Annotated in this window: 56 protein-coding genes (1 of these 56 running past the window's edge); 19 read left to right on the top strand and 37 right to left on the bottom strand. The window is 70.5% G+C overall.

The annotated features are described in order from the left end of the window. Both ABZ441_RS22315 and ligD read right to left on the bottom strand, forming a co-directional pair. On the bottom strand, positions 1-347 hold the start of the coding sequence (locus tag ABZ441_RS22315) for an ABC transporter permease (protein ID WP_358976925.1). The gene continues 730 nt to the left of window position 1, outside the view; only the first 347 of its 1,077 coding nucleotides appear in the window; it begins with the start codon at positions 345-347; its stop codon lies off the left edge, out of view. Further along, entirely contained in the window at positions 344-1,354 is a 1,011-nt protein-coding gene (gene ligD, locus ABZ441_RS22310; protein ID WP_358977095.1) for a non-homologous end-joining DNA ligase, read from the bottom strand. The genes ABZ441_RS22315 and ligD overlap by 4 nt, the downstream gene beginning before the upstream one ends. 95 nt (positions 1,355-1,449) lie before the next feature. Here ligD and ABZ441_RS22305 point away from each other — a divergent pair, with 95 nt between their 5' ends. After that, on the top strand, positions 1,450-2,511 hold the full coding sequence (locus tag ABZ441_RS22305) for an ATP-dependent DNA ligase (RefSeq protein ID WP_358976922.1): 1,062 nt from the start codon (positions 1,450-1,452) through the stop codon (positions 2,509-2,511). 4 nt (positions 2,512-2,515) lie between these two features. Here the strand turns inward: ABZ441_RS22305 and ABZ441_RS22300 are convergent, their stop codons facing one another. The 17 genes from ABZ441_RS22300 to ABZ441_RS22220 form a co-directional block, all read right to left on the bottom strand. Continuing rightward, positions 2,516-3,742 (bottom strand): lytic transglycosylase domain-containing protein, encoded by a 1,227-nt coding sequence (locus ABZ441_RS22300; protein ID WP_358976919.1) that lies wholly within the window; start codon positions 3,740-3,742, stop codon positions 2,516-2,518. A gap of 19 nt (positions 3,743-3,761) precedes the next feature. Next, a complete protein-coding gene (locus tag ABZ441_RS22295; RefSeq protein ID WP_358976916.1) occupies positions 3,762-4,481 on the bottom strand; it encodes a hypothetical protein in 720 nt (239 codons plus the stop codon). A gap of 38 nt (positions 4,482-4,519) precedes the next feature. Beyond that, on the bottom strand, positions 4,520-5,047 hold the full coding sequence (locus ABZ441_RS22290; protein WP_358976914.1) for a hypothetical protein: 528 nt from the start codon (positions 5,045-5,047) through the stop codon (positions 4,520-4,522). 12 nt (positions 5,048-5,059) lie between these two features. Then, entirely contained in the window at positions 5,060-5,641 is a 582-nt protein-coding gene (locus ABZ441_RS22285; protein WP_358976911.1) for a hypothetical protein, read from the bottom strand. Further along, entirely contained in the window at positions 5,638-6,159 is a 522-nt protein-coding gene (locus tag ABZ441_RS22280; protein WP_358976908.1) for a hypothetical protein, read from the bottom strand. Before ABZ441_RS22280 ends, ABZ441_RS22285 begins: the two co-directional genes overlap by 4 nt. Then, positions 6,156-7,391, bottom strand: a complete 1,236-nt coding sequence (locus ABZ441_RS22275; RefSeq protein WP_358976904.1) for an MlaD family protein — start codon at positions 7,389-7,391, stop codon at positions 6,156-6,158. The genes ABZ441_RS22280 and ABZ441_RS22275 overlap by 4 nt, the downstream gene beginning before the upstream one ends. Continuing rightward, complete coding sequence (locus ABZ441_RS22270; RefSeq protein WP_358976901.1) at positions 7,391-8,533, bottom strand: MCE family protein; 1,143 nt, start codon at positions 8,531-8,533, stop codon at positions 7,391-7,393. The genes ABZ441_RS22275 and ABZ441_RS22270 overlap by 1 nt, the downstream gene beginning before the upstream one ends. Next, positions 8,530-9,672, bottom strand: coding sequence for an MCE family protein (locus ABZ441_RS22265; RefSeq protein WP_358976899.1), 1,143 nt, complete (start codon positions 9,670-9,672; stop codon positions 8,530-8,532). The genes ABZ441_RS22270 and ABZ441_RS22265 overlap by 4 nt, the downstream gene beginning before the upstream one ends. A gap of 1 nt (position 9,673) precedes the next feature. After that, the gene (locus tag ABZ441_RS22260; protein ID WP_358976897.1) at positions 9,674-10,693 is read right to left on the bottom strand and encodes an MCE family protein; all 1,020 of its coding nucleotides are present in this window, start codon (positions 10,691-10,693) and stop codon (positions 9,674-9,676) included. Further along, a complete protein-coding gene (locus ABZ441_RS22255; protein WP_358976895.1) occupies positions 10,690-11,721 on the bottom strand; it encodes an MCE family protein in 1,032 nt (343 codons plus the stop codon). The genes ABZ441_RS22260 and ABZ441_RS22255 overlap by 4 nt, the downstream gene beginning before the upstream one ends. Further along, a complete protein-coding gene (locus ABZ441_RS22250; RefSeq protein WP_358976892.1) occupies positions 11,718-13,025 on the bottom strand; it encodes an MCE family protein in 1,308 nt (435 codons plus the stop codon). The genes ABZ441_RS22255 and ABZ441_RS22250 overlap by 4 nt, the downstream gene beginning before the upstream one ends. Further along, positions 13,025-13,828: an ABC transporter permease gene (locus ABZ441_RS22245; protein WP_358976889.1), complete on the bottom strand. Its 804-nt coding sequence runs from the start codon at positions 13,826-13,828 to the stop codon at positions 13,025-13,027. The genes ABZ441_RS22250 and ABZ441_RS22245 overlap by 1 nt, the downstream gene beginning before the upstream one ends. A gap of 3 nt (positions 13,829-13,831) precedes the next feature. Then, positions 13,832-14,680, bottom strand: coding sequence for an ABC transporter permease (locus ABZ441_RS22240; protein WP_358976886.1), 849 nt, complete (start codon positions 14,678-14,680; stop codon positions 13,832-13,834). Then, the gene (locus ABZ441_RS22235) at positions 14,677-15,660 is read right to left on the bottom strand and encodes an ATP-binding cassette domain-containing protein (RefSeq protein ID WP_358976883.1); all 984 of its coding nucleotides are present in this window, start codon (positions 15,658-15,660) and stop codon (positions 14,677-14,679) included. The genes ABZ441_RS22240 and ABZ441_RS22235 overlap by 4 nt, the downstream gene beginning before the upstream one ends. 721 nt (positions 15,661-16,381) lie before the next feature. Then, positions 16,382-17,335, bottom strand: coding sequence for a hypothetical protein (locus tag ABZ441_RS22230; protein ID WP_358976880.1), 954 nt, complete (start codon positions 17,333-17,335; stop codon positions 16,382-16,384). A gap of 71 nt (positions 17,336-17,406) precedes the next feature. Continuing rightward, a complete protein-coding gene (locus tag ABZ441_RS22225; protein WP_358976877.1) occupies positions 17,407-18,870 on the bottom strand; it encodes a DUF6801 domain-containing protein in 1,464 nt (487 codons plus the stop codon). Between the two features lie 224 nt (positions 18,871-19,094). Continuing rightward, a complete protein-coding gene (locus ABZ441_RS22220) occupies positions 19,095-19,736 on the bottom strand; it encodes a hypothetical protein (RefSeq protein WP_358976874.1) in 642 nt (213 codons plus the stop codon). Positions 19,737-20,399: 663 nt separating this feature from the next. Here ABZ441_RS22220 and ABZ441_RS22215 point away from each other — a divergent pair. The 4 genes from ABZ441_RS22215 (at position 20,400) to ABZ441_RS22200 (ending at position 23,844) form a co-directional block, all read left to right on the top strand. Beyond that, positions 20,400-21,614 (top strand): helix-turn-helix domain-containing protein, encoded by a 1,215-nt coding sequence (locus ABZ441_RS22215; RefSeq protein ID WP_358976871.1) that lies wholly within the window; start codon positions 20,400-20,402, stop codon positions 21,612-21,614. Between the two features lie 198 nt (positions 21,615-21,812). After that, positions 21,813-22,079 carry a hypothetical protein gene (locus ABZ441_RS22210; protein WP_358976868.1) on the top strand — a complete coding sequence of 89 codons (267 nt, stop codon included), beginning with the start codon at positions 21,813-21,815 and terminating at the stop codon, positions 22,077-22,079. 72 nt (positions 22,080-22,151) lie between these two features. Continuing rightward, positions 22,152-22,625, top strand: a complete 474-nt coding sequence (locus ABZ441_RS22205) for an SCP2 sterol-binding domain-containing protein (RefSeq protein ID WP_358976865.1) — start codon at positions 22,152-22,154, stop codon at positions 22,623-22,625. A 4-nt stretch (positions 22,626-22,629) separates the two neighbouring features. Then, complete coding sequence (locus ABZ441_RS22200) at positions 22,630-23,844, top strand: acyl-CoA dehydrogenase family protein (protein ID WP_358976862.1); 1,215 nt, start codon at positions 22,630-22,632, stop codon at positions 23,842-23,844. A gap of 42 nt (positions 23,845-23,886) precedes the next feature. Here ABZ441_RS22200 and ABZ441_RS22195 read toward each other — a convergent pair whose 3' ends face one another. Continuing rightward, positions 23,887-25,113, bottom strand: coding sequence for a cytochrome P450 (locus tag ABZ441_RS22195; RefSeq protein ID WP_358976859.1), 1,227 nt, complete (start codon positions 25,111-25,113; stop codon positions 23,887-23,889). 106 nt (positions 25,114-25,219) lie between these two features. Here ABZ441_RS22195 and ABZ441_RS22190 point away from each other — a divergent pair, with 106 nt between their 5' ends. Continuing rightward, positions 25,220-26,056: a hypothetical protein gene (locus ABZ441_RS22190; protein ID WP_358976856.1), complete on the top strand. Its 837-nt coding sequence runs from the start codon at positions 25,220-25,222 to the stop codon at positions 26,054-26,056. Between the two features lie 55 nt (positions 26,057-26,111). Next, a complete protein-coding gene (locus tag ABZ441_RS22185; protein WP_358976853.1) occupies positions 26,112-28,187 on the top strand; it encodes an MDR family MFS transporter in 2,076 nt (691 codons plus the stop codon). Positions 28,188-28,197: 10 nt separating this feature from the next. Here ABZ441_RS22185 and ABZ441_RS22180 read toward each other — a convergent pair whose 3' ends face one another. The 5 genes from ABZ441_RS22180 to ABZ441_RS22160 all read right to left on the bottom strand — a co-directional run bounded on the left by ABZ441_RS22180 (position 28,198) and on the right by ABZ441_RS22160 (position 31,461). Further along, positions 28,198-28,785, bottom strand: a complete 588-nt coding sequence (locus tag ABZ441_RS22180; RefSeq protein WP_358976850.1) for a GNAT family protein — start codon at positions 28,783-28,785, stop codon at positions 28,198-28,200. Between the two features lie 43 nt (positions 28,786-28,828). Further along, positions 28,829-29,320 (bottom strand): YchJ family metal-binding protein, encoded by a 492-nt coding sequence (locus ABZ441_RS22175; protein WP_358976847.1) that lies wholly within the window; start codon positions 29,318-29,320, stop codon positions 28,829-28,831. Positions 29,321-29,490: 170 nt separating this feature from the next. Then, positions 29,491-30,300 carry an SAM-dependent methyltransferase gene (locus ABZ441_RS22170; RefSeq protein WP_358976844.1) on the bottom strand — a complete coding sequence of 270 codons (810 nt, stop codon included), beginning with the start codon at positions 30,298-30,300 and terminating at the stop codon, positions 29,491-29,493. Between the two features lie 64 nt (positions 30,301-30,364). Beyond that, a complete protein-coding gene (locus tag ABZ441_RS22165; RefSeq protein ID WP_358976841.1) occupies positions 30,365-30,601 on the bottom strand; it encodes a DUF397 domain-containing protein in 237 nt (78 codons plus the stop codon). Next, complete coding sequence (locus ABZ441_RS22160) at positions 30,601-31,461, bottom strand: helix-turn-helix transcriptional regulator (protein WP_205023483.1); 861 nt, start codon at positions 31,459-31,461, stop codon at positions 30,601-30,603. The genes ABZ441_RS22165 and ABZ441_RS22160 overlap by 1 nt, the downstream gene beginning before the upstream one ends. Before the next feature lie 205 nt (positions 31,462-31,666). Here ABZ441_RS22160 and ABZ441_RS22155 point away from each other — a divergent pair, with 205 nt between their 5' ends. Together ABZ441_RS22155 and ABZ441_RS22150 are read left to right on the top strand one after the other, a co-directional pair. Further along, a complete protein-coding gene (locus ABZ441_RS22155) occupies positions 31,667-32,125 on the top strand; it encodes an ATP-binding protein (protein WP_358976837.1) in 459 nt (152 codons plus the stop codon). Further along, entirely contained in the window at positions 32,119-32,559 is a 441-nt protein-coding gene (locus ABZ441_RS22150) for a hypothetical protein (RefSeq protein ID WP_358976834.1), read from the top strand. The genes ABZ441_RS22155 and ABZ441_RS22150 overlap by 7 nt, the downstream gene beginning before the upstream one ends. Positions 32,560-32,575: 16 nt before the next feature. Here ABZ441_RS22150 and ABZ441_RS22145 read toward each other — a convergent pair whose 3' ends face one another. The 8 genes from ABZ441_RS22145 to ABZ441_RS22110 all read right to left on the bottom strand — a co-directional run bounded on the left by ABZ441_RS22145 (position 32,576) and on the right by ABZ441_RS22110 (position 41,581). Next, on the bottom strand, positions 32,576-33,922 hold the full coding sequence (locus ABZ441_RS22145) for a 6-phospho-beta-glucosidase (protein ID WP_358976831.1): 1,347 nt from the start codon (positions 33,920-33,922) through the stop codon (positions 32,576-32,578). 82 nt (positions 33,923-34,004) lie between these two features. After that, positions 34,005-35,513 carry a cytochrome P450 gene (locus ABZ441_RS22140; RefSeq protein WP_358976828.1) on the bottom strand — a complete coding sequence of 503 codons (1,509 nt, stop codon included), beginning with the start codon at positions 35,511-35,513 and terminating at the stop codon, positions 34,005-34,007. A gap of 79 nt (positions 35,514-35,592) precedes the next feature. Then, positions 35,593-36,207, bottom strand: a complete 615-nt coding sequence (locus tag ABZ441_RS22135; RefSeq protein ID WP_205023488.1) for an ATP/GTP-binding protein — start codon at positions 36,205-36,207, stop codon at positions 35,593-35,595. Beyond that, complete coding sequence (locus ABZ441_RS22130; protein WP_205023489.1) at positions 36,188-36,556, bottom strand: DUF742 domain-containing protein; 369 nt, start codon at positions 36,554-36,556, stop codon at positions 36,188-36,190. The genes ABZ441_RS22135 and ABZ441_RS22130 overlap by 20 nt, the downstream gene beginning before the upstream one ends. Next, entirely contained in the window at positions 36,553-36,960 is a 408-nt protein-coding gene (locus ABZ441_RS22125; RefSeq protein ID WP_205023490.1) for a roadblock/LC7 domain-containing protein, read from the bottom strand. Before ABZ441_RS22125 ends, ABZ441_RS22130 begins: the two co-directional genes overlap by 4 nt. Next, the gene (locus tag ABZ441_RS22120) at positions 36,957-38,594 is read right to left on the bottom strand and encodes an ATP-binding protein (protein ID WP_358976822.1); all 1,638 of its coding nucleotides are present in this window, start codon (positions 38,592-38,594) and stop codon (positions 36,957-36,959) included. The genes ABZ441_RS22125 and ABZ441_RS22120 overlap by 4 nt, the downstream gene beginning before the upstream one ends. Positions 38,595-39,365: 771 nt before the next feature. Then, on the bottom strand, positions 39,366-39,869 hold the full coding sequence (locus ABZ441_RS22115) for a MarR family transcriptional regulator (RefSeq protein WP_358976819.1): 504 nt from the start codon (positions 39,867-39,869) through the stop codon (positions 39,366-39,368). Beyond that, entirely contained in the window at positions 39,866-41,581 is a 1,716-nt protein-coding gene (locus tag ABZ441_RS22110; RefSeq protein WP_358977092.1) for an FUSC family protein, read from the bottom strand. The genes ABZ441_RS22115 and ABZ441_RS22110 overlap by 4 nt, the downstream gene beginning before the upstream one ends. Positions 41,582-41,740: 159 nt before the next feature. On the opposite strand from ABZ441_RS22110, the gene ABZ441_RS22105 reads away from it, so the two are divergent. Then, positions 41,741-42,490, top strand: coding sequence for a VOC family protein (locus ABZ441_RS22105; RefSeq protein WP_358976816.1), 750 nt, complete (start codon positions 41,741-41,743; stop codon positions 42,488-42,490). A gap of 12 nt (positions 42,491-42,502) precedes the next feature. On the opposite strand, the gene ABZ441_RS22100 is transcribed toward ABZ441_RS22105, so the two are convergent. After that, positions 42,503-42,970, bottom strand: a complete 468-nt coding sequence (locus tag ABZ441_RS22100; protein WP_358976813.1) for a MarR family transcriptional regulator — start codon at positions 42,968-42,970, stop codon at positions 42,503-42,505. A 169-nt stretch (positions 42,971-43,139) separates the two neighbouring features. Here ABZ441_RS22100 and pcaH point away from each other — a divergent pair, with 169 nt between their 5' ends. Genes pcaH through pcaD form a run of 4 tightly spaced genes read left to right on the top strand, consistent with a single transcriptional unit; the run spans position 43,140 to position 46,994 of the window. Then, on the top strand, positions 43,140-43,925 hold the full coding sequence (pcaH, locus tag ABZ441_RS22095) for a protocatechuate 3,4-dioxygenase subunit beta (RefSeq protein WP_358976810.1): 786 nt from the start codon (positions 43,140-43,142) through the stop codon (positions 43,923-43,925). Next, the gene (gene pcaG, locus ABZ441_RS22090) at positions 43,925-44,497 is read left to right on the top strand and encodes a protocatechuate 3,4-dioxygenase subunit alpha (protein WP_358976808.1); all 573 of its coding nucleotides are present in this window, start codon (positions 43,925-43,927) and stop codon (positions 44,495-44,497) included. The genes pcaH and pcaG overlap by 1 nt, the downstream gene beginning before the upstream one ends. Beyond that, positions 44,497-45,825: a 3-carboxy-cis,cis-muconate cycloisomerase gene (gene pcaB, locus ABZ441_RS22085; RefSeq protein WP_358976805.1), complete on the top strand. Its 1,329-nt coding sequence runs from the start codon at positions 44,497-44,499 to the stop codon at positions 45,823-45,825. Before pcaG ends, pcaB begins: the two co-directional genes overlap by 1 nt. Then, positions 45,822-46,994, top strand: coding sequence for a 3-oxoadipate enol-lactonase (pcaD, locus tag ABZ441_RS22080; protein ID WP_358976802.1), 1,173 nt, complete (start codon positions 45,822-45,824; stop codon positions 46,992-46,994). The genes pcaB and pcaD overlap by 4 nt, the downstream gene beginning before the upstream one ends. A gap of 180 nt (positions 46,995-47,174) precedes the next feature. Here the strand turns inward: pcaD and ABZ441_RS22075 are convergent, their stop codons facing one another. The 3 genes from ABZ441_RS22075 to ABZ441_RS22065 form a co-directional block, all read right to left on the bottom strand. Beyond that, entirely contained in the window at positions 47,175-50,831 is a 3,657-nt protein-coding gene (locus ABZ441_RS22075) for a trypsin-like peptidase domain-containing protein (protein WP_358976800.1), read from the bottom strand. Then, a complete protein-coding gene (locus tag ABZ441_RS22070) occupies positions 50,831-51,130 on the bottom strand; it encodes a trypco2 family protein (protein ID WP_358976798.1) in 300 nt (99 codons plus the stop codon). Before ABZ441_RS22070 ends, ABZ441_RS22075 begins: the two co-directional genes overlap by 1 nt. Positions 51,131-51,509: 379 nt before the next feature. After that, positions 51,510-52,403 carry a phospholipid scramblase-related protein gene (locus ABZ441_RS22065; RefSeq protein ID WP_358976796.1) on the bottom strand — a complete coding sequence of 298 codons (894 nt, stop codon included), beginning with the start codon at positions 52,401-52,403 and terminating at the stop codon, positions 51,510-51,512. 71 nt (positions 52,404-52,474) lie between these two features. Between ABZ441_RS22065 and ABZ441_RS22060 the strand changes: the two genes are divergently transcribed. The 5 genes from ABZ441_RS22060 (at position 52,475) to ABZ441_RS22040 (ending at position 56,111) form a co-directional block, all read left to right on the top strand. Then, complete coding sequence (locus tag ABZ441_RS22060) at positions 52,475-52,897, top strand: hypothetical protein (protein ID WP_358976793.1); 423 nt, start codon at positions 52,475-52,477, stop codon at positions 52,895-52,897. A 115-nt stretch (positions 52,898-53,012) separates the two neighbouring features. Beyond that, positions 53,013-53,660 carry a DUF3105 domain-containing protein gene (locus ABZ441_RS22055; RefSeq protein ID WP_358976791.1) on the top strand — a complete coding sequence of 216 codons (648 nt, stop codon included), beginning with the start codon at positions 53,013-53,015 and terminating at the stop codon, positions 53,658-53,660. Next, positions 53,657-54,304 carry a DUF305 domain-containing protein gene (locus ABZ441_RS22050; RefSeq protein WP_358976788.1) on the top strand — a complete coding sequence of 216 codons (648 nt, stop codon included), beginning with the start codon at positions 53,657-53,659 and terminating at the stop codon, positions 54,302-54,304. Before ABZ441_RS22055 ends, ABZ441_RS22050 begins: the two co-directional genes overlap by 4 nt. 270 nt (positions 54,305-54,574) lie before the next feature. Continuing rightward, positions 54,575-54,841, top strand: coding sequence for a phytase (locus ABZ441_RS22045; RefSeq protein WP_358977089.1), 267 nt, complete (start codon positions 54,575-54,577; stop codon positions 54,839-54,841). 13 nt (positions 54,842-54,854) lie between these two features. Next, positions 54,855-56,111, top strand: coding sequence for an ROK family protein (locus ABZ441_RS22040; protein ID WP_358976786.1), 1,257 nt, complete (start codon positions 54,855-54,857; stop codon positions 56,109-56,111). Positions 56,112-56,210: the final 99 nt, after the last annotated feature.

Genomic DNA, 56,210 nt, shown 5'->3' with positions numbered 1-56,210 from the left:
CGGAGGATCACGAAGACCTTCTGCTCGTCCAGCGCCGCTCGGGCCTGTGCGGCGTCCGGGTACCTGTTGAGTTCGAGGGAGGCGTCGAGCGCCTCCTCCATCCCCTTGACGAACTCGACGGCGTACGGGGTCCTCGGGCCCTCCACGACGGCGGCCGGGACCCGGTGGGGCGTCGGATTGGCCATGGCGTAGGTGTACGAGCCGGCGAAGAGACCCGCGGCTGCCGACACGATCAGGACCAGCACCACCCCGGGGAGGTACGGCGACTGCTTGTACGTCTCCCACTTCTCCCGCCGGGTCGGCGGCCTGCCGTGTGCCCCGTGGTCGCCGCCGGTCCCGGACGTCATGCGGAGTCGCCGTCGTCGTGCCGTGCGCGGCTGGGCTGCACCCGTTTGGGCTCGCCCGGCATCTTCGGATACTCCGGCGGGTAGGGCAGATCGCCCAGTTCGTGCTCGTGTTCGTCACGCCGTGCGAGCTCCAGCACCTGATCGAGCCGGAAGGCGTGGTCGTCCATGTCGGCGTGCAGATCACCCAGCTCGGCGAAGCGCGCCGTCATCGTCCGTAGGTCGAAGTCGCGCGGTTCGGCGTCGTCGATCTCCTCCCAGCGGATCGGGGCGGAGACCGGGGCGTGGGGGAAGGGGCGTACGGAGTAGGCGGAGGCGATCGTGCGGTCACGGGCCGTCTGGTTGTAGTCGACGAAGATCCGCTCGCCTCGCTCCTCCTTCCACCAGGCCGTGGTCACCCGGTCCGGCATCCTGCGCTCCAGTTCCCGCCCCACCGCGATGGCGGCGCGCCTGACCTGGGTGAAGGTCCACTCGGGGACGATCGGGACGAAGACGTGGATGCCGCGCCCGCCGGAGGTCTTGGGCCAGCCGCGCAGTCCGTGGTCGTCCAGCACCGAACGCAGTTCGTGGGCCGCCCTCACAGCGTCGGCGTAGTCCGTGCCGGGCTGTGGGTCCAGGTCGATGCGCAGTTCGTCGGGGTGGTCGGTGTCGGCCCTGCGTACCGGCCAGGGGTGGAAGGTCAGGGTGCCGAGGTTGGCGGCCCACAGGACCGCGCCGAGTTCGGTGGGGCACATCTCGTCGGCGTGCCGGCCGCTGGGGAATTCGATCCGGGCGGTGGGGGTCCAGTCGGGTAGGTTCTTCGGCGCGCGCTTCTGGTAGAAGAAGTCCCCCTCGACCCCGTCGACGAAGCGCTGGAGCGTGGTCGGCCGCTCGCGCAGGGCGCGGAGGATGCCCGGCCCCACGGCCAGGAAGTAGTCGGCCACGTCCTTCTTGGTGTAGCCCTTCTGAGGGAAGTACACCTTGTCCGGGTTGGACAGCCGCACGGCCCGTCCGTCCGCGTCCAGCTCCACCGCTGTTCCTGCTGCCATGTCGGACACCGTAGGCCGGTCGCACATATGCCGCATATCGGAAGACGGGCTCGGAAGGGTGGGTGAGAATCGTGGCCATGGACCTGCCGGTGATGCCTCCCGTGAAGCCGATGCTCGCCAAGTCCGTGTCCGCCATTCCACCGGACATGCAGTACGAGGCGAAGTGGGACGGCTTCCGGGCGATCGTGTACCGGGACGGCGACGAGGTGGTGATCGGCAGCCGGACCGGGAAGCCCCTCACCCGCTACTTCCCCGAGGTGGTCGCCGCCGTTCGGAAGAACCTGCCGCCGCGCTGTGTGATCGACGGCGAGATCGTCCTGCCGTACGAGGGACGGCTGGACTTCGACCGGCTGAGCGAGCGCATCCATCCGGCCGACTCCAGGGTGCGGACGCTCGCCGGGCGGACCCCGGCGAGTTTCGTCGCCTTCGACGTCCTCGCCCTGGGCAACACCTCTCTGCTCGCCACCGCGCAGGCCGAGCGGCGGACGGTCCTGGAGGGGGCACTCGCCGACGCCTCGGCACCCGTGCACCTCGCACCGTCCACCACCGACCCGGACCTCGCGCGGGAGTGGTTCGAACGGTACGAGGGAGCGGGGCTCGACGGCGTGGTCGCGAAACCGCTCGGTCTCCCGTACAGACCCGACACGCGGGTGATGTACAAGATCAAGCACGAACGGACCGCCGACTGCGTGGTGGCGGGCTACCGCTTCCACAAGAGCGGCCCCGTGGTGGGCTCGCTGCTGCTCGGCCTGTACGACTCCGGGGGCACCCTGCAGCACGTGGGGGTGTGCGCGGCCTTCCCGATGAAGCGGCGCGCCGAACTCGTCGAGGAACTGGACCCGTTGCGCATCGAACCCGCCGACCACCCGTGGGCGGCCTGGGCGGACGCGTCCGCGCACGAAGGCTCGCGGCTTCCGGGCGCGCCGAGCCGCTGGTCGGGCAAGAAGGACCTGTCGTGGGTGGCCCTCGCTCCGGAACGGGTCTGCGAGGTGGCGTACGACCACATGGAGGGCGACCGCTTCCGCCACACCACCCAGTTCCGGCGGTGGCGGCCGGACCGCACCCCCTCCGGCTGCACCTACGCACAGCTGGAGGAAGTGGTGCGGTACGACCTGTCCGAGGTCCTCGACGGCCGCTGATCCGTCAGGCGGTGGGAGTGGCGCAGGGTTCGTCCGACGGTGCGTCCGTGGGATCGCCGTCCGCGGAGGGCGTGGCGCAGTCCGGGGCGGAGGTGCTGGGGTCGGGGTCGGGCGTCGTGGTGGGATCCGGTGTGGTGGTCGGGTCGGGGGTGGACGTCGGGTCCGTGGAGCCGCTGTCGGACGGGCTGGGGCCGGGACCGGGGTCGGTGGGCGTCGGCGTATCGCTGGGGTCCGGGCTCCCCGACCCCGACGGCGCGGGGGTGGGAGAGGGGGTGGCGCCCGGGGGGATGGATGGGGACGGTGTGCCGCTGGGCTGCGGGCCGACGACGATGCCGCCACCGCCCTTGCCGGGGCCACCCGGACTGCCGGGGCCACCGACCGGGGCCTTCGGCGCGTGCGGGCCCCCCGCACCGGGGCTCCGCGGGATCACACCCGTGCCGTCGGCGACGGCGTGGACGCCCTTGCGGTAGTACGCCAGCCAGGACAGGACCGTACGCAGATAGGTGTTCGAGTGGTTGTAGCTGAGCACCGCCCGGTCCAGATCGGCCCCGACGGACAGGTCACGCGTCCCGGCACAGAGGTAATGGCCGGCTGCCAGGGCCGCGTCGACGATGTTGTCGGGGTCCTTGCGCCCGTCGCCGTTGCCGTCCCTGCCCCAGTGCGCCCAGGTGGACGGGATGAACTGCATCGGTCCGACGGCCCGGTCGTACCGGGAGTCGCCGTCGTACGCGCCGCCGTCGGTGTCCGTGATGTTGGCGAATCCGGCGCCGTTGAGCACGGGGCCGAGGATCGGGGTGAGCGTGGTGCCCGCCGCGTCGACCCGTCCACCGCTCGCGTGGCCGGACTCCACCTTGCCGATCGCCGCGAGTAACTGCCACGGCAGCCGGCAGCCGGGGTCGGTGCGCCCGAGCGCGCGCTGCGCGTTGCGGTAGGCGGCCAGAACGGTGGCGGGGATGCCGGCCTCGGCCGCCGGTTGCACGACGGCCGGACCGACGGGCTTCCCGCCGGTGGTCTTCGGCGGCTCCGGTGACCGCAGGGGCGGCAGCTCTGTGTGGTAACTGTCGTCGTTCGGCACCTCGGTCCAGACGACGTCGTCCGCTGCCACGCTCTTCGGGCCGTCGGCACTGCCGTCTGCGATTCCCGGGGCCTGGGAGGCGGTGAGCGCCGCCATGGCGGCGACCGCGGTCGCCGTACCGCCGAGCCCGCGGCGCATGATTCCGTCGAACCTCATGTGTCCTCCTTCTCCTGGGTCATCGCGTGAACGTGTCGATGGCCGCGATCCGCCAGGTGTCACCGCGGCGGACGGCGTCCACCGCGAACATGGCCGCCGCGTACGTCGTCTCCTCGTCCTTGCCGGTACGGGTGTTTCTCTGGTCGGCGAAGATCAGCAGCCGGGCCCGGTCCCCGTCGAGCAGTTCGACGCCGCTCTCGGTGACGGTCGTGGTGAGGACGAGCTTCTGCTTCGGCGCCTGGGCGCGTACGCCGGCGAGCATGTCCTTGTGCTGCTGGACCGCCTTGCCGGTCAGGTGCTTCCGCGCGGCCGCGTCGGACTTCCCGGGCGAGGCGAAGTCGTACGAGAAGACCGCGCCGACCGCCTCGCCGATCTGCCCCTTGACCTCGCTGGTCCTGCCGATGTCGGTGAGGGCCGCGTTCTGCCGGCCCGGTTCGTCGCGCAGCGTCGCGGCCGCGGTGAACGCCCACACGGCGAAGGCGCCGAGGAGCAGTGTCACGGCGCAGAGGATCGCGGGCAGCCGGATGCGCAGGCGGGGCAGTCGCCTGCGCGGGGCTCCGTCCCCCGCGGGCTCCTCCTCCGCGTCGGCTCCGTCCTCGGGGGCCGCTTCCGTGGCGGTCCGGTCCTCCGGCGCACCGGGATCGGGTTCCGGACCCGCTTTCGTACGCGCCGGTGCGGTGGCCACACCCACGGTGGCGAGCCGACGGCGGCGGTTGACGAGGTGTCGGGTCGTCGACATGTTCGTGGTCCTCTCGAAGGCGGGGCGGTCAGGCGGGGTCAGCCGGCGGTGTTGCCGACGGGCGCCTGTCCGAGGGCGTTGAGCTTCCACCCGTCGGAGGTGCGGGTGAGCTGCCCGAGCATCCGGCTCTCCTTGGCGACGGGCTTGCCCTCGGGGGCGGTCACGGTGACCCGCAGCGCCACCATCACTCCGGCCCTGCCCGCCCGGTCGTCCAGTTCCGTCACCGCTCCGGACAGGATCTCGGCGGTGCTGACGGTCTTGGCCGTCTCGATCTGCTTGACGAACTCGTCCCTACCGTCGACGAGCTGCCTGTGCAGGTCACCGGTGGTCGACTCCTCCCAGCTGTCGAGCCCCTGGTCGAGCTTCGCGTGGTCGAGCGTGTTCATGTTCTGCACGGCCTGCTCCCCCGCCGCGAGCGCGTCGTCCCTGGCGCGCGCGTAGTCCGCCGCGTCGTCGTTCCCCGCGTCGTAGCGCGCCCAGCCGCCCCAGCCCGCCGCGACCGCGGCCGCGAGGGCCAGCGTGACCGCTGCGACCGACAGAGGGTTCCTCGTCCGTACCCGTGCCATTGGTGCTCTCCCCTACCTGGAGGTGATGTCGACGATCCGCCAGTGGCCGCCGCGCAGTTCAGCGGTCACGGACAGCTGCGCCGCCGCCGTGGTGGCGGTCTTCCCCTCGCGCTCGTAGACCTGGTCGAGGAAGACGAGGAGGTGCGCGCTGCTGCCGCTGAGCCGGGTGACCCCGGTCCGTACGGCCTGGCTGGTGAGCGTCAGTCTCTGGTCCGCGGCCTGCTTCTCGACCTGGCCGAACAGGGACGCGTACTGCTGGAGCGCCCGGCCCGCGAGCAGTTGCTTCGCCGACTCCTTGGTGGCGTCGGTGGACTGCGGGTTGTACGAGAAGACCTTGCCCAGCGCGCTGCTCACGTCGCCGGCGACCCGGGTGGTCGCGGCGGAGTCGGTCAGGGCGTGGTTGGAGGTGGCGGGTGTGTCGCGCAGTTGCCGGCCCTGGACGAACAGGGTGACGCCCACGCCCAGGAGGGCGACGGCCAGCAGTGCGGCGACGGGCCGGATCCACCGCCGACGGGCGGGGGTGGTCTCCGGGCCGGGCTCCGTTACGGGCTCGAGGTCCGCTCGGAACGTCGCTGTTCCCGTGCTCGCGTTCATGAGCCGCTCCCGACCGGTAGCGCGTCAAGTGCCTTGACCTTCCAGCCGTCCCCCGTCCGGGCGAGCGTCGCCTCGAAGCGCTTGCGCTCCGTGCCGCCCTTGCCGGTGCGCGGGGTGACCTCGACGTCGACGGTCGCGATGAGCGCCGCCGTGCCGGCCCGGTCGTCGAGCGCGGTGAGCGCCGCGTCGGTGACCTTGCCGCGTGCGGTGGCACCGGACTCGACGAGCTCGCCCTCGTCCTTCTTCCTGGTGCCCTCCAGCCGGTCGTGCAGCGGTCCGGTGGAGGCGTCGAGCCAGGCCGTGAGGCCGGCCTCGACGCTCGCGGCGTTCTTGCCGTCCATGCTGGTCAGCAGGGTGAGGTGCCGCTTGCCGTCGGCGAGTGCGGCGTCGCGGTTCTTCGCGTACGTCAGCGTCTCGTCACCCCGGGCCTGGGCGTACGACCAGGCCCCGAGCGCGCAGACCAGGACGGCGGCGAGCAGTGCGGCCCAGCCGAGCCCCGTTTTCGTGCGGTTGCTCATGAGCCGCCTCCGAGGCCGAGCAGTCCGGCCATCCCCCCGGACCGCGGCGCGGCGGTGCCTCCGGCGGTACCGGACGCGTCCGGCAGGAGGCCTGAGCCCGGTTTGAACGGCTGGGGTACGGGGCCGCCCTTCGGGGCGTTGGCGCTGCCGCGGACGTTGATGCCACTGCCGGGCGAGGAGGCACACCGGGCCTTGGTGTTGGCCGCGGGGGCCTTGGAGAGGTCGGTGCCGGGGCGGTAGGTGGTGGAGCCGTATCCGGCGGTGCAGGGCAGCGGTTCGAAGAAGGTGACCGACATCCCGAACCTGGCCCCGTCCCCGTCGATGGCACTGGCGCCGGCCGCGGCGACTGCCGGGACCTTCACCAGGAGTTCCTCCATTCCGCGCTGCCGGGTGACGGCGACCTCGGAGGTGGTGAGGAGGTTGGCGACGACCACGCCGAAGGCGGGGTCGAGGTCGCGCAGCAGCCCGCTGATCTGTTCGGTGGCGTCGGGTGCCGCGGCGATGAGCCGGCGCAGGTCGGTGTCGGATCCCTTGAGCTCGGCGGCGAGTTCCTCGGCGCCGGAGGCGAACCCCTTGAGCGCTTCGCCCTGTTCGGCCTGGGTGCGCAGCACGGTCCTGCCGTCGGCCATCAGCTTCGTGGTGGTCGGCAGGGCGTCGTCGGCGGCCTGGACGAATTCGCTGCTGGTGTCGAGCAGGACCTGGAGGTCGTCGCCGCGCCCGTTGAACGCCGTGCCGAATTCGTCGACGACCGTGCGAAGGGCTTCCGTGTCGACGGAGGCCGTCAGGTCGTTGACGCTGGTGAGGACGTCGGTGACGGGTGCGGGGATGGTGGTGTCGGCCTGGTCGATGACCGATCCGTTCTCCAGGAAGGGTCCGTCCGAGCGGGTGGGACGCAGGTCGATGTACTGCTCACCGACCGCGGAGAGGCTGGCGACGACGGCGTGCAGGCTGTCGGGGATGCGCGGCGCGTCGTTCTCGATGCGCAGTTCGGCCTCGACGCCGTCGTCGGTGAGCTCGATCAAGCCGACCCTGCCCACGGACACACCCCGGTAGCTGACGTTGGAGTGAGTGAACAGGCCTCCGGTCTGCGGGAGTTGGACCTTGACCGTGTAGTAGTCGCGCAGGCCGACGTAGTGGCCGAGGTCGGCGTAGCGCACGCCCAGGAAACCGAGGACGAGTACGGCGATGACGAGGAAGGCGATGTTCTTGAGCCGGATGGCGAGGGTGATCATCAGCGGGTTCCCTCCGTTCCCGGTGTGGTGACCGAGGGGAGCGGCAGAGGCAGTGCCGCCCCCGAATTCCTCTGGGCCCCCGATGACGTGGGCGGGGTGAGCGCGGGGATGATCCGGGTGCCGGGCACGGCCGTCAGGTCCAGGTAGACGTTGAGGTAGTCGCCCTTCACCCCGCGGAGCACCTCGTCGGTGAACGGGTAGGTGAGCAGCACCTGGAGGGAGTCCGGCAGGTCGTTGCCGGAGTCGGCCAGTGCGGTCAGCGTGGGTGCGATGGCCTTGAGGTCGGCGATCATGTCGGCCTTGCTCTTGTCGATCGTGTCGACGGCGACGGTGGAGAGCGTGTCGAGCGAGCGCAGCATGGTGAGGAGCGAGCCTCGCTGCTTCTCCAGGACCTTCATGCCGGGGCTGAGCCCGGTGAGGACCGTACCGACGTCCTGTTTGCGGGCGGCGAGGGTGGTGGAGAGCCGGTTGACGCCGTCGAGTGCCTGGGTGATGTCCTCCTTGTGGTCGTCCAGGTCGGTGACGAGCGTGTCGACCCGCTTCAGCATCGAGCGGATCTCGGGTTCCTGTCCTGCGAGTGCCTTGTTGAGTTCGGTGGTGATGGTCTTGAGCTGGGCGACCCCGCCTCCGTTCAGGAGCATCGACAGGGCGCCGAAGACCTCTTCGACCTCCGGGTTGCGGTTGGTGCGGGCGAGCGGGATCCGGTCGCCGTTCGCGAGGGCGCCGCGTGCGGTGCCGGTGCTCGGGGGCGAGAGCTGGACGAACTTCTCGCCGAGGAGACTGGACTGTTCGAGGTGGGCGTAGGCGTTGGCGGGCATCTTGATCTTCCCGTTGACCCGCATGGTGACCTTGGCGGTCCAGCCGCCCGGGGTGAGGGAGATCTTGGTGACCCGGCCCACGGCCACGTCGTTGACCTTGACGGAGGACTGCGGTGCGAGGCTGAGGACGTCCCCGAACTCCGCGGTGATCTCGTACGGGTGGTCGCCGAGGTCGGCGCCTCCGGGCAGCGGCACCTGATCGATGCCCGAGAACGACGGCAGGCCCACGGTCGTGGCGACGAGTACGAGGCCGACGCCGGCGGCGACCAGGGCGCCGAGGCCCGTGACCGCCCGGTTGCCGGGTCTGCGCAGGGCGGGGCTCATGGGGTCACCTCCTTCTTCTCGTTCGTCCCGGTCTTCTTCGCCCCGGCCCTCTCCGGGGTGCCGTAGACGGTGCCGACGGCGGGCAGCGGCAGTGCGGGCAGTGCCTTCTGCCGTGCGCTGTCCGCGGGCCGCAACCCGGCGATGCCGGCGGCTGCGGCTTCCGGTTCGGTGAGCGGTCCGCCCATCGACAGCTCGTTGAGGTTGGTGCGCCCGTTGAGTGTCCGGTTGGCGGGGTCGTAGGCGTTCAGGACGTTGCCCGCCGCGAGGGGCAGCGTGTCGAGGGATTCGGCGAGCGAGGCGCGCTGGTCGACCAGGGTCTGAGTGAGCGGCACCAGGAGGTCCACGTTCTCCTTGAGGGCGCCGCGGTTGGTCTTGATGAAGGTCTTGACCTGGCCGAGTGCCTTGCCGAGCTCTTTCAGGGCCGCGCTGAGGTTCTTCTTGTCGTCGGCGAGGAAGCCCGTGACGGAGTTCAGTTGCTGCTCGGCGGCCCGCACCTCGCCGTCGTTGTCCTTCAGCATCGTGGTGAAGGTCTGCAGGTAGGACAGCGTGTCGAAGAGGTTGCCGCTGCTCTTGTCCAGCGTCTTCGTCGCCTTGCCGAACTGTTCGATGGAGTCTCCGATGGCCTTGCCGTTGCCGTCGAGGTTCTTCGCGCCGGTATCGAGGAGCGCTGCGAGCGCCCCGTCCTTGTTGGCACCCTCCGGGCCGAGCGCCGTGGAGAGCTCGGTGATCGACTCGTACAGCTGGTCGACCTCGATGGGGGTGGCGTTGTCCGCGGCAGGGAGTACGGCGTCGTCCTCGAGCCGCGCTCCCCCGGTGTAGGCCGGCGCGAGCTGCACGTACCGGTCGGCGACGAGGCTGGGGGCCACGACGACGGCGTGCGCCTCCTCGGGGACCTTGACGTCCTTGTCGAGCCGCAGGACGACCCTGACCTCCTCGCCCTGTGGCTCGACGGACTCGACGGTGCCGACCTTCACACCGAGGATCCGCAGATCGGATCCGGCGTAGACGCCCGTGGTCTGGTCGAAGTAGGCGGTGACGGTGGTCGTCCCCTGGTCGTCCAGCGCCATGACGCCCGAGGTGGCGGCGACCGCCACGACGGCGAGCCCGGCACCGATCCCGATGATGCGTGTGCGTCTCACGTCAGCGCCCTCCCTGCTTCGGTGGCATGCAGTCGCCGTTGGCGGGGGGCGTGCCCTCGGGCAGGTAGCTCTTCGGGACGACGCCGCAGACGTAGTTGTCGAACCAGCGCCCGTTGCCGAGGGTGTTGCCGATGAGACGGTTGTAGGAGCCCGCCATGGAGAGCACCTTGTCGAGGCTCTTGCGGTTCTTCACCAGGACCGTGGTGACCCGTCCGAGCGAGTCCAGGGTCGGCTTCAGCTGCTTGTTGTTGTCCGCGACGAGCCCGGTGAGCTGTGTCCCGAGGTTCCGGGTCCCGGTGAGCAGCAGGTGGATGGAGTCGCGGCGGGCCTGGATCTCGCCCAGGAGCAGATTGCCGTCCTCGAGGAGGGTCTCGAAGCTGCTCTTCTTGTTCGCGAGCGTCTTGGTGAGCTGTTTGCTGCCCTTGAGGAGTGTGGCGAGCTGGGCGTCCCGCTCGGACACCGTCCTCGACAGCGCGGACAGCCCGTCGGCGGCGCTGCGCACGTCGGGCGGAGAGTCCTTGAAGGTGTCGGAGATCGTCTCGAAGCTCTTGGCGAGCTGGTCGGTGTCGATCTCGTCGATCGTCTCGCCGAGTCCGTTGAACGCCTGGGTGACGTCGTACGGGGAGGTGGTGCGGCTCGTGGTGATGCGCGAGCCCGGGTCCTGCTCGGTGGTGCCGAGCGGATCGACCGCGAGGTACTTGTCGCCCAGGAGGGTCTTGATGGCGATGCCCACGGTGGAGGAGTCGCCGATCCAGGCGTTCTCGACGTTGAAGTCCACCTTCACCTTGGCGCCGTCGAGCGTGACTCCGGTGACCTCGCCGACCTTGACTCCGGCGATCCGTACCTCGTCGCCCTCGTCGAGGCCGGCGGATTCGGTGAAGTCGGCGCTGTAGGTGGTGCCGCCGCCGATGAAGGGCAGTGCGTCGGAGCGGTAGGCGGCGAGGCCGAGGAGGGTCAGGACGAGGAGTCCGACGATGCCGACGGCGACGGGGTTGCGTTCCCGTGCGGGCGTGATTCTCATGCCTGGCACCTCGGTTGGCCGATCGTGATGCCGGTGGGCGGCGGGCTGCCGTCCTCCGTCGTCACTCCGCCGACCCTGGCTTCACAGAGGTAGAGGTTGAGCCACGACCCGTACGAGGTGAGGCGGGTGATCGCCTCCATCTTCGCGGGGGTCTTCCGAAGGAAGCTCTCGATCTCGGGGGCGTTCTTGTCCAGCTGGCCGGTGAGCCGTCCGAGCTGGGCGATGTCGTCCTTCAGCGGCTTGCGTCCGTCCTCGATGAGGTCCGCGGTGACGGTGGTGAGCGCGCCCATCGCCGCGACGGCCTCACCGAGCGGTTCACGGTCGCCGGAGAAGCCCGTGACGAGCTTCTGCAGGGTCACGACGAGGTCGTTGAAGCCCGCCTCGCGGTCGTTGACCGTCTTCAGCACCGTGTTGAGGTTCTTGATCACCTCGCCGATCACCTTGTCCTTGGCCGCGACGGTGCCGGTCAGCGATCCGACGTGGGAGAGAATGCTGTCGACGGTGCCGCCCTCGCCCTGGAGCACCTGGACGATCGAGCCGGCGAGCTGGTTGACGTCCGGCGGCGACAGCCCCTCGAAGAGCGGCTGGAAGCCGTTGAAGAGCTGGGTGAGGTCCAGCGCGGGCGTCGTGCGCGAGAGCGGGATGGTCGATCCCGACCTGAAGCTCTCGCCGACGGGCCCGGCGCCCTGGTCGAGGTCGACGTAGCGCTGGCCGACCATGTTGAGGTACTTGATGGACGCGGTCACCGAGGCGGGCAGCTCGCGGCCCTTGCGGACGGCGAAGCCGACTTCGGCCTCCCGCCTGTCGGCGACCTCGACGGACTCGACCTGGCCGACCTTGACGCCGGCGATGCGGACGCTGTCACCGACGACGAGACCGGTCGCGTCCGTGAACCGTGCCTTGTACGAAGTGGTCTCACCCACACTCGTGTTCGCGATGGACAGGCCCAGCACGGTGGTGGCCAGGGCCGTCACCACGACGAAGACGATCGATTTGACGAGGGGTCCCGCCAGCGAGCGGCGCTTCACTTGAGCTTCACCTCCGCACCGCGGAAGGCCGGACCGATGAGCACGCTGCTCCAGTCGGGCAGGGACTGCGGCTGGACTTTCAGGGAGGGGGCGACCAGCTCGTTGACGAGCCGGCTCTCCTCCGGCGAGTTGGGTATGCCGAGGGCCGTGTCGGCGATCTCGGCGGTGTCGGTCTCCCGGACGTCCGCCGCGGGGCTGCTCCCCGTGGAGGAGGCGGTCCGGGCGTCGGCGGTCGGCACGGACCTGCCGGTGTAGGGCACCGAGTAGCAGTGCGGTCCGCCGGTCGCACCGTAGGAGGGGGTGTCCCGGCCGGCCACGTACTTGCCCTTGGACTCCACGGCTTTGACGGTGACGTGGAGGCCCGGCTTGTCCGTGCCCTTGCCGAGCGCCTTGTCCATGGCGGGGACGAAGCCCGCCATGGTGCGCAGGGTGCAGGGGAAGGCGTCCGAGTACTCCGCGAGCAGTTCCAGCGTCGGCCGGCCCGAGGCGGAGAGGTGGATGAGGTTGTCCTTGTTCTTGCGCAGGAAGGAGGTGACGTCCTGGGCCGAGGCGGTGGTGGAGCCGTACAGGTCGGCGAGTTCCGCCTGCTGTTCGGCGATGGTGCCGCTGGTGGTGGTGAAGTCGGTGAGCGCGTCCAGGACGTCCGGCGCGGCGTCCGCGTAGAGGTGGCTGACCTTGACGAGTTCCTTGATGTCCTCGTTGAGCGTGGGGAGTTGCGGGTTGAACTCCTTGAGGTGGGCGTCGAGGGCGACCAGCGTGTCGCCGAGCTTGCCGCCGCGCCCTTCGAGCGCCTGGGAGACGGCGTTGAGGGTGGCGGCGAGCTTCTCGGGCTTGACGGCGGTCAGCATCGGCAGGACGTTGTCGAGGACCTCCTCCAGCTCGATGGCGTTGGAGGAGCGGTCCTGCGGGATCACCGCACCGGCCCGGAGGGCCTGCGTGGACGGGATCGCCGGGGGTACCAGGGCGACGAACCGCTCACCGAAGAGGGTGGTAGGCAGCATCTGGGCGGTGACGTCGGCGGGGATCTCCCCGAGCTTGTCGGGCTGGATGGCGAGGGTCAGACGCGCCCCGTCCCCGGCCGCCCGGATGTCGCGCACCTCGCCGATCACGACGCCGCGCAGCTTGACCTCGGCGTTGTCGTGCATCTCGTTGCCGACGCTTCCGGTGTGCACCGTCACGGTGGCGTCGTCCCTGAAGTCCTTCTCGTACACGGAGACCGACAGCCATACGAGCACGGCGGGAACGAGCACGAAGGCCACCCCCGCGGCTCTGCGGCGCGCTGTCTGCGCCGTGGTGGTATGCATCAGCCGGCCACCTTCACCGTTGTCGTAGCGCCCCAGATGGCGAGCGACAGGAAGAAGTCGGTGACGCTGATCAGCACGATGGCGTTGCGCACCGACCGGCCCACGGCCACACCCACACCGGCGGGACCGCCCGTGGTGTGGAAGCCGTAGTAGCAGTGGGCGAGGATCACCAGCACGCTGAAGATCAGCACCTTGAGCACCGACAGCAGCACGTCGTCCGGGGAGAGGAAGAGATTGAAGTAGTGGTCGTAGGTGCCCGCGGACTGCCCGTTGAACAGGACGGTGATGTAGCGGGACGCCAGGTAGGAGGAGAGCAGCCCGATGGCGTACAGCGGGATGATGGCGACGACGCCCGCGATGATGCGCGTGGTGACCAGGTAGGGCATGGACCGTATCCCCATGGCCTCGAGGGCGTCGACCTCCTCGTTGATCCGCATCGCGCCGAGCTGGGCGGTGAAGCCCGCTCCGACGGTGGCGGAGAGCGCGAGGCCGGCGACGAGCGGGGCGATCTCGCGCGTGTTGAAGTAGGCGGAGATGAAGCCGGTGAAGGCGGAGGTGCCGATCTGGTCAAGGGCGGCGTACCCCTGGAGGCCCACGACCGAACCGGTGGCCAGGGTCATCGCGATCATCACCCCGATGGTTCCGCCGATGACACCGAGGCCGCCGCTTCCGAAGGCCACCTCGGCGAGCAGCCGCTGCACCTCCTTGAGGTAGCGGCGCAGGGTGCGCGGGATCCAGAACAGGGCGCGTACGTAGAAGGTGAGCTGCTCACCCGAGCGGTCGAGCCAGCCGAGCATGGACATCGCTCAGCCCCCCTTCGGGGGGACGATCTGGAGGTAGATCGCCGTGATGACCATGTTGACGGCGAACAGGAGCATGAAGGTGATGACGACGGACTGGTTGACCGCGTCACCCACACCCTTCGGGCCGCCGCGCGGGTTGAGTCCCCGGTAGGCGGCGACGATGCCGGCGATGAACCCGAAGATGAGCGCCTTGAGTTCGCCGACGTACAGGTCGGGGAGCTGGGCGAGGGCGGAGAAGCTGGCGAGGTAGGCGCCCGGGGTCCCGCCCTGCATGATGACGTTGAAGAAGTAGCCGCCGAGCGTGCCGACGACGGAGACGAGGCCGTTGAGCAGTACGGCGACGAGCATGGTGGCCAGGACGCGCGGGACGACGAGGCGCTGGACGGGCGAGACGCCCATGACCTCCATGGCGTCGAGCTCCTCGCGGATCTTCCGCGAGCCGAGGTCGGCGCAGATGGCGGACCCTGCGGCTCCGGCGATCAGCAGCGCCACGATGAGTGGGCTGGCCTGCTGGATGACCGCGAGGACGCTGGCGCCTCCGGTGAAGGACTGTGCGCCGAGCTGCTCGGTGAGCGAGCCGACCTGGAGGGCGATGACCGCACCGAACGGGATGGAGACGAGGGCGGCGGGCAGGATGGTCACGCTCGCGACGAACCAGAACTGCTCGATGAACTCCCGTAACTGGAAGGGCCGGCGGAAGACGGCCCGGATGACCGCCAGGGCGAGCGCGAAGAGCCGGCCGGTCTGGCGCAGCGGGGCGAGGAGCCGCGAGGGCGGCCTCTGCCGCGGTGCTTGTGCCCGCGCCTGCTCGGCAGCCGGCTCGGGTGGGCGTACGGGCAGCGGTGCCGTCATCGTCGCCCACCGTCCAAGGTCGGCGTGTAGCTGTTCAAGATCGCGGTACGGGCCGCCTCCGGCAGCTGGCCCATCATGGAGATGACCCGTTCCCGGCGGCGCAGGGCCGCCTGCCGTACGGGCATTCCCGGGGAGGGCTCCAGCTGCGGCACGACGGTGCGCGGGGCGGGGCCCCGGGCGCCGCCGTTCGTCTGTTCCGCGGCGAGGGTGGCGGCGTCCTTCTCCTCGGACATGCCGATGGGGCCTTCCCTGCGTCCGGCGAGGAACTGCGACACAACGGGCAGGTCGCTGGTGAGCAGCACCTCACGCGGGCCGAAGGTGACGAGGTTGCGGCAGAAGAGCATGCCCATGTTGTCGGGGACGGTGGCCGCGATGTCGAGGTTGTGGGTGACGATGAGCATCGTGGCGTCGATCTGCGCGTTGAGATCGATGAGGAGCTGCGAGAGGTAGGCGGTGCGGACCGGGTCGAGTCCTGAGTCCGGCTCGTCGCAGAGGATGATCTGCGGGTCCAGGACGAGGGCGCGGGCGAGGCCGGCCCGCTTGCGCATACCGCCGGATATCTCGCCGGGCAGTTTCGTCTCCGCGCCGAGCAGTCCGACGATGTCGATGCGTTCCATGACGATGCGGCGGATCTCGGATTCCTTCTTGCCTGTGTGTTCACGCAAGGGGAAGGCGATGTTGTCGAAAAGCGACATGGAGCCGAAGAGGGCACCGTCCTGGAACATGAGACCGAAGAGCTTCCGGGTCTCCATGATGTCCTTCTCGGGACTGTTCACCATGTCGACGCCGTTGATGAGGACGCGGCCGTGCTCCGGCTTCAGAAGTCCGATGACGGACTTCAGGAAGACGGTCTTTCCGGTACCGGAAGGACCGAGCATCACGCTCACCTCACCGGCCGGCAGCGTCAGGCTGATGTCCTGCCAGACGTTCTGTTTGCCGAAGGATTTCGTCAGGCCCTCGACTACGACTTCGATTCCCATCGGCCCTCCTTCGAAGTGGTGGTGAACGATGTCATCTCTCAGCGCTCCGGCTCCGGCGAATCCAACGATGGCTCGTCACACATGCACCCGGAGGCGCACGTTATGTCCGTCGAATCCGCCAGGACAAGCCGTTGAGCAGCGGAATCGTCGGACATCGATCTCTTTGTGGATCACTTGTCACTGATTGACAAACTCGCCGGTCGGCGTTGTCGTCATCTGAGCAAGTGCTCCTGGTGCACCGGGTTCCCGCGGCCCGGGGAGGTCGGCACCACGAAACCCCGGTGGCCGGGAGAACTCCGCCGGCGGAAGGGCTCGGACCGGCGAATCTCCCCCGGGGGAATCCGGGCCGAAGGGGGTGCGACCAGGACTCCACGTGCGTCGAAAGAGCAGGTACGGATACGCTTCCCGAGCCGCCCAGATGGGACGCTACGGGCCAGTAACCTAAGTCCGCAATAGTGATTCACCAACTTTCTCCGCGGTGGTCGCGTGGCATCCTTTTCTTGTTTCGAGATGAGTGATCGGCGCGCGAAACCTATCGAAAAGTGAGGACTCGGGAACGGGGCGTGTGGCTTCACGACACCGCTTCGGACACGCTCCGGGCACGCAGAAGCCCGCCCCGACCAGCGTTCATTCGGTCGGGGCGGGCTCATGGGCCGTCAGGGGCGGGCGGCGCAGGAAGTGACAAGAAATCCCGAGGCGCCGCCCGTGCGGCGCCTTACTGCTACTTCACCGCGGAGTGCCAGTTCTCGGCGAGCTCCTTGCCGGCGTCGGGCACCGACAGACCCGGGGCCGTGAGACCTACCGTGGAGGTCTTGGCGTCGTTCAGGACGAGGTTGCTGGTCCCTGCCGCCGCGGGCAGTCCGACCTTGAGGTCGATCGCCCAGCTGAGGATGCCGGCGAGACCGCAGCCGCCGGCCTTCGGCACGGAGAACCGGTTGTCGCCCTGGCCTGCGCCGGACAGCCCGAACTGGATCAGCGAGCCCTCGTCGTTCGCGGTGCCGTCACCGTTGAACCGGGAGACGGCCAGCGACGGCATGCTCAGGTTGCCGGGGTGCAGGACCACGGGGTTGCTGTTGCTGCCTATGTAGCACTTGGTACCGAGCAGCGGGTTGTCCAGCCGGATCTTGATGGGCAGTGTGACGATCGGTCCGGAGGACAGGCCCGCGACCAGGCTGAAGTCGGTCGGCGCTCCGGCCGATTCGACGGTGGCGGTCACCTTGTTGAGGGTTCCGTTGGTGATCTGGTCGCACACGGCGGAGACGACCGGCACCTTGCTCGGGCACATGAGGCCCAGCAGGCCGCCGGGGATCGTGGTCTTGCCGCTGATGATGGACCCCTCCGGCGGCGGCACGACCGTGTAGGTCCCCTCGGCCGGGTGCTGGAGGACGCCGAACTGCAGGTTCGTCGAGCCGGTCGTCGCCTCGGTGTTGCCCAGTTTGATCGACCCGTTGGGCGAGGAGGACGTCACACACAGCGGGACGTCGGTGTCACCGTCCGCCGCGAGCATGGCGGGGGCGTCCACCGGGCAGCGGTCGAACGGGGCCCAGCCGCCGTTGAGCTGGGTCGCGCCGGTGGTGGCCGCACCGGCCGGCGACGCGGTCAGAGGCATGACCAGCGCGGCGGACGCGGCGACGGCACCGGCGGCCTTGATCCAGGTCTTCGAGGCAGATCTCATTGTTCCCTCAATTCGGTTGAAGGCTCGGGGGCATTGCTGTTTCGGTGTGACGGTCGGTGCGACTGCGGGGGTCAGCGGGTGGCCTTGGGTATGTCGGTCGGCTCGTACGCGGCCGTGCAGTTGGTGCCGTTCACGGGGATGCAGGGGGCTCCCTGGACCTGCTTGACATAGTTGGTCACCCCGGACAATGACGCGGTGAAGAGGTCGTCGAGGTCCTCGTCCACGCCGCATCCGCTGAAGGGCGGGATCGTCACCGACCCCGTCAGCGGGCCGCCGGTGACCAACATGTAGCCGGGGTCCTCCCTGCCGTACCACCCGAGGCCGACGAGACTCAGAGTGAACGACCGGCTCGTACGGCAGGCATCGCCCACGTCCAGGGGGACACCGTTGACCTCGACGTCGTACAGCCTCAGCATGAATTCCAGCTTGATGTCCGTACGGTTCTCGCTGATCCCGTTGAAGATGTGCAGATCCGAGTGGATGTTCGGAATCCGCGTCCCGTCGGCCGCAGTGCCTGTGGGAATCTGCGTCATCTCCAGTTTCGCGGTGGTCGGCACGAACCCGAAGGTAAGGAATGTTCCCGACGTGGGCGGAAGCTGCGGCTTCCCGTTGTATTCAAGATCCGCGGTGGAATCCTGATACACGTGAAGAGATCCGTCTTCACCGGGAACGAGCTCGCTCGGTCCTTGCTTGATCTTCGTGCAGGCCGCCGGGAACCGGGTCGCTCCCTTCAGCTTCTCCGCGTTCGCATACCCGGTGACATAGGCGACCAAGGCGAAATCATCACTCGGGTCGCCGGCGCAGGGAGGAGCATCGGTCCCGGCGGATTCCTCCGTCTCCGCTCCGATCTCGGGCACGTCTGCCGCGTCGGCCGAGTCGTCCTCCTCACCGGGCCAGGCCTCGGACGGTGCGGGCTCCGGCACACCCTCCTCGTCGGCAACGTCCACCGCCGCCAGCACCGTCTCCTGCTCCCCGTCCAAGGCACAGCTCAGGGAGACGCCCGGCGGTTCGGCCGGGGTCCCGTCGGCCTTCTCCAGCTCGAGGTCCACGTCGAGTGCGCCTGCTTCGAAGGTGAGGCTCCCCGAGGTCCCGGGTGTCACGTACGGAACACTTCCCGACGTGCTCAGCGTCAGTTCCCCTTCCCCCGGGACCGGCGAGGGCACGGCGGTCGTTCCGAGCCACTCGGCCCGGGCCTGCCGGCCGCCCTGGGAAACGTCGACGGAGAGCCTCGTCCCGGCACCGGCGGTCGCCGCGGCGGAGTCGGCCGGGCCGGCAAGCGCGCCCTCGGGCAGGGTGACGTCCAAGGCCACGTCCTCGGGCTGGATCGCCTGCCCGGCTTGCGCCGACTCGGGGATCTTCGCGGTGACCTGGACCTTCACCGGCTTCTTGCCGGTGGGGAATTCGCATGCGTAGACCAGCTCCGCATCGATCTCCTGAACACCGGATGCGGCCTGTGCCCCGGGGATCATTCCCCCCAGCAGCACAGCGGTGGCTACCGCGGCACCACGTGCCGTGCGCCGCCGTGTTCCCGTCATACGACTGCCTCTCACCGACGATGTCCCCTTTCGACACACATCACGTGGCGGGCGGACTCACCACGGGTTCCCGCTCACTCAGGACTGGGGCCCGGCTCCGGTACGGGAACACCGCTGCCGGCAGCCGCCTCCGACGCCGCTTCCGGCGGATGGGGCACGGGACCGCACGGCGGGCTCACCCGCCGTGCGGTCCGTCGTTCATCCGTTACCGGTGCAGGGCCGGATCAGGGGGTGTACACGATGGTCGGCTTGGTGGTCGTACCACTCTTGACCACGTTGTACGTGGCGGTGTAGAGCGGGTTCTGACCCACGGCCGCGATGCCGGCGCAGCCCGCGGAAGCGGTCGCGACGGTCAACTTGTAGGTGGACGCCGCGGTGCTGGCGGCCTTCAGCTGGCCGGTGCTGTTGTTGTAGGTGGCGGGAACGTTACCCGTCACCGTGAAGGTGCAGGTGAGAACCGACAGCGTGGCCTTCACGCCGGAGATGTACCCGGTGGTGACGCCGGAGGCGTAGGTGTTCGCCACGATGCCCCACGGCGTGGTGGTGTTGGCAGTCGGCGTCACCGGGCCGAACGGGCTGGTGCACCCGCTCCAGGTGAGCGGGGCGATGGTGCCGACCGTCACGCCCGTGGTGCCGGAAGCGGTCTTCAGAGCGGCCGTGGCCGCCGATGTCGTACACGTCAGCGGGATGCCGTTGAGGCTGAGCGTGACGGTGCCGGTGGACGCGGCCGAGGCCGTCAGCGGCGAGCTGGGGCCGACGGTCCAGGTGGGAGCGGCGACGCCGGCGGTGGCGGTGGTCGCTCCGAGGGTGACGGCGGCGGCGGCAGCACCGGCTGCCACTGCGATCTTCTTGAAGGAGTTGCGCACAGTGATTTCCTCCGATTCGACAGTGCGGGCGCACTGTTGCGGGGACAGCACCCGGGTTCCTGTAAAGGCGCAGGGAGTGCCGCGGTGAATCGCCTTACGTGGGGGCCGTGCTGCTCTTTCAGCCACAAAGGCTCTGTGACAGGGCGTGACGTTACTGGCGGGAAACTTGGAGCACAATCCTGTCGGTCAAGATTGGTTCGGCAAGTTTTTTTCCTCGTCACCAGGTCACTAATCCACGCCCCCCACTTGTCACTTGGTGCGCAATATTCCGCGGAAACAGCACGGGGCAACCGGGGGCCGACTCGCCGATCCGCTCACTCCCCCGTACACGGCAGGGGTCAGGCCGTGCCGACCGGGGACACGACTGCCACACCAAGGCGGCCCGGTGGTGCGACCGCCGGACCACCACGTCGGCTCCGTCGACGCAGCTCACGGCCGAAAACATTGTCCGGAAGTGAGCATTTACCGCCCCACCTGCACTGGAGGACCACAACTGGGCCACGTTGTGTGCCCCTTGCACTTCGATCTTGTCCAGACCATGGGCACTCCGCCCGACTTGGTCTATCTTCGGCGCCGATGTTGGTATACACCTGTCGGTCCGTGGGAGCGCTCTCCCCCACACGCCTCACCCCACACCGGGCCCAGGAAAGCAAGGGGACGGTCATGCCAAGACTTATCCAGCCGCTGGACACCGGAGACCCGCTGGGGCCCCTCCCCCAGGAGTTCGCCGCGATCATGCGACCCGAACTCCCGAGTCTGATCAAAGAGATAGGCATGGAAGTGACCCGGGCCTATCCGGAATACGCGCGCCTGCTGAACGGGCCCAACGGGACGTCCATCCGCATGGGCGTCGAACAGAGCCTTTCCTCTTTCGTCGACCTGGTCGCCGAACCCTCTTCCCCCACGGTCCTGCGTGACGACATGTGCCGGAGATTCGGCCGGTTCGAGGCGTACGAGGGCCGCACCATGGACGCACTGCAGGGCGCGTACCGGCTGGGCGCGCGGGTCGCGCTGCGGCGGGCGAAGAAGGTGGGCCGGAGCTACAACTTCTCGCCCGCACTGATGCTCAGCTTCGCCGACGCGCTCTTCGAGTACGTGGACGAGCTCGAGTCGCTGTCACGCGAGGGCTTCATGGAAGTGCAGGCACAGTCGGACCGGCAGAGCGAGACGGTACGCCGCCGCCTGCTGCATCTGATCCTCGCGGGACGGCCGGTACCCCGCAGTGCCATCGCCGAGCTGTGCGAGCAGACGGGATGGGCGCTGCCCGAGGAGGTCACGCTCGTCGCCGTGCGCGCCCCGGGCGGCCTCGACCGGTTGAGCGCGGACCACGACGTCCTGATCGATCCCGGCGACCCGCAGCCACACCTGCTGATCCCCGGGCCGGTGAACGACGCGCGGAGGGAGATGCTCGACCGGACCGTGCCCGGTGGCGGAGCGGCGATCGGGCTGACCGTGCCGACCATGCTCGCCGCCGACTCGATCCGCTGGGCCCGCCGCGTTCTCGAACTGGTGGACGCCGGGGTCATCGACGACGCACCGTTCATCCTCTGCGAGGACCACCTCACCACCCTGTGGCTCCTCTCCGATCCCGCCCTGCTCGACCAGCTCGCCGCGCGTGAACTCGCCCCCGTCTCCGGCATCAGCACCACGCGCCGGGAGCGGTTGATCGAGACGCTGCGGATCTGGCTCGACACCCGTGGCACCGCCGCGCAGATGGGCGAGCTCCTGGCCGTGCATCCCCAGACGGTCCGCTACCGGATGCGCGGCCTGGAGGCCATCTTCGGCGCGCAACTGACCGATCCCGAGAGCCGCTTCTCCACCGAAGCCGTGCTGCGGGCGCTGCAGTTACGGGCCCGAAGCGGACAGGCTTTCAACTGACGCGTCATCACACGCAGCTCATCGAGTCAACTTACTGCCAGGTAACGCGAAATAGACGGTCAGTCCCAAACGGTTGCGACACGGAGACGTTCTCAACGAGAAACCAGGAACTGCGTCCCGTTACATAAGGAGGAGCGATGGCCCACCGGCCTTCGCGGAGCACCACCTCCTGGCCAACCATCCGAGAGGGAACCCCCCATGACCGCCTCGCACCTCCTCGTCCCCGTGCCGATCCCCGACCGGGTCGCGGCCCTCATCGGCGCCTGCACCCCGTCACACATCCTGCAGGCGGAGTGGGACGCCGACTGCGCCGCCCGTGAGGTGCGCAGGTTCCGGGGACCGAGGCTCGGCATCGAGGACCAGGCCGACCGCGAGCAGGCCCTGTCGGAGCTCGCGTGGGCCAACAAGGTGCTGTCGGCACGTCACCCGCATCTCGCGGTACGTCCGGACGGCGGCGCATGGTGACGCTCCTTGCGCTGCGGCGGCGGCCGCCTTACCTTACCCAGAAGTAAGTTTACTCTGGAGTAAGGATTCGGCGTGGCCGACAACAGCAGCGGCAACCTCACCGACGAACTGTCCGGGCTCGACTTCGCCGCCGTCTCCCCGGAGGACTTCGCGCGGATCGTGAAGGGCCTTACCGCCAAGCAGCTCGGTGAGGTCATGCAGGGTGACCTGCGCGCCCGGGTACTGAGCGAGGTGTTCGGGCGGATGCGGCAGCAGTTCCGCCCGGAGGCCGCCGGTCAGCTGACAGCCCTGATCCGCTGGAAGATCACCGGCGAGACCGAGGAGGTCTACGAGACCTCCATAGCCGACGGCGCCTGCACGGTGAGCGCGGGCCGCTCCGACGCCGAGCCCCGTACGACGCTGGTGATGGGCGACGCCGAGTTCCTCAAGCTCGTCTCGGGCAACGGCAATCCCGTGACGATGTTCATGATGCGCAAGCTGAAGGTCGCCGGCGACGTCGGCCTGGCGTCGGGGCTGACCCGCTACTTCGACATCCCGAAGGCCTGAGCCCATGTCCTATTTCTCCCTCGCCCTGACCGAGGAACAGCAGGACCTGCGCAACTGGGTGCACGGCTTCGCCGCCCAGGTGGTGCGCCCCGCGGCGGCCGAGTGGGACGCCCGCGAGGAGACGCCGTGGCCGGTCATCCAGGAAGCCGCCAAGATCGGTCTGTACGGTTTCGAGTCGCTCGCCGACATGTACGGGGACCCCAGCGGGCTCTCCCTCCAGATCGCCAACGAGGAACTCTTCTGGGGCGACGCCGGGATCGGCATGGCCCTGTTCGGCACCTCGCTCGCGGTCGCCGGGATCTTCGCCTCCGGCACCCCCGACCAGCTCGCCGAGTGGGTCCCGCAGTGCTACGGCGACGAGGACGACCCGAAAGTGGCCGCGTTCTGCGTCTCCGAGCCACAGGCGGGTTCCGACGTCTCGGCGATGGCCACGAAAGCCCGTTACGACGAGGCCCGGGACGAGTGGGTGCTCGCCGGCCAGAAGGCGTGGATCACCAACGGCGGGATCGCCGAGGTCCATGTGGTGGTCGCCTCGGTCGACCCCTCGCTCGGTGCCCGCGGGCAGGCGGCGTTCATCGTGCCGCCCGGCACGAAGGGCCTGGCGGCCGGCCGCACGATCAAGAAGCTCGGTCTGCGCGCGTCGCACACCGCGGACGTCTTCCTCGACGACGTACGTGTCCCCGGGCACTGTCTGCTGGGCGGGAAGGAGAAGCTGGACAAGCGGCTGGCCCGTGCCAGGGAGGGCGGCACCGCCAAGGGCCAGGCGGCCATGGCGACCTTCGAGGTGAGCCGCCCCACCGTGGGCGCGCAGGCGCTGGGTATCGCCCGGGCGGCGTACGAGTACGCACTGGAGTACGCCGGACAGCGGGAGGCGTTCGGCCGGCCCGTCATCGAGAACCAGTCGATCGCGTTCGCGCTCGCCGACATCCGTACGGAGATCGAGGCCGTGCGCCTGCTGATCTGGCAGGCCGCCTGGATGGCCCGCAACGACCGGACCTTCGACGCAGGCCAGGGCTCCATGTCCAAGCTCCGTGCGGGTGAACTGGCTGTCGCGGCAACGGAGAAGGCCGTCCAGATCCTCGGCGGCGCGGGCTACAGCCGTGAGCACCCGGTCGAGCGGATGTACCGGGACGCCAAGATCTACACGATCTTCGAGGGCACCAGCGAGATCCAGCGCCTGGTCATCTCCCGGGCCATCTCGGGCCGTCACATCCGCTGACGCCGCGGAGCCGGTGCGGCGGACCGCCGCACCGGCTCCCGCTCAGACACCCACCGGCGTGAACCGTACGGGGAGCGATGCCGGGCCCCGGGTGAAGACACCCTCCTCGACCGGGCTGAAACCGTCGGCGAGACGCAGGTCCGGCATGGCGTCGAGCAGCTGGTTCACCCCGGTCTCGACCTCGGCACGGGCCAGCAGCGCACCCACGCAGAAGTGGCGCCCCAGTGCGAACGCCAGGTGGTCGGCGGCCGCGGAGAACGCCGTGGTGCTGGTCAGGTCGTCGCGGAAGAGGTCGAAGGTGTCCGGGTCGGCGTAGCGAGCCGCGTCCCGGTTGGCCGAGCCGATCAGACAGGTGACGGTGGCCCCCGCCGGGACGGTGCCGCCGGACAGCTCGACCTCGCCCGCCGTCTGGCGCATGATCATGTGGACCGGCGGCGTGTAGCGCAGTGTCTCGGCGAAGGCCCGGTCGACGAGGGAGCGGTCCCGCCGCACGGCGGCGAGCTGCTCCGGGTGGGCCAGCAGGTTGGCGAAGACCGACGCGATGGCCTTGTCGGTCGTCTCCCCTCCGGCCGCGAGCAGCAGGCTGCAGAAGGCCTTGATGTCCTCGTCACTCATCCGTACGCCGTCGACCTCGGCGGCACAGAGCGCGGAGAGCAGGTCGTCCCCGGGCTCCTCCCTGCGCCGCTGGATGACCGGGATCATGTACTCGGCGAACTCCTGGCGGGTACGTTCCCCGGCAGCCGCCACCGCGGGGTCACCGGCCAGGTTTCCCAGGAAGGCGATGACATTGGTGTACCAGCCGTGGAAACGCTGGTGGTCCCTCCGGTCCAGGCCCAGCATGTCGGCGATGACCAGGACGGGGAAGCGTGTCGCGAACGCCTCGACGAGGTCGGCCTCCCCGCTGTGCCGGAAGGCGTCGATGAGCTCCCGGGCGTTGCGCTCGATGACGGGCAGGAACTTCTCCTGGAGGTCCGCCCCGCGGAAGGCCGGGGCGACCAGTGCCCGGCGTACGGCGTGCTCCCTGCCGCTGAGCTGGAGGATCGTCCGGCCGTGGACGGGCTCCAGCTGCCAGTCGTAGTTCTCGGTGGTGAACTCCTGGGCCCGGTCCTTGAAGACACGCTCGACGTCCTCGTAACGGGAGACGAGGTAACTCCCCGTGGCCTCGTGGTGGATCAGGGGGGCGCTCTCGCGCATCGTCCGGTAGGCCCCGTAGGGGTCGGCGGCGAAGGCGGGCGAGAGAATGTCGGGCGGTGACGAAGCCTGGGACACGTGTGACTCCTGTGGGGGCAGAGATCAGATGCTTCATGACGGTGAACGGGCAGCACCAGCAAGGCTATTGACCTCCGGCCCGATACCGAACCCCCTGGGAGTACTCTTGATCGCCCGGTCCGACTCACCACGCCCCTCCGTCCTGTTCGTCACCGATCTCGCCTACGAGGCGCACGGACGGCGCTACTGCGACGAGGACATCTTCCTGACGTCCCGGCTGCGCGAGGCCTTCGACATCGCGCTCTGTCACCCCCGGGACGCGGCGGCTCTGCTGGACGGGTTCGACGCGGTGGTCGTCCGCAACAGCGGCCCGGTCCTGCACTACCCGGAGGCGTACGACGCGTTCCGTGTCCGGGCTCGGGAATCGGGGGTCCGCGTCTACAACTCGCTGGACGGGCGCGGTGACATGGCCGGCAAGCAGTACCTGGTCGATCTGAGCCGGGCCGGCTTCCCGGTGATCCCCACCGTGGACCGTGCCGCGGATCTCGGGCTGCTCCCCCGGGCGGCCGGATACGTGGTCAAGCCCAAGCTCGGCGCGGACTCGGAGGGACTGCGGTTCGTCGGAGCGCCGGAGCTTCCCGAGGACGCCGACGGCACACTGCTCGTCCAGCCCCGGATCGACTTCCGCTACGAGGTCTCCTTCTACTTCGTCGGCCACGACTTCCAGTACGCCCTCCACGCACCGCGTCCGGAGAGCCGCTGGGTGCTCGAACCGTACGAGGCGAGTCCTGCGGACCTGGACTTCGCGCGCCGCTTCGTCGAGTGGAACACGCTCTCGCACGGCATCCAGCGGGTGGACGCCTGCCGGACTCAGGAGGGCGGCCTGCTGCTCGTCGAGCTGGAGGACCTCAATCCGTATCTGTCGCTCGACCGGGTGCCGGAGGGTGTCCGCGAGGCGTTCGTCGCCCGGATGACGGGGTCGGTGCGGGACCTCCTGGACTGACCCGTACGGCCCGCGCCCGCAGGCGTGAGACAGGGCCGGGTGTGAGGGTGCGAGGGTGACCACTGCCAGCGAGACCTCACCCGTCGCGCAGAGTGCCGCAGCGCCACCCGTCCTCGACCCCGGACGCCGGAACATCGTGTTCGCCACGATCGTGCTGGGCATCCTGCTCGCCGCACTGGACCAGACGATCGTGGGGACGGCTCTCCCCACGATCGTCTCGGACCTCGGCGGGGCGGAGCACATGTCGTGGGTCGTGACGGCCTATCTGCTGGCCGAGACCGTGGCGACGGTGCTGGTGGGCAAGTTCGGCGACCTCTTCGGCCGGAAGCTGATCTTCCAGATTTCGGCGATCATCTTCATCACCGGCTCGTTCCTCTGCGGTCTCGCGTCGAACATGCTGCTGCTGATCATCTGGCGGGGTCTGCAGGGCATCGGCGCGGGCGGGCTCATGGTCACCTCCATGGCGCTGATCGCCGACGTCATCCCGCTGCGCGACCGGGGCAAGTACCAGGGGGCGATCGGTGCGGTCTTCGGCGTCGCCACGGTCGTCGGGCCGCTGCTGGGCGGGCTGTTCACCGACCATCTGACCTGGCGCTGGGCGTTCTACGTCAATGTGCCGATCGCGATCGTGGTGGTCATCGCCGCCGCCCGCACCATCCCTTCCGTCCGCGCGGCCGGACGTCCGGTGATCGACTACCTGGGCATCGCGCTGGTCGCCGTGGGAGCCGGCGCGCTGATCCTCGGGACGAGCTGGGGCGGCAACGAGTACGCCTGGGGCTCGCCGCTCATCATCGCCCTGTTCGTCGGTGGCCTGGCCGCCCTGGCGCTCTTCTGCCTCGTGGAGACGCGGGCGGAGGAGCCGATGCTGCCGATGCGGCTGTTCCGTAACCCGGTGTTCGCGGTCTGCTCGGTCCTGAGCTTCATCGTGGGCTTCGCCATGCTCGGCGCGATGATCTACCTGCCGACCTACCTGCAGTACGTCGACGGGGACTCGGCCACCCTCTCCGGGGTGCGGACCCTGCCCCTGGTGGTGGGTCTGCTGGCCGCCTCGGTCTTCAGCGGCAACGTGGTGAGCAAGACGGGCCACTACCGCTTCTTCCCCGTCATCGGTTCGCTCGTGATGGCGGCGGGTCTCTACCTCCTGTCCCGGATGGGCCCGGGCAGCGGAGTCTGGCTGGAGTCGCTGTACATGCTGGTCCTGGGCATCGGGATCGGTCTGTCGATGCAGGTCCTGACGATCGCCGTGCAGAACACGGTCGACTACTCGGACCTGGGCACCGCGACCTCCGGCGTGACGTTCTTCCGCACGCTCGGCAGCTCCTTCGGTACGGCGGTGTTCGGCACGATCTACGCCAACGCCCTGCGGCCGAACCTGACGCAGGGCGTCGAGCAGGCAACACGTGCGGGCGGCGATCCGACATCGCTGGCCCGGGCCGCGGAGAGCCCCCAGGCCGTGCACGCCCTGCCCGCCGAACAGACCGCGCCCCTCGCCCAGGCCTACGCGGACACCCTGCACACGGTGTTCCTCTGGACGGTGCCGGTGGCCCTGCTGGGGTTCGTCGTCTCACTCTTCCTGAAGCAGGTGAAGCTGCGCGACAGCGCCCGGGCCAGCTCCACGGACATGGGTGAGGGCTTCGCCCAGCCGAGCACCGGGGACCCGGCGAAGGTGCTCGAGTCCGCCGTCGCCAGGATCCTGCACCAGGCGGGTCCCGACACCGCCAGGCGGATCGTCGCGGAGTCCGACACGCGCCTCGACACGGCGGGGGCCTGGGCCGTCATGCAGGTCGACCTCTTCACCCGGATGGTGGGTCACGCGGGGCTCCGGCTGATCGCCGCCCGGCACCGGATCCCGCCGGAGGTGCTGGTGCCCGTCTTCGACCGGATGATCGAGGAGGGCTACCTCGGCGGGGACGGCCGGCTCTTCACCCACACGGCGGCGGGCAGTCGTGAGGCGGCGACGATCTCGGCTGCCTGGGGCCGCTGGCTCAACGCACGGCTGGCCGAGGACGGCGCCCGGCCCGACGACCGGGAGCTCCGGGCAGCTGTCGACGTGATCGCGAAACGGCTCCTCGCGGAGGACCTGGAGCAGCAGCTGGCCCCGTCGACCGAGCGGATCTCCGCACCCGTCTGACACCTCCCCCTCAGAGCTCCCAGGACCGGGGACGTTCCAGGGCCTCCCACTCCGCGCGGAGCAGTGACAGGACGGCGTTGTCGTAGCGGCGGCCCCGGTGGAGGCAGGACGAGCGGCGTACCCCCTCCGGCGCGAAGCCGGCAGCGGCGAGGACCGTGAGGGAGGCGGCGTTGTCGGTGTGGGTGAAGGCTTCGACGCGGTGCATCGGCAGCTCGCCGAAGGCCAGGTCGGTGAGGGCGTCCAGGGCGGCTACGGCGAGGCCGCGTCCCCGGTGTTCCCTGGCCAGCATCAGGTAGGCCTCCGCGGTGCCTTCGGCCAGCTGCTGGTCGTACAGGGCGATGAGCCCGACCGGTGTGCCGTCGGGCAGCAGGACGAGGAAGTCGTCGCGCGAGTTGTCGTCGAGCTGGCGTTCGATGCGCTCGGTCAGCTCGTACAGCGAGCCGGGCCAGACGCCCGTCTCGTGCGCCGCCACCGGATCGGAACGCCAGCGGTGCAGGAGTTCGGCGTCCGTGATCTCCAGGGGGGTGAAGGCGATGCCCCGGCCGCGCCAGCAGTGTGTGCGTTCCGCGTTCGGCTTCGCCGTGTCCTCGCTGCTCATGCGCGGATCCTAGGAAGGACCGCCCGGCCGGAGCAACGGGGTTTCAGTCGATGAAGACCGCTGAGGCGTAGACCCACGCTCCCTCGTGGCGGACGAACCGGCTTTTCTCGTGGAGCGCGTCGGGTCGGCCTCCGTCGGTGTAGCCGGCCCGGAAGGTGACCGTTCCGGTGCTGTGGAAAGCGCTGCCGTCGGTCGCTTCGAGGATGTCCAGGCCCGTCCAGCGCATGGCCGGGTCGAAGTCGACGGCCGGCGGGCGGGTGTCCGGGTGCCAGGTGCGCAGCAGATAGCCGGCGTCCCGGACCACGAAGGCGGCGTACCGCGAGCGCATCAGTGCCTCGCAGGTGGGGGCGGCCGCACCAGCCGAGTGGAACCTGCCGCAGCAGTCGGCGTACGTGGCGGGCAGACCGCAGGGGCACGGTGCGCCCGGGGCGGTCCGTACGGGGTTCGCTCCGGCGGATGCCTTCGGGGACACCTCGGGGGAAGCCGTGGGGGAAGCGGCGGCGGATCCGGTCGGGCGGGAGGTACGTCGTGACATGCTCCCATTGTCGCCGGTCGTCCCGGTGCCGGGCGGGCCGGGTTCCCGGCCGGAACCGTGGAGGCACCGGGCGCGGTCCCACGGCCGGGGGTGACGGCGACGACGTACTCGTGGTGAAGGCGCCTGGCGCCTGCCCGCCGCGACGCGGCACTGGCCAGGCACCGGCGCGGTCAGCGCTTGCGTGCGACGCCCGCGTAACCGGGGATCGGCTCGTGGCCGGGGACGTCGATGGCCTCTCCGAGCTCAGGTCGCCAGTCCGCGGAGAGCGAGACGCCGGGCTCGACGAGTTCGAGACCGTGGAAGAACGCGGTGAGCTCGGCCCGCGAGCGGGGCCGCAGGGTCATTCCCCGCGCCGTGTACATCGCACGGGCCCTGGCCGCGCCCTCGGGGTCGAAGTCACCCGTGGTGTGTGAGAGCACGAGATAGCTGCCGGAGGGCAGCTGCTCCACGAGCCGGTCGACGAGCTCCGCGGCCCCGTCCTCGTCGTCCACGAAGTGCAGCAGCGCGAGGAGTGAGAGGGCGACCGGCCGGCCGAAGTCGAGAACCTCGCCCGCCGCCTCCAGGATGGCGTCGGGCCGACGGGCATCGGCCTGGATGTACTGCGTGGCGCCCTCGGGTGTGGAACGCAGCAGCGCCGCCGCGTGCGCGAGCACGATGGGGTCGTTGTCGCAGTAGACGATCCGCGCGTCCGGGGCGGTCTGCTGGGCGACCTGGTGGAGATTCGGCTCGGTGGGTATGCCGGAGCCGATGTCGAGGAACTGACGCACGCCGTTCTCGGTGAGCCAGCGGGTGGCCCGGTGCATGAAGGCACGGTTGACCCGGGCCATGTCGCGGCCACGGGAGTCCAGGGTGAGCAGCTGCCGGGCCATCTGCTCGTCGACCGGGTAGTTGTCCTTGCCGCCGAGGAACCAGTCGTACATCCGTGCCGGATGAGGCTTGCTCGTGTCGATCTCGGCGGTCTGGGATTCCTGCCCGGTCATGGCACACTCCGTTGGTCGGCTGCTGGGGCGAACGGTGAGTGGTGCGAGCGTAAGTGGCGCCGGGTCAGGTGAGGAGGAAATCGGCCTTTCCGGCCTTGGCGCCCTGGATGAAGGCGGCGATCTCCCCGTTGGAGTAGATGAGCGCGGGGCCGTCCGGATCCGCCGACTGACGGACCGCCACCCTGCCGTCGGCCAGCTTCATGGCCTCGATGCAATTGCCGCCGTTACCACCGCTCCACGGCTTGTACCAGCCTTCGGTGCCGAGATCGGCGGCCGGCATGCCGTTGTATATGTGGTTCATCACAGCTCCTTGCGGAAGTCCCTGAGGATTTCCTTCGTGCGTTGTGCAGTTGCGGCCTGAGCCGCCATTCGGTCCATGACCTCGAGGTAGGAAGCGACCTCGGGGCGCGCGTCGAAGTAGACGGCGCCGGTCAGGTACTCGCTGTAGACCATGTCGGGGAGTTCGGGGACCGCGAAACGGAAGAGGACGAACGGGCCGTACGTGCCGGGGTGATGCCCCGTCGCGAACTCCGCGATCTGCAGGGTCACGTGGGGCATCTCGGTCGCGTCGAGCAGACGGTCGACCTGGGCCCGCATGGCGTCGGGGCTTCCGACGGGACGGCGCAGGACGGTCTCGTCCATCACCACCCACAGTTTCGGTGCCTCCGCCTTGGTGAGCAGCGCCTGCCGTTCCATCCGCAGTGCCACGTGGCGCTCGATGTCCGCAGGCCGGGTCTGGCCGACCGCGCCGGTACGCAGGACGGAGCGCGCGTAGTCCTCCGTCTGGAGCAGCCCGGGGACGAAGTGCGGCTCGTAGGTGCGCAGGAGGCTCGCGGCGCCTTCCAGGCTGACGTACATGCTGAACCAGTCGGGCAGCACATCGTGGAAGCGCTGCCACCAGCCGGGCTTGTTGGCCTCTTCGGCGAGTTCGACGAAGGCGTCGGTCTCGTCGTCGGCGATCCCGTAGGCCTTGAGAAGGAGCTGGACGTACGGGATCTTCAGCCCGACCTCGGCGGTCTCCATCCTGCGTATGGTCCCGGGGGCGACACGGAGCACCTTCGCCGCCTGGTCACGGCTCAGGCCGACGCGCTCCCGCAGATCCTGCAGGCGTTTGCCGAGAACGACCTGACCCACGGTCGGGGCGGACCGCGGTTCGCTCACTTCAGACCTCCCGATGCGCTATGTGCGAGCAGTGTGCCATGCGCACGGCTTCCGGGAACACAGCCACTCTGAATTTTTCAGAGTGCCTCTTGCCAAGTGTTCATGTCAGGGGGAGAGTTGGTGACCGAACCAAGTTCGCGTGATCGCGTCCGCCTTTCCGGGGCGGTGCGAAGCGTGACACAGCCCCCACTGTGAGGAATCGGTCGTGGCACCTGGCAGTGCGCTCATCCCCCGGCTCACGGATCTCAGTCCCGGGGCGGAGGCGCTCCGTTACTGCTTCGCCCTGGCGGCGCACCCCGAGTCGGTGGCCGGCGCCCGGCGCCTCACGCGGGCCAGGCTGGCGGACTGGCGCCTGAACGGGGACATCCACGACGCGGCGGTGCTGATCGTCTCCGAACTGGTCACCAACGCGGTCGTGCACACCGCGAGCGCCCGGGTGGTCTGCGAGCTCCGCTGCGACGCGGGCAGGCTGCGGATCTCCGTACAGGACCAGGGCCATCAGCCCGGTGGTCCGCGGCTGTCCCTCACCGCCGAGGGGGAACACGGACGCGGACTGCTGCTCGTCGACTCCGTGAGTGCGGCCTGGGGGTCCCATGACACGGGCAACCGCTCGGGGCGCATCGTGTGGGCGGAGCTGCCGCACGGCCCGGAGCGGACATGCTGAGGACCGCGCTGTCCCATCTGCTCGGCACCCGTCGCCCACGCCCGGCGGACGAGGACGGCGAGCGGGGACGGGTCCGGCTGCCGCTGCCACCCGCGCTGTCGGCAAGCCTCGGCTTCGACGCCGTGGGCGTACCGGCTCAGTACGGTTTCCGGTTGATGTCGCATCTGCCGCGCGCCGGATGCGTGTTCGCCGACGCGGACCAGTGGTGGTGGATCGTGCCGTCGGGTTCGGATCTCGACCTGGACTGGCCGGAGCAGGCGTCGTACGCCACGGGGGCCTACGTCCCCGCAGGCCGCCCGCGCCTGATCCACGCACCTGAGAGCCGTACCCCCTACACGCCGCCCATTCCGCTCTTCCTCATGGTCTGCCAGGTCACCGGCGTCGCACCGTCCTGGGGTCCGTCCGGCCGGCCGAGGGCCGTGACCGCTCCCTGACGGGCGGGATCCCCGCTCACCGCCGGTCGAGGTAGGCGAGTCCCGGGTGGACCCCGGTGTATCCCTCGACAAGCCGGCGGGCCACGGACACGGAGTCGACCAGCGGGTGCAGGGCGAAGGCGCGCACGGCCGCCGCACGTGAGCCGCTCTCCGCCGCTTCGAGCACCGCCCGCTCCACGGCCTTGACCGCGGTGACCAGCCCGACCGCGTGGTACGGGAGCGGGTCGACGGCGACGGGATGCGCGCCGTCGGCGTCCACGAGGCAGGGCACCTCGATGACGGCCTCCTCGTCGAGCACCGCGAGCGTGCCTCGGTTGCGGACGTTCAGGATCAGCGAGGCGCGCTCGTTGCGGGCGACGGCGCGCATCAGGGCGAGGGCCACCTGCTCGTAGCCCCCGGACTCCAGGTCGCTCTCCTCGCGCTCACCGGCCCCCGCCACGTCCCGGTTCTCCGCCATGTACGTCGCCTCGCGTTCGGCGCGCGTACGGTCCCACGTGGCCAGCGGCGGGGCGGCAGGATCCTTCATCCGCGCGTAGAAGCCCTCCTGCTGGTCACGGAGGAAGGCACCGCGGGTCTGTTCGGCGTCCTGGTAGGCCCGGACCGCCTCCCGGTTGAAGTAGTAGTAGTGCAGGTACTCGTTGGGGATCGCGCCCAGCGAACGCAGCCAGTCCGGGCCGAACAGCCTGCCCTCCTCGAAGGAGCCGAGGAGCGCGGGGTCCGCCAGCAGACGCGGGAGCTCGTCACGGCCGCCGACCCGCAGGCCCCGGACCCAGCCGAGGTGGTTCAGCCCCACGTAGTCGATCCACGCGCGGTCCGGGTCCGCGCCCAGGACCCGGGCGATCCGGCGCCCGAGTCCCACCGGCGAGTCGCAGATCCCGATGACCCGGTCGCCGAGGTGCCGGGCCATGGCCTCGGTGACCAGGCCGGCCGGGTTGGTGAAGTTGATGACCCACGCGTCGGGCGCGAGCCGGGCGATGCGCCGGGCGAGGTCCGTCGCGACGGGGACGGTGCGCAGCCCGTAGGCGATGCCGCCGGCCCCGACCGTCTCCTGGCCCAGGACACCCTCGTCGAGCGCGACGCGTTCGTCGGCGGCACGGCCCGCCAGACCGCCGACCCTGATGGCGGAGAAGACGAAGTCCGCACCCCGCAGGGCCTCGTCGAGATCACCGGTGGCGTGTACGTCGGGTGCGTCGTCGATTCCGGCCGCCTGTTCGGCCAGGACCCGCGCGACGGCCGTGAGCCGGTCCGCGTCGGTGTCGTACAGGGTCACCCGCGAGACGCGGCCTTCGGCGTGGTCACCGAGCAGGGCCCCGTACACGAGAGGGACACGGAATCCGCCGCCGCCAAGAATTGTCAGCTTCACGCTGCTCGATGGTACGGGGCGGGCAGCCCGGTACCCCGGACCCGGAGGCCCGGAGGTGCCGGGGCGGCGGCCGGCTGGGCTGTCAGTGGCCGTTCCACCACCGCGCGACGGCGTGCCAGATCCTCGTCGGACCACTCCGCTGGGCCGGGATGACGACGCCTTCCCCGGGTGTCGTGTACGGCTCGGCGGTGCGCGGTGCGGACGGGGCGGTCTCGGGGCCGCGTCGGGCGACGGGGGACGACACCTCCCAGTCGGCCTGCGCCCGGTTCCGGGCCACCGCCGGCAGCGGTTCGGCGTCGACCTCCTGTTGCGGTGTCGGGGCGAATCCCGCCGGCAGGTCCACCAGGTGCCGTGACATGAAGTTGCCGGCCCAGCTCAACTTGTCCTCTTCGACGGCCAGTTCGAGGTCGGGCAGACGCATCAGCAGGGCGTCGACCCCGACGTCGGCGATGGCGCGTCCGATGTCCTGGCCGGGGCACTCGTGGGGACCGCTGCTGAACGCCATGTGGGCACGGTTGCCCTCCATGCTGACGGTGAGGTCGGGTCGGACCGCGGGATCCGTGTTGGCGGGCGCGATGCCGACGATCAGGGCGTCACCCGCCTTGATCTGCTGGCCTCCGAGCTCGGTGTCCCCCACCGCCCAGCGTCCGAGGACGGAGGTGAACGGCGGCTCGTCCCACAGCGTCTGTTCGACCGCCTCGGGGACGGTCATGTGCCCGCCGCTGAGCCGGGCACGGAACCGGGGGTCGGTGAGGACCATCCGCAGCACGTTGGCGATCAGATTGGTGGTCGTCTCGTAGGCGACGATCAGAACGACCCGCAGGTGTTCGCTGACCTCCTTGTCGGTGAGCGCGGCGGGGTGTTCGACCAGCCAGGTGGCGAAGTCCTCGGCGGGCGCCTCCCGGCGGCGCTGGACCAGCCGGTCCAGCGCGCCGATCACGTAGGCGTTGCTCGCGACCGCGGTCTCCGAACCTCGCGTCATGTCTCGGGCCGCCTGCACCAGACGGTCGTCGTACTCCTCCGGCATGCCGATGATCGCGCACATCACCATCATGGGGAGGCGCTCGGCGAACTGACTGACCAACTCGACGCGGCCCTCACCGCAGAAGTCGTTGACGAGCCTGTTGGAGTACCGGTTGATGTGGCGGCGCACGCCGCGGGTGTCGATGCGCGCCATGCTGTCGGTGACCGCGCCGCGCAGCCGCTCGTGGGTGGCTCCTTCGGCGAATGAGCACACCGGCTGCCAGGTGAAGAGCGGTGCGAGCGGGTGGTCCGGGGCCACACTGCCGTCCTGCAGGCCACGCCACCGCCGCGAGTCGCGGGAGAACTGCGAGGGGGTGCGGGTCATGTGGAGGTTCTCGCTGTGTCCGAGGACCAGCCAGGCGGGGACGTCCTCGTGCAGCAGGACGGGCGCCACCGTGCCGTGTTCGGCACGCAGCTTGTCGTACAGGCCCGCCGGGTCCGCCTCGGCCTCGGGACCGTACAGCCGGCGCAGTCCGCCGGGTCCGATGCCCATGCCGTGCGCGGGGCACTGAGGGGGTGGCACCGGGCCGGCGGTGAATCCGGGTTCGTGCTGGAAGGGGGTTGTCACAGGGGCTCCAGGAATAAGGCGCTCCGGGGACGGGCGAGTCGGGACAGGGCCCGTCCGGAGGCTGGGGTGCGGGCCGTCGTCAGGCGAGCGGCACGGCAAGGCTGTGCAGGTAGCGCATCAGGGTCAGCAGCACGTCCCGGCTGGATGCGCGCAGCCGGGCGTCGCAGTCGACCATCGGGACCTCGTCCGACAGGTCCAGGGCGCTGCGCAGGGCCTCGACGGGGTGGTGCGGTGCCCCGGGGAAGGTGTTGACGGCGACGACGAACGGCACGCCGCGCTCCTCCAGCCTGCCGATGACGTCGAAACTGACCTGGAGCCGTCTGGTGTCGATGAGGACGACGGCCCCGAGGGCTCCTTCGAAGAGTCCGTTCCACAGGAACCAGAAGCGCTCCTGGCCGGGGGTGCCGAACAGGTAGAGGATCAGTTCGTCGCTGAGACTGATCCGGCCGAAGTCCATGGCGACGGTGGTGGCGGTCTTGGTCTCCACCCCCACGTTGTCGTCCACGCCGACCCCGGCCTGGGTCATGGTCTCTTCGGTCGTCAGGGGCCGGATCTCACTCACCGAGCCGACCATGGTCGTCTTGCCCACCCCGAACCCACCGACGACGACGACCTTCACCGCGGCCGTGGCCGTGTCGGGAAGGACGTCCTCGCTCCGGGGGCCCGTGATCGTGTCAGAGCTTCTGAAGTCCATGCATCACCGCTTCGAGGAGGGACCGGTCCGGGAGCGCGGCGCGGACGATCGGCGCGCGCGACTCGATCAGTTCGGTCGCCAGGAGTTCGGTCAGGAGCGAGGTGACCACACTGAACGGGAGACTCAGATAGGCCGAGATCTCGGCGACGGACAGCGGCGCCCTGCAGAGCCGCAGGATCGCCGCCTGCTCCGGCTGGACCGTCGGGGACGGCTCGGCCTGCGCCACCACCATGGTGACGAGGTCGAGCGCCGCTCTCCGGCCGTCGGGCGCGCCCGTGATCACATACAGCCGTTCCGGGTCGCTCACCGCAGGGTCGGCCTTTCGGCGTTCTCGTCGGGGAGGACTCATCCGGCCTGCCCCTCATGACGCGGCGGGCTCGTCAGGTGTGCTCCGATACGGACGACCATGTCGCGCATGCGGGCGCCCACCAGTCCGGCGTCGACCGTCTCGCCGGCCAGGACCGCGAGGTAGGCGCCCGCTCCGGCGGCCATCAGGTAGAAGAACCCTCCGGTCACCTCGATGACGACCAGCTTCATCAGGCCGTCGCTGTAAGGGATCTCGGTGGCGACGGCAGCGGCCAGGCTCTGCAGCCCGGCACAGGCGGCGGCGAGACGGTCGGCGACGTCCGGGTCGCCGCCGTGCCGGGCGATGCGGAGACCGTCGGCGGAGAGCACCACGATCTGGTGGATGCTCGGTACGTCGTCGGCCAGTTCCTTGAGCATCCAGTCCATGTTTCCCCGCTGCTGGATCACTTCTCGTCTCCCTTGTCCCACGCGTCGTCGGAGTCTGTGTCGTTCGCCGGGTCCTTGGGCACACCGTTGACGGCCTGGGTGAATGCCTCCAGCCAGAGACCGGGCGGTGCCGTGCCGCCACCGCCGCCCCCGCCGTGTCCGTTGTGCCCGTTGCGTGCTGCGGGCTCCGCGGCCGGCGCGGCCTGCTGCGGGAGGTTGTGCGAACCGAGGGGTGCGCGCCCCCTGCTGCGGCGCTGGGGAAGCCCGCCCTCGGTCCACTCGGTCACGACGATCTCGTCGTCACCCATTGCTGCCGCGGTGGGCGCGGGCCGGGCGGCGGACGCCACCGGCGCCGGGACGGGGGCAGGAGCGGGAGGCGCGAGCGACGGGACGGGCCCGGTGGACCGCGCCCTGTTCTTACCGAGCGGGGGGACCACGTGCCGCATCTGCGACATGTCGAGGGAACTCTGGGGCCGTGAGGTGGCGCCGATGCCGTGCGCGATCCCGGGTGCGGGCCCGGTGGTGATCATGTCGCGCGGCACGATGAGCACGGCACGGACCCCGCCGTACGCGGACTGCCGCAGGGAGACCTGGAGTTGGTACATACGGGCGAGCCGGCCGACCACGGCCATGCCGAGGCGCGGGGACTCCCCCAGGTCGTTCATGTTGATGCCGGCCCGGGCCTGGGCGAGCATGTTCTCGGCCCTCACGCGGGCCTCCTCGCTGAGGCTGACGCCGCCGTCCTCGATCTCGATGGCGATGCCGGTCTGCACCTCGACCGCGGTGACGTGCACCCGGGTCTGGGGCGGCGAGTAGCGCGTCGCGTTGTCGAGCAGCTCGGCGCAGGCGTGGATGAGCGGTTCGACCGCGGTGCCGACGATGGCGACCTTGGCGATCGAGTGCAGATCGACGCGCTGGTATTCGAGGATCCGGGACATCGCGCCGCGCAGTACGCTGAACAGCGGTACGGCCTTGGGCCACTGACGGCTGGGACGTGCTCCGCCGAGTACGGCGATGGAGTCGGCGAGCCTGCCGATCAGCGCGGTGCCGTGGTCGATGCGGAGCAGGTCGTCGAAGACATCGGGGTTGCGCCCGTGGTGGTCCTCCATCTCCCGGAGTTCGCTGGCCTGTCGGTGGACGATGGCCTGCACCCGGCGCGCGACGCTCACGAAGGCGCGCTGCGCGGAGTCACGCATCGCCTCTTCGTTGTCGATGATGTCGAGGACCTGGAGCACCAGGGCGCGCTGCGCCTTGGGGAGGTTGCGGTACGACGGGTCCGCGTCGACGACGTCGCGCATCACTTCCTGCGGCGAGTTACTGGCGCGCAGTCGGCGGATCGCGGTGGGCAGGAGCTCCTTGCTGAGCCGTTCGGTCTCCTGGTCGTACGAGGCGATACGGCGTTCCAGGGCGGCGATGCGCCGCTCGTACTCGGCTCGCTGGACGCGCGTCGCCCGGTTCCGTCGCTTCAGTGCGACGACGAGCGTGGCGACGACGACTGTGGCGATCGCACCGCACCACACGACTGCCGCGCGCGTGGCTCCGGTGACCGGCACCGCGCCGGCGGCGGTGGCCCCGGCCGTGAGCACGACGGGCAGGAGCGCGGCGCGGACTACGGGGATGTCTCTGTTGGTCGGCGGTGATTCAACACGGACCATCTAAACCCTCTGGCGGTTGATTCGGGAAGGTATGCGGAAAGAACGGCACTTGCACGGACACTTGCGTACAAGTGCTCGGATTCGGAACAACTCGACTTCACTGGGCGTGAGCCTAGCCAGATCAGAACAGTGCCTCGGCATATTCGCCCAACCCCCTGCGCGGGCACTCCTGCGGTAATACACTCGCCAGGTTTCGCACTCAGTGGCGTCGAGCGTGCGCAGGGAGTGACCTCATTCACGAATCGGGTGAAACCGCACTCTTATGTCCCGCCCTGCGGGTCGGAGCATGGCGGAAGTCACCTGCGGTCGGTGCGTGCGAACTGCGAAAACAGATCGGTAGGCGCATCAGTGAGCGAATATCGCCAAAGCATGCGACGACGCATGCACCGCAGAGCGGGACAAGGGCACATGCGATCGAATCGGATCGAAAGGAGCAGATACCTGAGCGACGGACGGGTGTGCGAGCGGGTGGGCGGGGACGACCGTGGAGGGCCCGCCGTCACGTCGGCACCCCGGGACCCCGGGGAGCGCCGTCGTCTCAGCCCTGCCGCGCCCTCACCGTCCGTGATGCCCCGGGGGCCGCGCCGGGGCCGGAGAGGGGAGCCGCCCGGGCGGGGAACTCGAGCGCCCGGCCGTGGGCAGAGCCCGGGACGCCCTCGATCCGTGCCGGCGGAGCCGCGTGCCGCATCGACAGCACCTCGGCAGCGGCCTGCCGTCGGGCCCGGACATCAGGGGCCCGGACGAGAGGAGTCCGAAGGCGGCGGCGCTTCGTCAGCGACGGCCGCCGAGCCGGCCCTCCAGCTGCACCAACAGCTCGCCCAGCTGTCCGCTGAGCCCGCTGCGGGTCTCCTTGTCGAGCCCGGAGAGCACCGACCGCTCGTATGCGAGCTGTTCCGGCAGCAGACGGTCGACGAGCTCGCGCCCCGCCTCCGTCAGGCCGACGTGGGTGACCCTGCGGTCCCTGGCATCGCCGCGGCGGCCGATCAGGCCGGACTCCTGGAGGGTGCGCAGTCGCTTGGTGACGGCGGCTCCGGACGAGAAGGTCTCACGGGCCAGTTCACCGGGGGTGAGTTCGCGGTCGGTCCGCCGCATCGCGCCGAGCAGGTCGAATTCGGCGCGGTTGAGTCCGGCGGCCCGCAGGGGGGCGTCCTCGGCCTGCTGGAGGAGGGCCGCGCAGCGGTTGATGCGGCCGATGAGCTCCATCGGTCCGGTGTCCAGCCCCGGCTTGACGGCTTGCCACTGCCGTACCACCGAGGCCACGATGTCGTCGCTCACACCGCTCCGTTCGCCGGGGGCAGGGTGATACGTCCCTGCCGTTGTGCTGTCGCCGCGAGCGTACGGTGTCCCGCCTGCTCGACCGCCAGCAGCTCTTCCTCCGGCAGGGCGCGCTGCCACCATTCGCCCGACGCGACGTCGCCGGCGTCGCGCAGTTCGACGAGGGATGCGGTCAGGCTCCTGCGTGCCGCTTCGAGCACGAGGGCGTCAACCGCCGGGTCGGCGACAGCCCGCTCGGCCCGGTCCCGGGCCTTCTTCGCCGCGGCGAGCGCCCGTTCCACGCGGCCGGACGCCCGGCGGTTGGTGACGGCGATCGCGGCGAGCAGGCCGACGGCGACGCCCACGACGGTGTCCAGGGCACGGTCGGCGATGAGTTCGCCCGCCGGCTGGAACCCTCCGAATTCGAGGATCAGCAGGGCCATCGGAGTGACGGCGACGGAGCCGAGCCAGTAGTTGCGGGTGATCAGGGCCTCGGCGGCGAAGTTGAAGGCCAGGACGCACAGGACGAGGGCGAGCGGGTCGACCCGGGCGAGCGGGATGACGGCCGCGAAGACCAGCACGCCGAGCAGGTTGCCGACCGTCCGCTGCAGGGCCCTGCTCCACGAGAGGCTGAGGTTTGGCTGATAGACGGACGCAGCCGTGACGATGGCCCAGTACGGGTGGCCCACGCCGAGCGCCGAGGACACGTAGCCGGCCAGTGCACACCCCACGAGGGTGCGGAAGGCGACCGGCAGCAGCGGGGAGCCGGGTCCGAGGGCGCGCAGCAGCCGGCGCCGGGCCTCGCGGCGGCCCCGTCGCATCCGCTGCCCGGCCCGCTCGGCGTCGATCCCGAAGAGCTGCTCCACGGTGCCGGGTGCGGGCGGGGGGCAGGGGACGGGGCCACGGGCCCGGGTCCGCGCCGCCCACAGGCGCAGCTCGTCGGGGCCCGCGCAGGAGACACCGCCTCCGGGGCCCGCGCCACGGGCGGGGCCGCCGGTCGCCGTCTCGGCGAGAGCCCGCTCGGCGTGGACGACGAGCCGCTCGAGTTCCCGGCGTACGGCGGTGGGCCGCCCGGCTGCCAGCAGCGACTGCCAGGCCGCCTGGACGGCTGCGGCCGCGGCACGCCGGGTCCGGGTGTCGGGATCAGCGGCGTGGGCGGCCGCCGCATCGAGCGCACGGGCCGTGGCCAGACGCTCGGGCCCCTCCCGGCGCCACAGGACAGGCCCGACCGTGACCAGCCAGGAGAAGGCGCCCGCCGCCAGCATGAGGGCCATGTGCCCCGGTACCTGTCCGAGTTCCTGCGGCGCGAAGAGCGCTGCCGAGGTGACGAAGGCGAAGATCACGTTGCCGGGCGGACCGATGCGCGTCGCGTCGCAGAAGGTCTTCTGCACGGCCGCGAGCAGCGCACCGACGGCGATCAGCACGGCGGTCGAGTCGGTGAGCGAGGCGGCGGTCAGAGCGACGGCGAAGCCCGCGGCCATCCCCAGGATCACGCGCAGGACGGTGTGGACCCTGCGGGCGTACGGCAGGTTGTGCCCGTAGAGCGCACAGAGGGAGCCCGCCATCGTGTACATCACCAGGTCGAGGCGGTCGAGGGAGTACAGCAGCAGATTCGGGACGGCCGAGGCCACCACCACGCTCAGCGCGGGCTTGTACCAGATCTCCGCAGGGCTGTTCAGCCGCAGGACACCGGTGACCGGCAGTTTGTGGACGGATGGCTTCCGGGGTCGCATGGCTGTATCACTCACTCATTTACCTTAACAGGTATTACACCTGTAAAAGATTCGCCCGGACACACGAGCTACCCGGGTGGCCACCCCTTCGGCGCGGCTCTAGCGTGCTGAACAAAAGCATAGGAAATGGATGGATCACACACCTCGGGAGGAAGTCGCATGAAGCTCGCGAACCCTGTGCCCGGCAGACCCTGCTGGGTCGAGCTGAGCACCTCGGACGTCCATGCGGCCCGGGCGTTCTACGCGACGCTCCTCGGGTGGCGGTCGGAGACCGACCCGCGGCCCGAGGCCGGCGGGTACACGATGGCGCGCATCGGCGAGGACGCCGTCGCGGCCTTCAGCCCCCTCTACCGTCAGGAGCAGCGGGCGGCCTGGACCGTGTCCTTCGCCACCGCGGACGCGGACGCGTCGGCCGACGCCGTGCGATCGGCGGGCGGCACGGTGCTCATGGGGCCCATGGACGTCTTCGACCTGGGGAGGTTCGTCGTGGCCGCCGACCCCGCCGGCGCGGTGTTCTCCGTCTGGCAGGCGCGCGCCTTTCCCGGCGCGGAGCGCTTCGGCGAACAGGGAACCCTGGGCTGGGCCGAGCTCCGCACACCTGACCCGAAGGGCGCGCTCGCCTTCTACCCGGCCGTGCTCGGCTGGACGGTCAACGCCACCGGACACTTCACGCACTGGGGCGTGGGCGGAACCGACTTCGGCGGCATGAAGGAACACACCGGCGAACCCACGCGTACGCCGCCGCACTGGCTGCCCTACTTCACGGTGGCCGACACCGAGGCCACCGCGGCGACGGCCCTGGCCTCGGGTGGTACACCGCTCGCACCCCCGAGGCAGGTCCCGGGCGGCCCATGGGTCGCGACGCTTCGCGACCCCCAAGGGGCGGATTTCGGCATCCGCACCCCCTGAGGGTGCCCCCACTCAAGGCCCTGGGGGCGGACCGGCCTCCTCCGGCGCCCGGAGCGTCTCCGCGGCGTCCGCCACCCTGCGCATCAGGCCGAAGAGGGTCTGCTGCTCGTCCACGGAGAGCGGACCGAGGAAGACCTGGTTCATACCCACCGTGCGCCTGGCGAGCCGACGGTGGGTGCCGGCGCCCTCGTCCGTGAGGCGGAGCAGGAAGCGCCGCCCGTCCTGCTGGTCACGCACCTTGTCCAGCAGACCCCGGCGCAGCAGCCGGGTGATCACCTCGGCGACGGTGGACCGGTCGAGGCCGACCCGCTCCCCCACCGTCCGCTGGTCGAGGCCCGGTTCGGCGGTCAGGGCGTTGAGCACGGCGAACTGGGGTGAGGTGATCTCCTGCGAGACCATCGCGTTCCAGAGCAGGTGGTGCGCCTGCTGCAGACGCCGGGCCAGGTGCCCGGGGTGGGTGCTCAGGTCGACGGCCTTCACGGCACCGCCCTCTCACTGTCGGCCGTCGGCGGCTGACTCCGCCGCCGACGCATCGAAGATACACAGTGTACTGAGGGTCTTGACCACAACGACGCGCCCTGGGTAGCTTCGCGGTCATCACATTTTACTCAGTGCACTGAGCAATATCCTCAATTCACGGAGCCGTGACATGACCGCACGTGACCTTCCCGCGTATCCGCTGCCCGACGGAATGAGCCAGCAGGAGATCGATTCGGAGGTGGCCAGGGCCGAGGCGGCGGCCGAGCCGGGTGCACACCATCCGCCGCGCGACTGCCCGCCGTACCGCAGCAGTCACTTCCGCCACCCGCACCGTTCGCTCATCCCCGTGCGCGACCCGGAGGCGGTCGAGCTGTCCGGGCCCGCCTTCGGTGTCACGGACGTGACCGCGTGGGACCGCGATCTGACCGCGCGGCACGGCGGTGAGCCGCTCGGGGAGCGGATCACCGTCAGCGGACGGGTGTCGGACCGGTCCGGCCGGCCGGTGCGTGGCCAGCTCGTCGAGGTGTGGCAGGCCAACGCCTCCGGGCGGTACGCCCATCAGCTGGACCAGCACCCGGCTCCACTCGACCCGAACTTCACCGGGTTCGGACGGTGCCTGACCGACGACGACGGCGGCTACTCGTTCACGACCGTCAGGCCGGGTGCCTATCCCTGGCGCAACCACCTCAACGCCTGGCGCCCCGCGCACATCCACTTCTCGCTGTTCGGTACGTCCTTCAGCCAGCGGCTCGTCACCCAGATGTACTTCCCCGGCGACCCGCTCCTCCCCTACGACCCGGTGATCAGGTCGGTCACGGACCAGGCGGCCCGTGAGCGGCTCATAGCGGCGTACGACCCCGACCTGTCCGTGCCCGAGCTGTCCCTCGGCTACCGCTGGGACATCGTCCTCGACGGCCCGTGCGCCACCTGGACCGAGGAAGAAGGCGACCACTGATGTCCCACCCCCCGACTCCCTCCCAGACCATCGGCCCCTTCTACGGCTACGCGCTGCCCTTCCCGGGAGGCAGCGAGGTCGCCCCGGCCGGGCACCCGGGCACGGTCACGGTGCACGGCTACGTGTTCGACGGCCGGGGGGAACCCGTGCCCGACGCGATCGTCGAGACCTGGCAGCCCGCTCCCGACGGATCGCGTACGGGTCTCCCCGGATCGCTGCGCCGGGACCCCGCGACGGGGGACGTGACCGGACGCAACGGGGTGGACTTCACCGGGTTCGGCCGCGCCCCGACGGACGCGGCCGGGTGCTGGTTCGTGCGTACGCTGCGGCCCGGCGGCGTCCCGTACCTCTGTGCCGCCGTGTTCGCCCGCGGCCTGGTCCACCACCTGCACACCCGGGTGTACCTCCCCGAGCTGCTCGACGAGGCTCCAGAGGCGGCCGACCCGCTGCTGGAGTCGCTGGACGCGGAACGGCGCGCCACACTGATCGCGACGCGTACGGACCCCCACACCTACCGCTTCGACATCCGTCTCCAGGGCGCCGACGAGACGGTCTTCCTGGAGTTCAGCTGATGCACGAGAGCGATGCCGGCCTCCTCGCCCCGGGACGGGCCGGCTCCGCGGCCGAGACCGCCACCGGCGACCACGCCTTCCTGCAGGCCATGCTCGACGCCGAAGCGGCCCTCACCCGGGCCCGGTCCGTCGCCGGGCTCGCCCCGGCCGGGGCGGGGCGGGCGGTCACCGCGGCGGCGGACGCCGGCCTGTTCGACGTGCGGGAGCTGGCGCTACGGGCGCGGGCCGGTGGCAATCCGGTAATTCCGCTGGTCGCCGACCTTGTCGCTGCCGTGGACGAGAGGGCGCGGCCCTTCGTCCACCAGGGCGCGACCAGCCAGGACATCCTCGACACGGCGGCGATGCTGGTGGCCTCGCGGACCCTGGCGCTCGTCCTGGACGACCTGGGGCGGACCGCCGACACGCTGGAGCGGCTGGCGGCCGGACACCGCGACGCGCCGATGCCCGGCCGCACGCTGACGCAGCACGCCGTGCCGACGGCCTTCGGTCTCAAGGCCGCCGGCTGGCGGTCGATGGTGCTCGACGCCCGGGACCGGCTCCGGTCCGTACGCACATCGCTACCCGCTCAGCTCGGCGGCGCGGCGGGCACACTGGCCGCGTTCTCCTCCGACGGCGGGGACGAGGCGGCTCTGGAGCTCGTCGCCGTCTACGCACGGGAACTGGGCCTGGCCGAGCCGCTGCTGCCCTGGCACACCCTGCGCACCCCGGTCGCCGACCTGGCCGGAGCTCTCGCCTTCACGGCGGGCGCGCTCGGCAAGGCGGCCGCCGATGTGCTCGCCCTGTCCCGTACCGAGACCGGCGAGCTGGCCGAGGGGTCCGGCGGCGGCTCCTCCGCCATGCCGCACAAGGCCAACCCGGTGCGCGCGACGCTGATCGCCGCCGCGGCCCGCCGCGCACCCGGGCTGGCCGCCACCCTGTACGGCTCGCTCGCCGCCGAGGACGAACGGCCGGCAGGGGCCTGGCACGCCGAATGGGAGCCGCTGCGCGACCTGTTGCGCCTGGTCGGCGGCGCGGCTCGGGACGCGGCGGAACTCACCGAAGGGCTCCGGGTGTTCCCGTCGGCGATGCGGAGCCACCTGGGGCTGACCGGCGGGCTGATCGTCTCGGAGCGGCTGGCCGCGGTCGCCGCCCATCGGGTGGGCCGCGCCCGCGCCCAGGAGATCCTCACCGGGGCAGCCGCGCGGGCCCGGGACGAGGGCAGGCCCCTCACCGAGATCCTCGCCGGGGAGCCCGCCTTCGACGGCCTCGATCTCGCTGAACTCACCGACCCCGCCCGGTACACCGGCTGTGCCGGGCTCCTCACCGACCGCGCTCTGGAGCGCCGATGACCACGACACCAGCCCGTCTCCTCCACCACCGCGCCGAGGGGCCGACGAGCGCACCCGCCCTCCTGCTCGGCCCCTCCCTCGGCACCTCCACCGCACTCTGGGACGGGGTCGCGCCCGAACTCTCGGTCAGCCACCGGACCGTGCGGTGGGACCTGCCGGGACACGGCGGCTCGCCCGCCGGTCTGATCGGTCCGGGGGCGGGGATCGCCGATCTGGGCGCCCTGGTGCTGGCCCTGGCCGACTCCCTGTCCCTGGAACGGTTCTCGTACGCCGGGGTGTCACTGGGCGGTGCGGTGGGCCTGTGGCTCGCGGTCCGTCACCCGGAGCGCGTCGAACGGCTGGCCGTGGTCTGTTCGTCCGCCCACTTCGGCGACCCGGGGCCGTGGCGGGAGCGGGCCGCCCTGGTGCGCGCCGAGGGCCTCGGCAAGGTCGCGGAGAGTGCGGCGGGCCGCTGGTTCACGCCCGGATTCACCGAGCCCCGGCTGCTCGACGATCTCCTGGCCACCGACCCGTCGGCGTACGCCGCGTGCTGCGACGCGCTCGCCGACTGCGATCTGCGGTCAGGGCTGTCGGACGTGCGGGCACCGACCGTGGTGATCGCCGGCCGCGAGGACCCGGCGACACCGGTCGAGCACGCCCGCGAGATCGCCGACGGCATCCCGGGGGCCGCGCTGACGGAACTGCCGCGCGCCTCCCACCTGGCTCCCGCCGAGCGTCCGCAGGCCGTGCGGGAGGTCCTGGCCGCGCACTTCGCGCCCCGCGAGCGCGGGAGCGGGACCGCCGTGCGCCGGGAGGTCCTCGGCGATGCGCACGTGGACCGTGCGCAGGCCGCGACCACGGAATTCACCGCACCGTTCCAGGAGTTCATCTCCCGCTACGCCTGGGGCGAGATCTGGACCGACCCGACGCTGTCCCGCCGCGAGCGCAGCCTGATCACGCTGACCGCGCTGGTCGCGCACGGCCACCACGGCGAGCTCGCCCTGCACGTACGCGCGGCGGTACGCAACGGCCTCGGCCCCCGGGAGATCGGGGCCGCACTGCTGCAGGCGGGGGTGTACTGCGGAGTGCCCGCGGCGAACGCGGCGTTCGCCGTGGCCGAGCGGGTCCTGACGGAGATGGAGGAGACGGAGCGGCCGGAGCGGGGGCGGGGCGGGGCTCAGGCGGACTGACCGTCCTCCGGTACGGACGCGTGGACCTGCGTGTCGTGCCCTCCGGGTGCAGGTTCCCTCCTGCGGATGCCCTCGCAGGAGTGCCGGGCCGGTTCGACGCTGCCAGGTGAGTGGGCCGGTGAGCAGCTGAGCCGCGATCCGAGGGTCTCCCCCGAGGACCGGCAGATCGCGGCTCACGTCTCAGTGGTGGGCGCGGCCGTGCCTCCTGCGTCGCTTCTTCCCCAGGTACTTGGACCTCGCCCGGGAGGGGACGACGACGTCCGCCATGTCCTCCACCTCCCGGAGGAAGGCGTCGACCTGGCCGGGCTCCTCCGCGTCAAGGCGGGAGAACTCCTGCTTGGCGCGCCCGTATTCGGCCAGCGCCTCGGTCCGATGCCCGCCCTGGCCACTCAGCGCATCGGCCAGTATCTTGCGCACCTGGGCGCGGTCCGACCGGCTTCGGAAGGTCCGGGTGTCCATCTCCTCGTACAGCGACAGCGCGTTCCGGGCTGCCTTCCTCGCCTGCTCGTACAGCTGCGGCGCCTCAGCTTCGTGTGCACGGGACTTCACGGCGCCCATCCGCAGATTGATCTCCGCGTAGAGGCGGTGCGTCGCCGCCCTGTCGAAACGGGTGGCCCATCTGTCCTCCGAGTGCATGACGTCGTACTGGTCCAACGCCTGCCGACAGCGCCGCAATGCCTCGGTACAGTCGTCCGAGGCTTCGGCGGGGCATCCCGCCCTCGCGAGATGCGCGGAGGCCAGGCGGTGCAGCGCCAGGGCGTGTTCCGGCCTGACGGCCTCGCGATAGCGCCGTTCCAGGAGCACGTAGTGATCGTTCACAGCTGCCGCATGGCTGCCGATACTCTCGTCCCACTGCCGCGTGGCAGCGTACGCCGAGCCCAGGATGGACAGCGCGAGGGCGTAGTCGCGCTCCCAGCGGCCCCGGTTCCTCGCGAGCAGTCCCTTGTACCTCGCGCAGGCGAGCTCTGCCTTCTCGACTGCCTCGTCCCCCCGCCGCATGTCGATGAGCTGCAGCGACAGGGCGCGCAGGGTGAACGCCTCCTCACCGGTGATCCTGTCGAGCTCGGCGCCGGGGATGTTCGGGTCCCTCGGCAGCTGCCGCGTCAACTCGCATGCTTCGGTGGTGGCTTGCAGAGCCTCTCGCTTCCGGTCGATGCCGCTGGCGGCGGACGCCTGCGCGCACAGCGCTCTGGCCAGGAGGGACGAGTCGAAACCGGGCGATTCACTCCTGCGCAGTTGCTCGAAGATCCGCACTGCCTCGCGGGCGTGATCGTGCGCCTCCTCGTACCGTCCGACGTCGTCGAGGCGATCGCCAAGCTCGCTGAGCATCTGGGCGAGCTCGAGCTGCCACGCGCTCCCGGGCGCCGCCTGCTCCAGCGCCCGGTAGGTGTCCACTGCCTCCCACGCGTTCTCGCAGGCCTGGCTCCGGTGGCCGGAGTTGGCGAGGTACAGGGACAGGTGCCGCAGGGCGGTCGCCAGCCCTGACCTGTTCGCCGTCGTCGTGGGCGTCGTGCCGCACCGGTAGTACGCCACGGCGTGGGTCGCTGTCGCGACCGCCAGTTCGAGCAGGGCGTCGGGAGGGTATTCGTCCAGCTCGGTGAGTACCTCGGCCGAGACCTCCTGGGCGGAGGTCTCACGCAAGGACGTGTTCAGCGCGGCGGCCAGGGATGCTCCGAGCGCACCTGCGGAGTCCCGGTGATCCGTCACCGCCATCTCCTTGACCAGCCTGATGATGGGGACGGCGTATTCGCGGAGCACCCGCTCAAGGACGATTCCGCGGGCCTTCTGCTGGGCCGTGTCGCCCGCTCCCCCGACGCCGGCCAGGTCGTCGTCACCCTCCTCCGGCTCGCGCCCGGCCGCGTGCCCGTCGGTCGCCGCCGTGATCTGCAGTACGTCGAGCACGTTCAGCACCTGTCGGCACCTGTCCGGGCTGTTCGAGGGGATGCCCGGTCCGGTGCCGCTCACGTCGAGCAACTGCGACGCCAGCTGCGGAAACATCTCGATCACCCTGGCCCCGAGCCGCTCGGCCAGGCGCTGCGGCTGGAGAGGGCGCAAGTAGCCGTCGCCGGCGAACTGCCCGTGCTGCCAGCGGGCGAAAGCTCGTCTGCGCCATTCCGACTCACCCGCGAGGTCGGGTACGAGCAGCAGCCGCCGGGCGGCTTCCGTCTCGCCGACCCCCTCCGTCTCCCTCGAGCCCTCCGTCCGCCCCGTGGCCACGGCGAGACTGGCGACGGCGACGATCCGCTCCAGCAGCACCGGATCGTCGGGGAGGTGCGCGGCCCGGGCGGACTCCTGCCATCTGCGGCGATCCACATCGATCGCGTAGTCCAACAGGGCGTCCCTGCGGAACTGAGCCGTCGTCACCACGGACCGGGATTCTTTGATGCTGCAGGCCCGCGCGTCCACCAGGGCCTGGATCAGAATCAGAAGGTAGCTGTCGAAGTCGTCGCTCTCCAGATCCGGCAGTACCTCGGTCGCGGGCGCGGAGGCCCGCATGCGTGCCAGACTTACGGGCTTGTCCTGCTCGTACCAGCTACGGAATGCCTGGTAGGCGGCCTGGTAGACGTCCTGGCGGTCCGCCAGGACCGGTGGTCCGAGGCAGGGCGGGTCGTTCTCGTCGACGAGGGCCTCGTATCGCCGCTTGAGTGACTGCCACCACGGACCGCCCCCCGCACCGTGAGCGACCGCCAGGATGCGCAACGGGTGCCGGCACTGACTGCTGACCGCGTTGGCGACGAGCGACTCCAGATGACCGGCGTGGGCGTCCGCGTCATCCACCACGAGGATTCGGTTCTCATCGAGGTCGCCCACCTCGGAGAACGCCGTCCAGAGCGGATCGACGAGCCCGGCAATCCACCCCCTGGCACCCATGCGAAGACAAAGCTCCCGGGCCAGCCGGGTCTTGCCCACCGCGGCGGGCCCGGACAGCAGACGTACCCGTATCCGCTCGGGCCCCTCGCACCATTCGGTCAGCTCGCGGACGACCTGCTTCCGCCCCTGGAACGGAACGACGTTGTAGCAGGCGTCGAGCAGATCCGTCTCGGACCACTGCGCGGCAGGCGGCAGAGGGCTGTAGGCCGGCTTCAGCATGCCGCCCCCCGCCCAGACCGGGTTGACCGCCAGCAGCGCGGCGGCCGCTTCCCGGCCGGCCGTCCGCCGTAGGCAGCTCACCGCTTCCGGACGGGCGGCCCGGTCGAAGATGCGGGCGACCGGCACGGCCGTCAATCGGCCCATGACGGCACCCCGGTCCTCGACGATGACGCCCACCAGATGGCCGCCGCTGAACAGGGCCGCCCCCGACATGCCGCTCCACAGGGACCCGCCGGGTTGTGGCAACGAGGTTCCGCTGTCGATCTGGAAGTTCCAGCGTTCGGCCGAGCGGGACCCGGCCCTGGACCCGGACACCGACCCCGACCGCGGGCTGACCGTGCCCCGGGCGTCCTCGACGTTGAGTCCTCCCTCGTCGTCCCGCTGTGCACGGGGGAAGCCGAGCGCCTGTGCCGGTACGGGCTTGTCGCCGACGAGGCGGCCCAGCCTCACCGGGCTCGAACGGCCCCTGTTCCGCAGTTCGAAGGGATCGTGATCGCCGCACGTCAGCAGCGCGTAGTCGAGATCGCGTGCGTCGCCGCACGCCGCGACCTCGAACACGCACGCTCGCTGCAGCACGTATTTGTCGTCGCCCGGCTCCCGGGCGTACCGGCGGACCTTGACCTGGGCACCCCGCTTCACGCAGTGCCCGGCGGTCAGCACGAGGTCGGGTGTGAGCAGATAGCCGGAGCCGCGCCGCCCGTCGCCGACGGACACGGAGACGACACGTTCGGCGTCGAGGCCGGGCATCAGTCGTCGCCGCCGTCGTCCGAGATCCGGTAGTCGGGAGGAACGGTCAGTGCCAGCTTGATCCGCTGGGCACTGGACCTGCCGTGCTTGAAGTCACCGGTGGCTTCGATGACCCAGAACCGCACGCCGCCCCTGCCACCGCCCTCCGTGGTGACCTGAACGGTGGCTTCCACTTCAATGCCGGAGACACCGAAGCGGAGATTCTCCCCTGCCGCTCTCCGCTGAGCTTCCTGCAGTTCCCAGCGGAGTGCCGCGACCATTTCGTTGAGCTGGAGTCCCCCGTCGGAGTTCTCGGCCATCGGTGGCGTCTCCTTCGCACAAGGAGTGCCGCACTCTCGTGCGGAGTGCCGCACCGGCGATGTCGTGACACTGCATGCCGCCAGGGCGGAAGCTGGTCGGGAGGCTGCGCTCGACCGATTCACTTCAGGTGCTTGGCACCACCCGCTCGGGGGATTCAGGACCGGAGCCCTGTGCCCGGCGTCATGCTCTTCACCGTCAAGTCTTCTCCTCCTGCTGACCGATGCAAGTCGATCAGCAGGGGAGGCCGGCAGCCGGAACGGCCTCCGGGCCGACTGCCTACGCGACCTCGCTCCACGCGGGTACGAGGAGATCCGTCCCGGCGACATGCGAGGAGAGGCACGTACGGGCATGCCGGCCGCACGGCCGGGCTCCCGGAGATCAGCCGAAGCCGCGGGCGTCCTGCTTGAGTGCGGTGTCCACGGTCAGAGCCGTCGCTACGACGAGGCTCAGCAGCGGTTCGGGCAGCTGGTAGTGGATCTGCAGCACGTAGTTGTCCGCCGTGGTGAACATGGTCTTCGCCAGGCCCTCCCAGGTCTTGGTGATCCTGGCGATCTCGGCGCCGTTGTGGTCGACGATGGCGAAGTTCCAGGCGCGCCAGTTCTCGGCCTTGATGGCTCCGACCTGCTGCCCGTCGACCGTCATGGCGAAGTTGATCTTGCCGATGGCGTTCTGCTGGACGATCTCGCCGACGGGCTGCCCGTCGGGACGCTGCACCACGACCCGGGACTTGATGAACTTCGCCGGGCGGGTGAGGAGCAGCTGCGGCTGCCCGTAGGCGTCGCGGATCTCGAGGCGGTGCGTGAGGTACTGGTCGATGCTGGAGACGAACCTGAGCACCTTGCGCAGGCCGCTCTGGCCGACCTGGACCACCGAACCGACCGTGTTGCCCTGCTGGTCGAAGACGCTGTACTCGTTCGTGAGCTCGATCAGCTTGGCCTTCTGGTTGACGACCAGGACCTGCTGGTCGAACAACGAGCCGCCACCGGGGGCCGCCTGCCGAGGAACGGCCTGCGCGGGCGCGGCCTGCTGCGGGGCGTACTGCTGGCCGGCTGCCTGCTGAGGGGCGAACTGCTGCTGCGGAACCGCGGCGTGCGGCTGGGCCGCCTGCACCTGACTGGCTCGGGGCTGAGCGACCTGGGCCTGGGCGGGCGCCTGGGCCTGGGCGGGGTGCGTGTGCTCGGTCCACCGGGAACCGTCCCAGTAGCGCAGCAGCTGGGGCGCGCCGTGAGGATCCGGATGCCAACCCGCAGGTACGTTCGATTGCGTCGTCACCGGGGCACACTATCCTGCCGAACTACGGGCCGAACTCATTGAACATTCACACACCATCTACGATGGCGGCGATGACCAGAGCGAGCGGGTGGACGGACCGGCGACGGGGCGGCAGCGCCCTGCCCGTCATCCTGGGCTGGGCACTGATGCTCGTGGCGGTGTTCCTCTGCTGCTCCCCGGCCACCACGTCCGCGCCCGGCGCCGAGACCACCTCCGCAACCGCCACCAGAGCCTTCACCCCGGTCGCCTCGGCGGTCGCGTCGGTCGTCGTGGCCGACGCCCCCGATGAGCGCGGGATCGGCAGCTCCTGTCACGGTACGGCGGACCGTTCGACGGCAGTCGTGCTGCCCGGCCATCCCGCTCCCACAGCCCTCCCCTGCACCTCTGCGGCCCTCCGGGCGGTCCCGCCCACCGGCGCCGCAGCCATCCGGGGCCCCTCGAACGACAGCGTGGGCGCAGTCGACCCATTGCGTCTGCAGGTCCAGCGGATCTAGGCCTCCCGGCCCCGTCCTCCGCGCCGCAGACAGGCCGGAGGCGGGAACCCGTGTGCCCTTGTCACCGCGTGGCGCGCCTTCCGCGCACGCGATCCGCTGAGCCCGAGGACCTGACATGACTTCCGCCAAGAACCAGAACAGCTCTGCCGCACGCCGCGCCAAGCTCGAGGAGGCCCGCCGCAAGGAGCGGGCCCGCGAGCGCCGCAGCCGCATCATCACCATCACCGCGGCCGTCGTCGTGCTCGCCGGACTCGTCGCCGGGGGCGGCTACCTGATGTCGGCCGCCGACGAGCAGGACAAGGCCGAGGAGCAGGCCAGGACCTCGCCCGTCACCGGCGAGAAGTCCTGGGACGACCTCGACCAGGACCACGTCCGGACACCCGTCGACTACCCGATGAACCCGCCCGTCGGCGGTGACCACGACCCGGTGTGGATGAACTGCGACGCGGACGTCTACACCGAGGCGATACCGAAGGAGAACGCCGTCCACTCCCTGGAGCACGGCGCCGTCTGGGTCACGTACAACGACAAGGCGAAGGACGCCGACGTCGAGGCCCTCTCCGAGCGCGTCGCCAGGACGCCGTACTCCCTGATGAGCCCCGTGGCCGACCAGAAGGGCCCGCTGATGCTCAGCGCCTGGGGCAAGCAGCTCACCGTGAAGAGCGCCACCGACGCCCGCGTCGCACAGTTCTTCACCAAGTACGTCCAGGGCGCGCAGACACCCGAGCCGGGTGCCGCCTGCTCCGGCGGGGTCGCCAAGTGACCTCGTCCGCGCATGCCTCCCGTTCACTGGTGTGGGCGGGCGCCGTGGTGTTCGTCGTGGCCGTCGGGCTCGTCCTGCTGATGGTCGTACGGCCCTCGGCGGCCTCCTCCTCCGGCTCCGGGGCACCCGTTGCCGTGCCCGCGGAGAGCTCGGCCGATGTGGGGTTCGCCCGGGACATGTCGGTCCATCACCAGCAGGCCGTGGAGATGGCCTTCATCGTGCGGGACCGCACGGGTGACGAGGACGTGCGCCGGCTCGCGTACGACATCGTCAACACCCAGGCCAACCAGCGCGGGATGATGCTGGGCTGGCTGGAGTCATGGAAGAGGCCCAAGAGCTCCGACCGGCCGCCGATGGCGTGGATGGGCCATGCGGTCACCCCCTCCGACGGCTCCCTCATGCCGGGCATGGCGACGGACACCCAGCTGGACCGGCTGCGCGCGGCCGACGGCAGGGACGCCGAGGTGCTGTTCCTGGAACTGATGACCGTCCACCACCGCGCGGGGGCCGACATGGCTCAGGCGGCGGCCGACGCCGCGGGCTCGGAGGAGATCAAGCACCTGGCCGCCGGCATGGCCCGGGCACAGGAGTCGGAGATCTCTCTGATGGCGGACATGCTGAAGGCCCGGGGTGCCAAGCCCTGAGCCCCGGGGCGGGCGACGGGCGGGTCCGGCGGCAGACGTCGCCGGACCCGCCCGCCCCGCGAGTTCACCTGGCGCCCATGTCCTTCTCACGGGCGCGACACCGGACCAGTGCTCCTTCGGCCGCCACTTCCTGAGTCATGGACCTGTCCCTCTCACGACAGGAAGCATCCGTGCGCATGGACCGCTCCCCTCGCCTGGCGGCCGCAGCCCTCCTCGATACGGCGCTGATCACTCTGGTCCCGCTGTCCCCCGCGCACGCACGCACGCTCCCTGCCGTCCGTCGGCGCGACGGCCGAGCTGTACGACGACGAGGCGGGCGGCAACGCCGACGCCGACGACCCCGCGATCTGGCGCGACGACGCCCATCCCGGGCGCAGCCTGGTCGTCGCCACCGCCAAGGAGGGCGGGCTGCGGGTCTACGGCCTGGACGCGTCCCTTTCAAGTTCGTCGACCTGCGCGACGTGCTGGACGCGGCGGACGTCCAGCGCTTGGCCCGGGCCTCGCACCGCGAGCCGCGTTCCGGAAGGCATCGCATAGGCTCGTCAGCGATATGAAGAGCTACCTCGCGCCCCTGGGGTCCAAGGCCGACAAGGACACCGTGCGACGCCACAACCTGAGCCTCGTGCTGCGCGCCGTACGGGACGAGGGTGGGACCGGCGAGGCGACCCGGGCCGGGGTGTCGGCCCGGGTGGGCCTCACCCGGGCCGCGGTGTCCTCCCTGGTCGAACAGCTGCTGGACAGTGGCTTCGTCACCGAGTCGGGCAAGACGTTCAGCGGTCAGGCGGGACGCCCCGGTACGGCGCTGAAGGTGGCGCGCACCGGGCCGGCCGGGCTCGGCGTGGAGGTCAACATCGACTACGTGTCGGTGTGCGTCGTGGATCTGGCGGGCACCGGCCGGGTGCGGCAGACCGAGCACCTGGACAACCGCGGCGCACCGCCCGAAGAGGTCCTGGCCCGGGCGGCGGGGATCGCCGCGCGCACCCTGGACTCGGCGCGGGAGCAGGGTCTGTACCCGGTCGGTACGGCGCTCGCACTGCCCGGGCTCGTCTCGGGCGGTTCGGTGCGCCAGGCGCCGAACCTGGGCTGGAACCGGGTCGCGGCAGAAGACCTGTTCGCGGAGGCTCTCGCCGGTCTGCGCCCCGGCACGGCACCGCTGCCCGTGCGTTCGGAGAACGAGGCGAATCTCGCGGCGCTGGCGGAACTGTGGTTCGGCGGGCTCGACACCGTCCGCAGCTTCCTCTACCTGACGGGCGAGATCGGCGTCGGCGGCGCCCTGGTGCTCGACGGCGAACTGCTGCGCGGCGCACACGGTTTCGCCGGTGAGATCGGGCACGTGGTGGTGGACCCGACGGGCCCCGGGTGCCGCTGCGGATCGCGCGGCTGCCTGGAGCAGTACGCCGGTCAGTCGGCCCTGCTGCGCGCGGCCGGCATCGACGAGGCCGCGGGCAGTGCCGCGGGAGTGATGGAGCTGGAGCGACGGGCGCAGGCGGGCGACCCGGTGGCGCTGGCCGCCGTGGCCGACGCCGGCCGGATGCTGGGACAGGTGCTGTCGGGGGCCGTGAATCTGTTCGACCCGGACGCGGTGGTGCTCGGCGGGATATACCGCGGCCTGATGCCGTGGCTCGCGCCGCCCGCCGACGAGGAGCTGACGGGGCGCGTGGTGTCCGGCCTCTGGTCCCGCGGGGGCGGCAGGCTGCGCGCCTCGTCCGTCGCGGGAGACGCGGCGCGGGGTGCGGCGGCACTCGTGGTGCAGGACGTGCTGGCCGACCCGGTGGCGTATGCCCGGTCCGCGCCGGAGGTCGTCTGACAGCCGGGGTGCCCGGTGGTGGGTCGGGCACCCCGGTGGGTGGGTGTGGTGGGTCAGCGGACGCCGAGGAGGTGTTCCATGGCGAGCTGGTCGAGGGCT

The sequence above is a fragment of the Streptomyces sp. NPDC005752 genome (assembly GCF_040630715.1).
Taxonomy (GTDB): Bacteria; Actinomycetota; Actinomycetes; order Streptomycetales; family Streptomycetaceae; genus Streptomyces.
The sequence above is the reverse complement of the archived record's forward strand: the minus strand, read 5'-3'. Positions and strand labels throughout refer to the sequence as shown.

Coding starts and splice junctions, on each gene's coding strand:
- ABZ441_RS22305 (WP_358976922.1), top strand. CDS start 1,450: ATGGACCTGCCGGTGATGCCTCCCGTGAAGCCGATGCTCGCCAAGTCC.
- ABZ441_RS22300 (WP_358976919.1), bottom strand. CDS start 3,742: ATGAGGTTCGACGGAATCATGCGCCGCGGGCTCGGCGGTACGGCGACC.
- ABZ441_RS22295 (WP_358976916.1), bottom strand. CDS start 4,481: ATGTCGACGACCCGACACCTCGTCAACCGCCGCCGTCGGCTCGCCACC.
- ABZ441_RS22290 (WP_358976914.1), bottom strand. CDS start 5,047: ATGGCACGGGTACGGACGAGGAACCCTCTGTCGGTCGCAGCGGTCACG.
- ABZ441_RS22285 (WP_358976911.1), bottom strand. CDS start 5,641: ATGAACGCGAGCACGGGAACAGCGACGTTCCGAGCGGACCTCGAGCCC.
- ABZ441_RS22280 (WP_358976908.1), bottom strand. CDS start 6,159: ATGAGCAACCGCACGAAAACGGGGCTCGGCTGGGCCGCACTGCTCGCC.
- ABZ441_RS22275 (WP_358976904.1), bottom strand. CDS start 7,391: ATGATCACCCTCGCCATCCGGCTCAAGAACATCGCCTTCCTCGTCATC.
- ABZ441_RS22270 (WP_358976901.1), bottom strand. CDS start 8,533: ATGAGCCCCGCCCTGCGCAGACCCGGCAACCGGGCGGTCACGGGCCTC.
- ABZ441_RS22260 (WP_358976897.1), bottom strand. CDS start 10,693: ATGAGAATCACGCCCGCACGGGAACGCAACCCCGTCGCCGTCGGCATC.
- ABZ441_RS22250 (WP_358976892.1), bottom strand. CDS start 13,025: ATGCATACCACCACGGCGCAGACAGCGCGCCGCAGAGCCGCGGGGGTG.
- ABZ441_RS22245 (WP_358976889.1), bottom strand. CDS start 13,828: ATGTCCATGCTCGGCTGGCTCGACCGCTCGGGTGAGCAGCTCACCTTC.
- ABZ441_RS22240 (WP_358976886.1), bottom strand. CDS start 14,680: ATGACGGCACCGCTGCCCGTACGCCCACCCGAGCCGGCTGCCGAGCAG.
- ABZ441_RS22235 (WP_358976883.1), bottom strand. CDS start 15,660: ATGGGAATCGAAGTCGTAGTCGAGGGCCTGACGAAATCCTTCGGCAAA.
- ABZ441_RS22230 (WP_358976880.1), bottom strand. CDS start 17,335: ATGAGATCTGCCTCGAAGACCTGGATCAAGGCCGCCGGTGCCGTCGCC.
- ABZ441_RS22225 (WP_358976877.1), bottom strand. CDS start 18,870: ATGACGGGAACACGGCGGCGCACGGCACGTGGTGCCGCGGTAGCCACC.
- ABZ441_RS22215 (WP_358976871.1), top strand. CDS start 20,400: ATGCCAAGACTTATCCAGCCGCTGGACACCGGAGACCCGCTGGGGCCC.
- ABZ441_RS22210 (WP_358976868.1), top strand. CDS start 21,813: ATGACCGCCTCGCACCTCCTCGTCCCCGTGCCGATCCCCGACCGGGTC.
- ABZ441_RS22200 (WP_358976862.1), top strand. CDS start 22,630: ATGTCCTATTTCTCCCTCGCCCTGACCGAGGAACAGCAGGACCTGCGC.
- ABZ441_RS22180 (WP_358976850.1), bottom strand. CDS start 28,785: ATGAGCAGCGAGGACACGGCGAAGCCGAACGCGGAACGCACACACTGC.
- ABZ441_RS22175 (WP_358976847.1), bottom strand. CDS start 29,320: ATGTCACGACGTACCTCCCGCCCGACCGGATCCGCCGCCGCTTCCCCC.
- ABZ441_RS22170 (WP_358976844.1), bottom strand. CDS start 30,300: ATGACCGGGCAGGAATCCCAGACCGCCGAGATCGACACGAGCAAGCCT.
- ABZ441_RS22165 (WP_358976841.1), bottom strand. CDS start 30,601: ATGAACCACATATACAACGGCATGCCGGCCGCCGATCTCGGCACCGAA.
- ABZ441_RS22150 (WP_358976834.1), top strand. CDS start 32,119: ATGCTGAGGACCGCGCTGTCCCATCTGCTCGGCACCCGTCGCCCACGC.
- ABZ441_RS22135 (WP_205023488.1), bottom strand. CDS start 36,207: ATGGACTTCAGAAGCTCTGACACGATCACGGGCCCCCGGAGCGAGGAC.
- ABZ441_RS22130 (WP_205023489.1), bottom strand. CDS start 36,556: ATGAGTCCTCCCCGACGAGAACGCCGAAAGGCCGACCCTGCGGTGAGC.
- ABZ441_RS22120 (WP_358976822.1), bottom strand. CDS start 38,594: ATGGTCCGTGTTGAATCACCGCCGACCAACAGAGACATCCCCGTAGTC.
- ABZ441_RS22110 (WP_358977092.1), bottom strand. CDS start 41,581: ATGCGACCCCGGAAGCCATCCGTCCACAAACTGCCGGTCACCGGTGTC.
- ABZ441_RS22105 (WP_358976816.1), top strand. CDS start 41,741: ATGAAGCTCGCGAACCCTGTGCCCGGCAGACCCTGCTGGGTCGAGCTG.
- pcaH (WP_358976810.1), top strand. CDS start 43,140: ATGACCGCACGTGACCTTCCCGCGTATCCGCTGCCCGACGGAATGAGC.
- pcaG (WP_358976808.1), top strand. CDS start 43,925: ATGTCCCACCCCCCGACTCCCTCCCAGACCATCGGCCCCTTCTACGGC.
- pcaB (WP_358976805.1), top strand. CDS start 44,497: ATGCACGAGAGCGATGCCGGCCTCCTCGCCCCGGGACGGGCCGGCTCC.
- pcaD (WP_358976802.1), top strand. CDS start 45,822: ATGACCACGACACCAGCCCGTCTCCTCCACCACCGCGCCGAGGGGCCG.
- ABZ441_RS22075 (WP_358976800.1), bottom strand. CDS start 50,831: ATGCCCGGCCTCGACGCCGAACGTGTCGTCTCCGTGTCCGTCGGCGAC.
- ABZ441_RS22070 (WP_358976798.1), bottom strand. CDS start 51,130: ATGGCCGAGAACTCCGACGGGGGACTCCAGCTCAACGAAATGGTCGCG.
- ABZ441_RS22060 (WP_358976793.1), top strand. CDS start 52,475: ATGACCAGAGCGAGCGGGTGGACGGACCGGCGACGGGGCGGCAGCGCC.
- ABZ441_RS22055 (WP_358976791.1), top strand. CDS start 53,013: ATGACTTCCGCCAAGAACCAGAACAGCTCTGCCGCACGCCGCGCCAAG.
- ABZ441_RS22040 (WP_358976786.1), top strand. CDS start 54,855: ATGAAGAGCTACCTCGCGCCCCTGGGGTCCAAGGCCGACAAGGACACC.